General features: G+C 65.9%; 55 protein-coding genes and 1 tRNA gene (2 of these 56 cut by a window edge). 36 read left to right on the forward strand and 20 right to left on the reverse strand.

What is annotated here, in order from left to right; translation table 11 throughout:
• Positions 1–348: the 5' end (the start) of a site-specific tyrosine recombinase XerD gene (gene xerD / locus AB7F10_RS18360; RefSeq protein ID WP_428564268.1), read on the reverse strand. Its footprint begins 633 nt before the window's first position; 348 of the gene's 981 nt are visible here — the first part of the coding sequence; its start codon is at positions 346–348; its stop codon lies off the left edge, out of view.
• A 22-nt stretch (positions 349–370) separates the two neighbouring features.
• Complete coding sequence (locus AB7F10_RS18365; protein ID WP_428564554.1) at positions 371–517, reverse strand: histidine kinase; 147 nt, start codon at positions 515–517, stop codon at positions 371–373.
• 165 nt (positions 518–682) lie between these two features.
• On the opposite strand from AB7F10_RS18365, the gene AB7F10_RS18370 reads away from it, so the two are divergent.
• The 3 genes from AB7F10_RS18370 to AB7F10_RS18380 are packed head-to-tail and all read left to right on the forward strand — an operon-like array spanning position 683 to position 3,677.
• Positions 683–1,264 (forward strand): shikimate kinase, encoded by a 582-nt coding sequence (locus tag AB7F10_RS18370; RefSeq protein ID WP_428564791.1) that lies wholly within the window; start codon positions 683–685, stop codon positions 1,262–1,264.
• On the forward strand, positions 1,261–2,394 hold the full coding sequence (gene aroB, locus AB7F10_RS18375) for a 3-dehydroquinate synthase (RefSeq protein WP_428564557.1): 1,134 nt from the start codon (positions 1,261–1,263) through the stop codon (positions 2,392–2,394). Before AB7F10_RS18370 ends, aroB begins: the two co-directional genes overlap by 4 nt.
• Complete coding sequence (locus tag AB7F10_RS18380; RefSeq protein WP_428564560.1) at positions 2,391–3,677, forward strand: HlyC/CorC family transporter; 1,287 nt, start codon at positions 2,391–2,393, stop codon at positions 3,675–3,677. Before aroB ends, AB7F10_RS18380 begins: the two co-directional genes overlap by 4 nt.
• Before the next feature lie 160 nt (positions 3,678–3,837).
• Here the strand turns inward: AB7F10_RS18380 and AB7F10_RS18385 are convergent, their stop codons facing one another.
• Complete coding sequence (locus AB7F10_RS18385) at positions 3,838–4,116, reverse strand: BolA family protein (protein WP_428564563.1); 279 nt, start codon at positions 4,114–4,116, stop codon at positions 3,838–3,840.
• A gap of 117 nt (positions 4,117–4,233) precedes the next feature.
• Between AB7F10_RS18385 and AB7F10_RS18390 the strand changes: the two genes are divergently transcribed.
• From AB7F10_RS18390 to AB7F10_RS18405, 4 genes are all read left to right on the forward strand, one after another.
• On the forward strand, positions 4,234–4,842 hold the full coding sequence (locus AB7F10_RS18390) for a J domain-containing protein (protein ID WP_428564566.1): 609 nt from the start codon (positions 4,234–4,236) through the stop codon (positions 4,840–4,842).
• Between the two features lie 202 nt (positions 4,843–5,044).
• Positions 5,045–6,031, forward strand: coding sequence for a cobaltochelatase subunit CobS (gene cobS / locus AB7F10_RS18395; protein WP_428564569.1), 987 nt, complete (start codon positions 5,045–5,047; stop codon positions 6,029–6,031).
• A gap of 114 nt (positions 6,032–6,145) precedes the next feature.
• Positions 6,146–8,050, forward strand: a complete 1,905-nt coding sequence (cobT, locus tag AB7F10_RS18400) for a cobaltochelatase subunit CobT (protein WP_428564572.1) — start codon at positions 6,146–6,148, stop codon at positions 8,048–8,050.
• Positions 8,047–9,090, forward strand: coding sequence for an esterase-like activity of phytase family protein (locus AB7F10_RS18405; protein WP_428564575.1), 1,044 nt, complete (start codon positions 8,047–8,049; stop codon positions 9,088–9,090). Before cobT ends, AB7F10_RS18405 begins: the two co-directional genes overlap by 4 nt.
• A 56-nt stretch (positions 9,091–9,146) precedes the next feature.
• Here the strand turns inward: AB7F10_RS18405 and rpmB are convergent, their stop codons facing one another.
• A complete protein-coding gene (gene rpmB, locus AB7F10_RS18410) occupies positions 9,147–9,440 on the reverse strand; it encodes a 50S ribosomal protein L28 (RefSeq protein WP_428564578.1) in 294 nt (97 codons plus the stop codon).
• A gap of 341 nt (positions 9,441–9,781) precedes the next feature.
• Between rpmB and AB7F10_RS18415 the strand changes: the two genes are divergently transcribed.
• From AB7F10_RS18415 to AB7F10_RS18435, 5 genes are all read left to right on the forward strand, one after another.
• Entirely contained in the window at positions 9,782–10,642 is an 861-nt protein-coding gene (locus tag AB7F10_RS18415; protein ID WP_428564581.1) for a DUF3108 domain-containing protein, read from the forward strand.
• 639 nt (positions 10,643–11,281) lie between these two features.
• A complete protein-coding gene (locus AB7F10_RS18420; RefSeq protein ID WP_428564584.1) occupies positions 11,282–14,524 on the forward strand; it encodes a helicase-related protein in 3,243 nt (1,080 codons plus the stop codon).
• A 74-nt stretch (positions 14,525–14,598) separates the two neighbouring features.
• Entirely contained in the window at positions 14,599–14,898 is a 300-nt protein-coding gene (locus AB7F10_RS18425) for an RNA-binding S4 domain-containing protein (protein ID WP_428564587.1), read from the forward strand.
• Between the two features lie 86 nt (positions 14,899–14,984).
• The gene (fdxA, locus tag AB7F10_RS18430) at positions 14,985–15,323 is read left to right on the forward strand and encodes a ferredoxin FdxA (protein WP_428564590.1); all 339 of its coding nucleotides are present in this window, start codon (positions 14,985–14,987) and stop codon (positions 15,321–15,323) included.
• Between the two features lie 332 nt (positions 15,324–15,655).
• Complete coding sequence (locus tag AB7F10_RS18435; RefSeq protein WP_428564593.1) at positions 15,656–16,378, forward strand: CarD family transcriptional regulator; 723 nt, start codon at positions 15,656–15,658, stop codon at positions 16,376–16,378.
• Positions 16,379–16,439: 61 nt separating this feature from the next.
• On the opposite strand, the gene AB7F10_RS18440 is transcribed toward AB7F10_RS18435, so the two are convergent.
• Together AB7F10_RS18440 and AB7F10_RS18445 are read right to left on the reverse strand one after the other, a co-directional pair.
• Positions 16,440–17,888 carry a M48 family metalloprotease gene (locus AB7F10_RS18440; protein WP_428564596.1) on the reverse strand — a complete coding sequence of 483 codons (1,449 nt, stop codon included), beginning with the start codon at positions 17,886–17,888 and terminating at the stop codon, positions 16,440–16,442.
• Entirely contained in the window at positions 17,885–18,688 is an 804-nt protein-coding gene (locus AB7F10_RS18445) for a thermonuclease family protein (RefSeq protein WP_428564599.1), read from the reverse strand. The genes AB7F10_RS18440 and AB7F10_RS18445 overlap by 4 nt, the downstream gene beginning before the upstream one ends.
• 162 nt (positions 18,689–18,850) lie before the next feature.
• Here AB7F10_RS18445 and AB7F10_RS18450 point away from each other — a divergent pair, with 162 nt between their 5' ends.
• The 19 genes from AB7F10_RS18450 to ureG all read left to right on the forward strand — a co-directional run bounded on the left by AB7F10_RS18450 (position 18,851) and on the right by ureG (position 36,621).
• A complete protein-coding gene (locus tag AB7F10_RS18450) occupies positions 18,851–19,828 on the forward strand; it encodes a dihydrodipicolinate synthase family protein (protein WP_428564602.1) in 978 nt (325 codons plus the stop codon).
• 29 nt (positions 19,829–19,857) lie between these two features.
• Positions 19,858–20,406 carry a 3-hydroxyanthranilate 3,4-dioxygenase gene (locus tag AB7F10_RS18455; RefSeq protein ID WP_428564605.1) on the forward strand — a complete coding sequence of 183 codons (549 nt, stop codon included), beginning with the start codon at positions 19,858–19,860 and terminating at the stop codon, positions 20,404–20,406.
• A 201-nt stretch (positions 20,407–20,607) separates the two neighbouring features.
• Complete coding sequence (locus AB7F10_RS18460) at positions 20,608–22,062, forward strand: methyl-accepting chemotaxis protein (RefSeq protein ID WP_428564608.1); 1,455 nt, start codon at positions 20,608–20,610, stop codon at positions 22,060–22,062.
• A gap of 31 nt (positions 22,063–22,093) precedes the next feature.
• Positions 22,094–23,611: an AMP-binding protein gene (locus tag AB7F10_RS18465; protein ID WP_428564611.1), complete on the forward strand. Its 1,518-nt coding sequence runs from the start codon at positions 22,094–22,096 to the stop codon at positions 23,609–23,611.
• Positions 23,612–23,673: 62 nt separating this feature from the next.
• Positions 23,674–24,885: a thiolase family protein gene (locus AB7F10_RS18470; protein ID WP_428564614.1), complete on the forward strand. Its 1,212-nt coding sequence runs from the start codon at positions 23,674–23,676 to the stop codon at positions 24,883–24,885.
• Positions 24,886–24,964: 79 nt separating this feature from the next.
• Positions 24,965–25,041 (forward strand) — tRNA-Arg (locus AB7F10_RS18475).
• Between the two features lie 203 nt (positions 25,042–25,244).
• Positions 25,245–26,564, forward strand: coding sequence for an urea ABC transporter substrate-binding protein (gene urtA / locus AB7F10_RS18480; protein WP_428564617.1), 1,320 nt, complete (start codon positions 25,245–25,247; stop codon positions 26,562–26,564).
• A 79-nt stretch (positions 26,565–26,643) separates the two neighbouring features.
• Complete coding sequence (urtB, locus tag AB7F10_RS18485; protein WP_428564620.1) at positions 26,644–28,254, forward strand: urea ABC transporter permease subunit UrtB; 1,611 nt, start codon at positions 26,644–26,646, stop codon at positions 28,252–28,254.
• The gene (gene urtC / locus AB7F10_RS18490; RefSeq protein ID WP_428564622.1) at positions 28,251–29,399 is read left to right on the forward strand and encodes an urea ABC transporter permease subunit UrtC; all 1,149 of its coding nucleotides are present in this window, start codon (positions 28,251–28,253) and stop codon (positions 29,397–29,399) included. The genes urtB and urtC overlap by 4 nt, the downstream gene beginning before the upstream one ends.
• A 7-nt stretch (positions 29,400–29,406) precedes the next feature.
• Complete coding sequence (urtD, locus tag AB7F10_RS18495) at positions 29,407–30,168, forward strand: urea ABC transporter ATP-binding protein UrtD (protein ID WP_428564624.1); 762 nt, start codon at positions 29,407–29,409, stop codon at positions 30,166–30,168.
• A 41-nt stretch (positions 30,169–30,209) separates the two neighbouring features.
• The gene (urtE, locus tag AB7F10_RS18500) at positions 30,210–30,905 is read left to right on the forward strand and encodes an urea ABC transporter ATP-binding subunit UrtE (RefSeq protein WP_428564627.1); all 696 of its coding nucleotides are present in this window, start codon (positions 30,210–30,212) and stop codon (positions 30,903–30,905) included.
• A 52-nt stretch (positions 30,906–30,957) separates the two neighbouring features.
• Positions 30,958–31,794, forward strand: a complete 837-nt coding sequence (locus AB7F10_RS18505) for an urease accessory protein UreD (protein ID WP_428564631.1) — start codon at positions 30,958–30,960, stop codon at positions 31,792–31,794.
• Positions 31,795–31,804: 10 nt separating this feature from the next.
• The gene (locus tag AB7F10_RS18510; protein WP_428564634.1) at positions 31,805–32,107 is read left to right on the forward strand and encodes an urease subunit gamma; all 303 of its coding nucleotides are present in this window, start codon (positions 31,805–31,807) and stop codon (positions 32,105–32,107) included.
• A gap of 8 nt (positions 32,108–32,115) precedes the next feature.
• Complete coding sequence (locus tag AB7F10_RS18515; protein ID WP_428564637.1) at positions 32,116–32,706, forward strand: HupE/UreJ family protein; 591 nt, start codon at positions 32,116–32,118, stop codon at positions 32,704–32,706.
• Positions 32,707–32,713: 7 nt separating this feature from the next.
• Complete coding sequence (locus AB7F10_RS18520; protein WP_428564640.1) at positions 32,714–33,019, forward strand: urease subunit beta; 306 nt, start codon at positions 32,714–32,716, stop codon at positions 33,017–33,019.
• Entirely contained in the window at positions 33,016–34,728 is a 1,713-nt protein-coding gene (ureC, locus tag AB7F10_RS18525; RefSeq protein ID WP_428564794.1) for an urease subunit alpha, read from the forward strand. The genes AB7F10_RS18520 and ureC overlap by 4 nt, the downstream gene beginning before the upstream one ends.
• 20 nt (positions 34,729–34,748) lie before the next feature.
• Positions 34,749–35,267 (forward strand): urease accessory protein UreE, encoded by a 519-nt coding sequence (locus AB7F10_RS18530; protein ID WP_428564643.1) that lies wholly within the window; start codon positions 34,749–34,751, stop codon positions 35,265–35,267.
• The gene (locus tag AB7F10_RS18535; protein WP_428564797.1) at positions 35,209–35,988 is read left to right on the forward strand and encodes an urease accessory protein UreF; all 780 of its coding nucleotides are present in this window, start codon (positions 35,209–35,211) and stop codon (positions 35,986–35,988) included. The genes AB7F10_RS18530 and AB7F10_RS18535 overlap by 59 nt, the downstream gene beginning before the upstream one ends.
• A 12-nt stretch (positions 35,989–36,000) precedes the next feature.
• Positions 36,001–36,621: an urease accessory protein UreG gene (gene ureG / locus AB7F10_RS18540; protein WP_428564646.1), complete on the forward strand. Its 621-nt coding sequence runs from the start codon at positions 36,001–36,003 to the stop codon at positions 36,619–36,621.
• Between the two features lie 72 nt (positions 36,622–36,693).
• Here ureG and infA read toward each other — a convergent pair whose 3' ends face one another.
• Positions 36,694–36,969 (reverse strand): translation initiation factor IF-1, encoded by a 276-nt coding sequence (gene infA / locus AB7F10_RS18545; protein ID WP_428564649.1) that lies wholly within the window; start codon positions 36,967–36,969, stop codon positions 36,694–36,696.
• 22 nt (positions 36,970–36,991) lie between these two features.
• Positions 36,992–38,566 (reverse strand): DEAD/DEAH box helicase, encoded by a 1,575-nt coding sequence (locus AB7F10_RS18550; RefSeq protein WP_428564652.1) that lies wholly within the window; start codon positions 38,564–38,566, stop codon positions 36,992–36,994.
• A 380-nt stretch (positions 38,567–38,946) separates the two neighbouring features.
• On the opposite strand from AB7F10_RS18550, the gene AB7F10_RS18555 reads away from it, so the two are divergent.
• The 3 genes from AB7F10_RS18555 to AB7F10_RS18565 all read left to right on the forward strand — a co-directional run bounded on the left by AB7F10_RS18555 (position 38,947) and on the right by AB7F10_RS18565 (position 42,631).
• Positions 38,947–40,140 (forward strand): CaiB/BaiF CoA transferase family protein, encoded by a 1,194-nt coding sequence (locus AB7F10_RS18555; protein ID WP_428564655.1) that lies wholly within the window; start codon positions 38,947–38,949, stop codon positions 40,138–40,140.
• 143 nt (positions 40,141–40,283) lie between these two features.
• Complete coding sequence (locus tag AB7F10_RS18560; protein ID WP_428564658.1) at positions 40,284–41,084, forward strand: enoyl-CoA hydratase; 801 nt, start codon at positions 40,284–40,286, stop codon at positions 41,082–41,084.
• 119 nt (positions 41,085–41,203) lie between these two features.
• On the forward strand, positions 41,204–42,631 hold the full coding sequence (locus tag AB7F10_RS18565) for an NAD-dependent succinate-semialdehyde dehydrogenase (protein ID WP_428564661.1): 1,428 nt from the start codon (positions 41,204–41,206) through the stop codon (positions 42,629–42,631).
• A gap of 185 nt (positions 42,632–42,816) precedes the next feature.
• Here AB7F10_RS18565 and AB7F10_RS18570 read toward each other — a convergent pair whose 3' ends face one another.
• The gene (locus tag AB7F10_RS18570) at positions 42,817–45,156 is read right to left on the reverse strand and encodes a xanthine dehydrogenase family protein molybdopterin-binding subunit (RefSeq protein WP_428564664.1); all 2,340 of its coding nucleotides are present in this window, start codon (positions 45,154–45,156) and stop codon (positions 42,817–42,819) included.
• A gap of 199 nt (positions 45,157–45,355) precedes the next feature.
• On the opposite strand from AB7F10_RS18570, the gene AB7F10_RS18575 reads away from it, so the two are divergent.
• A complete protein-coding gene (locus AB7F10_RS18575; RefSeq protein ID WP_428564667.1) occupies positions 45,356–46,438 on the forward strand; it encodes an Ldh family oxidoreductase in 1,083 nt (360 codons plus the stop codon).
• Here the strand turns inward: AB7F10_RS18575 and AB7F10_RS18580 are convergent.
• From AB7F10_RS18580 to AB7F10_RS18610, 7 genes are all read right to left on the reverse strand, one after another.
• Positions 46,435–47,340, reverse strand: coding sequence for an alpha/beta hydrolase (locus AB7F10_RS18580; RefSeq protein ID WP_428564670.1), 906 nt, complete (start codon positions 47,338–47,340; stop codon positions 46,435–46,437). The genes AB7F10_RS18575 and AB7F10_RS18580 overlap by 4 nt on opposite strands.
• 23 nt (positions 47,341–47,363) lie before the next feature.
• Positions 47,364–48,455: a Gfo/Idh/MocA family protein gene (locus AB7F10_RS18585; protein ID WP_428564673.1), complete on the reverse strand. Its 1,092-nt coding sequence runs from the start codon at positions 48,453–48,455 to the stop codon at positions 47,364–47,366.
• A 215-nt stretch (positions 48,456–48,670) separates the two neighbouring features.
• Complete coding sequence (locus AB7F10_RS18590) at positions 48,671–49,375, reverse strand: DUF899 domain-containing protein (protein WP_428564676.1); 705 nt, start codon at positions 49,373–49,375, stop codon at positions 48,671–48,673.
• A 25-nt stretch (positions 49,376–49,400) separates the two neighbouring features.
• Positions 49,401–49,844: an SRPBCC family protein gene (locus tag AB7F10_RS18595; protein ID WP_428564679.1), complete on the reverse strand. Its 444-nt coding sequence runs from the start codon at positions 49,842–49,844 to the stop codon at positions 49,401–49,403.
• The gene (locus tag AB7F10_RS18600) at positions 49,742–50,170 is read right to left on the reverse strand and encodes an ArsR/SmtB family transcription factor (RefSeq protein WP_428564682.1); all 429 of its coding nucleotides are present in this window, start codon (positions 50,168–50,170) and stop codon (positions 49,742–49,744) included. Before AB7F10_RS18600 ends, AB7F10_RS18595 begins: the two co-directional genes overlap by 103 nt.
• A 57-nt stretch (positions 50,171–50,227) precedes the next feature.
• Entirely contained in the window at positions 50,228–50,974 is a 747-nt protein-coding gene (locus AB7F10_RS18605) for a CoA-transferase (RefSeq protein ID WP_428564685.1), read from the reverse strand.
• 89 nt (positions 50,975–51,063) lie between these two features.
• Complete coding sequence (locus tag AB7F10_RS18610; RefSeq protein WP_428564688.1) at positions 51,064–51,882, reverse strand: CoA transferase subunit A; 819 nt, start codon at positions 51,880–51,882, stop codon at positions 51,064–51,066.
• Positions 51,883–52,043: 161 nt separating this feature from the next.
• Here AB7F10_RS18610 and AB7F10_RS18615 point away from each other — a divergent pair, with 161 nt between their 5' ends.
• A complete protein-coding gene (locus AB7F10_RS18615; RefSeq protein WP_428564691.1) occupies positions 52,044–52,949 on the forward strand; it encodes a methylenetetrahydrofolate reductase in 906 nt (301 codons plus the stop codon).
• A gap of 42 nt (positions 52,950–52,991) precedes the next feature.
• Here the strand turns inward: AB7F10_RS18615 and AB7F10_RS18620 are convergent, their stop codons facing one another.
• The 4 genes from AB7F10_RS18620 to AB7F10_RS18635 form a co-directional block, all read right to left on the reverse strand.
• Positions 52,992–53,972 carry a CobW family GTP-binding protein gene (locus AB7F10_RS18620; protein ID WP_428564694.1) on the reverse strand — a complete coding sequence of 327 codons (981 nt, stop codon included), beginning with the start codon at positions 53,970–53,972 and terminating at the stop codon, positions 52,992–52,994.
• 118 nt (positions 53,973–54,090) lie between these two features.
• Positions 54,091–55,314 (reverse strand): LVIVD repeat-containing protein, encoded by a 1,224-nt coding sequence (locus AB7F10_RS18625; protein ID WP_428564697.1) that lies wholly within the window; start codon positions 55,312–55,314, stop codon positions 54,091–54,093.
• A 97-nt stretch (positions 55,315–55,411) separates the two neighbouring features.
• Positions 55,412–56,434, reverse strand: a complete 1,023-nt coding sequence (locus AB7F10_RS18630) for an ABC transporter substrate-binding protein (RefSeq protein WP_428564700.1) — start codon at positions 56,432–56,434, stop codon at positions 55,412–55,414.
• 27 nt (positions 56,435–56,461) lie between these two features.
• Positions 56,462–56,707, reverse strand: partial view of an ABC transporter ATP-binding protein gene (locus tag AB7F10_RS18635; RefSeq protein ID WP_428564703.1) — the end only. Its footprint extends 540 nt past the window's final position; the window shows 246 of its 786 coding nt (coding positions 541–786); its start codon lies off the right edge, out of view; the stop codon is at positions 56,462–56,464.

Below are 56,707 nucleotides of genomic sequence, written 5' to 3' on the forward strand. Positions count from 1 at the left end.
GCGGCCGCGCTTGGGGCCTTCGATCACGGCGGCGGGGTCGTCGCCGCGCCGGCCCTCGGCGTAGAGAAAGCGATAGAACTGGCGGACGGCGGACAGCCGCCGCGCTACCGACGACGCCTTGAAACCTTGTGTCGCGAGCGCGGACAGATAGCCGCGGAGATTCTCGGTGCTGGCGTCCTTGATCGCGATGCCTTTGCCGGCGAGCCAGTCGGCGAGATCGTCGAGATCGCGCGCATAGGCGTCGAGCGTGTTGGCTCCCGCGCCGCGCTCGGCGGCGAGCATGTCGAGAAACAATCCGGCTTCGGTGGCGCCGGAGGAGCGTGCGGGTTTTTTCGCCTGTCGGGCCATGCGGCGCCCGTCGTCCCGATGGTCAGCGTTTCAGGAACTTGTCCTGCGTGATCGTCACGGTGATCTCGCGCTGCTTCAGCGGAACGAAATTGGCCAGCGAATAGACAACGCCATAGGCCGCGCCGCAGATGATCGCGAGAACGAAAAGAAACCTGAACAGACTCGGCATTCGAACGATCCCGGCTGGCGGGCTTGTCCGCCGTCGCCGGCGAGGCCCGTCAATCGGCCACATCCACCATGTTCGCGCCGCCCCCGCAACCCTGCTTCGCAACCGGCTTCGATTGTTCGGGCAAACTGGTATATGAAGCCGGTCATGGAGACCCGAAAGCCCGCGATGTCCGATCCCGCCGTGCACAAAACCGCCGGAACCGGCCTCGAAAGCGCGATTGTCGCTGCGCTCGGCCGCCGCTCGGTCGTGCTCGTCGGCATGATGGGGGCCGGCAAGTCGACGGTCGGCCGCCGGCTCGCCGCGCGGCTGGGTCTGAGCTTCGCCGATGCCGACAGCGAGATCGAGGCGGCGGCCGGCATGCCGATCAGCGAGATTTTCGCCAAGCATGGCGAAGCCGATTTTCGTGCCGGTGAGAAACGCGTGATCGCCCGGCTGCTCGACGGCGGGCCGCAGGTGCTGGCGACCGGCGGCGGAGCGGTGATGGATGCGAATACCCGCGCGCAGATCGCGGCGAACGGCGTCTCGGTGTGGCTCAAGGCCGACGCCGACATTCTCCAGCGCCGCACGCGCCGCCGCAACGACCGGCCGCTGGCCGACAAGATCGCGACGCTGCTGCCGGAGCGCGAGCCGTTCTACGCGCAATCCGACATCACCGTGCAGTCGCGCGAGGAGCCGCACGAGGCGGTGGTGGAAGAAATCATCGTGGCGCTCGCCGGCAAGCTCGGCGTGCCGGAGCAGAAAACATGACCGCACCGCTTCGTTCGGGCGATCCGACAATCGTGAACGTCGCGCTGGCCGACCGCGCCTATGACATCGTCATCGGCCGCGGCGCGCTGGCTTCGCTCGGCGCGCGCATCAAGGCGCTACGCCCCGGCGCGAAGGTGGCGATCGTCTCCGACGAGAATGTCGCGGCAAAGCACATGGCTGCGACCGAAGCGGTGCTCAAAAACGCCGGCATCGAATCCTCGCGCATCGTCGTGCCGGCGGGCGAGGGATCGAAGAGCTACGCGACCTTCGAGAAAGTCTGCGAGGCGCTGATCGCCGCGCGCATCGAGCGCGACGATCTGGTCGTCGCGCTCGGCGGCGGCGTGATCGGCGATCTTGCCGGCTATGCGTCGGCGAGCGTGCGGCGCGGCCTCGATTTCGTGCAGGTGCCGACCTCGCTGCTGGCGCAGGTCGACTCGTCCGTCGGCGGCAAGACCGGCATCAATTCGAAGCAAGGCAAGAACCTGATCGGCGCGTTCCACCAGCCGGTGCTGGTGATCGCCGACACCGCGTTGCTCGACACGCTGCCGGAGCGCGAGTTCCGCGCCGGCTACGCCGAGGTCGCGAAATACGGCCTGCTCGGCGACGGCGCATTCTTCTCCTGGCTCGAGGCGAACTGGCAGGACGTGTTCGCCGGCGGCAGCAGCCGCGAACATTCCATCGCTGTGAGCTGCCGCGCCAAGGCCGGTGTCGTCGCGCGCGACGAGCGCGAGTCCGGCGAACGCGCGTTGCTCAATCTCGGTCACACCTTCGGCCATGCGCTCGAAGCCGGCGCAGGCTTCTCGGACCGCCTGCTGCATGGCGAGGCGGTCGCGCTCGGCATGGCGCTCGCCTTCGAATTCTCCGCGCGCAAGGGCCTGCTGTCTGCCGCGGACGCCGAACGTGCCGTGCGCCATCTTGCGGCGACGGGCCTGCCGACCCATGTGAGGGACGTGCCCGGCGGCGTGCCGGATGCCGACGCCCTCATGGATCTGATTTTCCAGGACAAGAAGGTGAAGCGCGGCCGCCTGACCTTCATTCTGGTTCGCGGCATCGGCGAAGCCTTTGTCTCGCCCGATGTCGACCCCGCGGAAGTACGCGGATTTCTCGCGGAGAAACTGGCGCAGCGATGACCGACAACGAATGGCTTTCGCTGCTGATCGTTCTGGCCGGCCTGCTGCTGTCGGCGTTCTTCTCGGCGAGTGAAACGGCGCTCACCGCGTCGTCGCGCGCGCGGCTGACGCGGCTGGAAAAGCAGGGCAATCCGAAAGCCGGCCTGGTGCGCCGGTTGCTCGAAAAGCGCGAACGCATGATCGGCGTCATGCTGGTCGGCAATAACATCGCCAATATCGGCGCTTCCGCGTTGACCGCCGGCCTGTTGCTCGCCTGGTTCGGCGACGTCGGCGTGCTCTACGCGACAGTCGTGATGAGCGTGGTCGTCATCGTCTTCGCCGAGGTGATGCCGAAAACCGCGGCTATCGTCGCGCCGGAACGGCTCGCGATCTGGCTCGCGCGGCCGGTGTCGTGGTTCGTCGCGTTGCTGTCGCCGATCGTCGCCGCCATTGAAACCATCGTGCGCGCGCTGTTGCGGCCGTTCGGCATCAGGGTCGGCGAAAACCAGGCAATCCTGTCCGCGCACGAGGAATTGCGCGGCGTCGTCGATCTCGCGCATCGCGAGGGCGGCGTCGAGAAGCACGACCGCGACATGTTCGGCGGCGTGCTCGACCTGCGTGAGCTTGAAGTGTCGGACGTCATGGTCCACCGCACCACGATGATCACGCTCAATATCGGTGAGCCGACCGAAGCGCTGGTCAATGCGGTGATCGCCTCGCCGGTGACGCGCATCCCGTTGTGGCGCGACCAGCCGGAGAACATCGTCGGCGTGCTGCACGTCAAGGATTTGCTGCGCGCGCTGCACGCCGTCGGGGGAGAGCCGAACAAGGTCGACATCGCCGCGCTGATGACGCCGCCGTGGTTCGTGCCGGATACGCGCCCCGTGTCCGAGCAGCTCAAGGCGTTCCGCCGCCGCAAGACGCCGTTCGCGCTGGTGGTCGACGAATATGGCGAGGTCGAGGGCCTCGTCACGCTCGAGGATATTCTGGAAGAGATCGTCGGCGACATCACCGACGAGCACGACGTCGCGATGCCCGGCGTGCGGCGTCAGCCGGATGGTTCTGTCAATGTCGACGGCGCGGTGCCGATCCGCGATCTGAACCGCGTGATGGAATGGAATCTGCCGGACGACGAGGCGACGACGATTGCGGGTCTCGTCATCCACGAGGCGCGCTCCATTCCCGAACCGGGGCAGAGCTTCACCTTCCACGGCTTTCGTTTCCGGGTGCTGCGCCGCTCGCGCAACCGCATCACGGCGCTGCGCATCCAGCCGCTGCCGCGCAAGCAGGCGGCGAAGATCTGATCCGCTCATCCTGTGGCTGTCATTCCGGGGCGCAGGCGAATGCCTGCGAACCCGGAATCCAGAAACGGGCTCGGTGCGCGCCTCTGGATTCCGGGTTCGCTCGCTATCGCTCGCGCCCCGGAATGACGACGGCGATTTTTCGGCAATCTGCTGGAGAGTGTCAGGCCGCGCCGCCTTCGCCGGGAGCGGAGGCGTGGATCGCCAGCGCGTGCACGCTGCCGGCAAGCTCATCGGCGAGCGCGGCATTAATCAGGCGATGACGCTCGATCCGGCTCTTTCCTTTGAAGGCGTCCGATACGATATAGACGCGGTAATGCGTCTGTCCTCCCGCGCGCGAGCCGGCATGGCCGGCATGCAGGTGAGATTCATCCTGCACATCGAGGCTTTGCGGCGCGAAACTCTCGGTCAGCTTTTGGATGATGACATCAACGGTGCGCATCACTTCGCTTATCCACCTGCGTGGCATCGGGTCAATGGTCAAAAGAATGCAAAATTGTCGAGGCAGCATCGCGAAGCCCTTGCGGCGCCCCTGTCAAAGTCCGAATAATGTCCGGTCATGAAATTCGATTCACCCCTGTTCGACCGTATCCGCGTCAAGCCTGAGAAGGATCGCACCCGCCGCGAGGAAGGTCCCGGCTGCCAGTGGGCCGGCTGCCGCGAGAAGGCGACCCATCGCGCGCCGAAAGGCCGCGGCCGCGAGAAGGACTACTGGCACTACTGCATCGCGCATGTCCGCGAATACAACCAGAACTACAATTTCTTCGCCGGCATGAAGGATGACGAGGTCGCCGCCTATCAGAAGGATGCGCTGACCGGCCATCGCCCGACATGGAAAATGGGCACCGGCAAGCGCGGTGCCCAAGGCCCCGATGTCGATGGCGCGGCCGATCCGCTCGGCATGTTCAATGAGTTCGGCACCCGCGCCTCGCGGCAGGCCGAGGCGCAGCGCAAGGCGGAGGCGCGCGTCATCCGCAATGTCGAGCGCCGCGCGCTCGAAACGCTCGGCCTCGATGTCGACGCCACCAGCGTCGAGGTGAAGGCCCGTTTCAAGGTGCTGGTGAAGCGCCACCATCCGGACGCCAACGGCGGCGACCGCTCCAGCGAGGACCGGCTGGTGGAAATCATCCAAGCCTATAACTACTTGAAGTCGGTCGGCTTCGGCTGACGCCCCGCTATCTGCGCCGCGCAACCCTGTCCCGCCGCGGCCGGAGGCGATTTTCACGCTATCCTATTGAAAATATTGATATGTGCATCAGGCTAGGACGGGTTTTTCGGTCCCGACCCTTCTGCTAGGTTCGCCCGCACAATCGAACCAGATGAGCCGACCCGGGATCGGGCTTCGGGGGTTCCGAAGCCACGGAGGACCAATGACTGCTGCATTACAGGACAATACCGGCATGCCCGACATGAAAGTGTCGGTCCGGCAGGTGTTTGGCGTCGACAGTGATATGGAAGTGCCGGCCTATTCGGAGCGCGAGGAGCACGTGCCGGATATCGATCCGGACTATCGCTTCGACCGGCCGACCACGCTCGCCATTCTCGCGGGCTTCGCCAAGAACCGCCGCGTGATCGTCACCGGCTATCACGGCACCGGCAAGTCGACGCATATCGAGCAGGTCGCGGCGCGGCTCAACTGGCCGATGGTGCGCGTCAACCTCGACAGCCACATCAGCCGTATCGACCTCGTCGGCAAGGACGCCATCGTCCTGAAGGACGGCAAGCAGGTCACGGAATTCCGCGACGGCATTCTGCCGTGGGCCTATCAGCGCAATGTCGCGATCTGCTTCGACGAGTATGACGCCGGCCGCCCGGACGTAATGTTCGTGATCCAGCGCGTGCTGGAGTCGTCGGGCCGCCTGACGCTGCTCGACCAGAGCCGCGTGATCAAGCCGCATCCTGCTTTCAGGTTGTTCGCGACGGCCAACACCGTCGGCCTCGGCGACACCTCGGGCCTCTATCACGGCACGCAGCAGATCAACCAGGCGCAGATGGATCGCTGGTCGATCGTGACCACGCTGAACTATCTGCCGCACGACAACGAAGTCGAGATCGTGCAGGCCAAGGCCAAGCATTACCAGAACGAGCAGGGCCGCGAGATCGTGTCGAAGATGGTGCGCGTGGCGGACCTGACCCGCAACGCCTTCATGAACGGCGATATCTCGACGGTGATGAGCCCGCGCACGGTCATCACGTGGGCCGAGAACGCCGACATCTTCAAGGACATCGGCTTCGCCTTCAGGTTGACGTTTCTGAACAAGTGCGACGAGCTGGAGCGCCCGATCGTCGCCGAATTCTATCAGCGTTGCTTCGGCGTCGAGCTGCCGGAAAGCTCGGTGAACGTGGCGCTCTCATAATGTCGTTCCCGCGAAGGCGGGAACCCATAATCGCCGCACCGCGCGTAACGATGAACGACTGAGGGTATGGGTTCCGGGCTCGCTCCTTCGGAGCGCCCCGGAACGACAAGAGAGATGGCCTCGAACATCAAGAGCAAGACGCCGGCCAAGGAAGCGCCGAACGAGCCGTTCAAGCGGGCGGTGTCGGGCTGTCTGCGCGCCATCGCGCGCCAGCCAGAGCTTGAGGTCGCCTTCGCCGCCGAGCGTCCCGGCCTGATCGGCGGCAAGGCGCGGCTGCCCGAGCCGGCGCGCAAGCTGACCAAGCAGGAAGCGGCGATCGTGCGCGGCCATGCCGACGCGATGGCGCTGCGCATCGCGTGTCACGACGTCAACATGCATCGCAAGCTGCAACCGCAGGGCCAGCAGGCCCGCGCGGTGTTCGAGGCGGTCGAGCAGGCCCGCGTCGAGGCGATCGGCGCGCGCCGCATGACCGGCGTCGCCGGCAATCTCACCGCGATGCTCGAGGACAAATATCACCGCGCCAAGTTCTCCGAGGTGACCGATCGCGCCGATGCGCCGATCGAGGAAGCCGTCGCGATGATGGTGCGCGAGCGGCTGACCGGCCTCGCGCCGCCGGCGGCGGCGAAGCGGCTGGTCGAGCTGTGGCGGCCGATGATCGAGGAACGCGCCGGCGAGGATCTCGACCGGCTCGACAGTCTGGTCGAGGACCAGCGCAAATTCGCCGACGTGGTGCGCGACCTGCTCGACTCGCTCGACATGGGCGACGACCGCTCCAGCGATTCCGAAGACGACGATGACGACAGCGATCAGGACGAGCGCAGTCCGGAGTCGGGCGACGACGGCGACAACAACGATTCCGAGGATTCCCAGCAGACCTCGATGGAAGACACCGAGATGTCCAGCGAGGACACGCCGGAGAGCGCCGCGGAAGCCGCCGAGGCGCCGACCTCCGACATGGCCGACGATCAGGACATGGGCGACTCCGAGGCGCCGGGCGAGCCGCAGCGGCCGAAATATCACGGCCAGAACGAGCCGCGCGGTCCGGACTACAAGGCCTTCACCCACAAGTTCGACGAGACCGTCGCCGCCGAAGACCTCTGCGACGCCGAGGAACTCGATCGGCTGCGCGGCTATCTCGACAAGCAGCTCTCGCATCTGCAGGGCGTCGTGGCGCGGCTCGCGAACCGGCTGCAGCGCCGCCTGATGGCGCAGCAGAACCGCTCGTGGGAATTCGACCTCGAGGAAGGCCATCTCGACCCGGCCCGCCTGTCGCGCGTCATCATGGACCCCATGCATGCTTTGTCCTTCAAATACGAGAAGGACACCGAATTCCGCGACACCGTCGTCACGCTGCTGCTCGACAATTCCGGCTCGATGCGCGGCCGGCCGATCACGGTCGCCGCCACCTGCGCCGACATCCTCGCTCGCACGCTGGAGCGTTGCGGCGTCAAGGTCGAAATCCTCGGCTTCACCACGCGGGCATGGAAGGGCGGCCAGTCGCGCGAGCACTGGCTCACCGCCGGCAAGCCGCCCAATCCGGGCCGGCTCAACGATTTGCGCCACATCATCTACAAATCGGCGGACGCGCCGTGGCGGCGCGCGCGCAAGAATCTCGGCCTGATGATGCGCGAGGGCCTGCTGAAAGAGAACATCGACGGCGAGGCGCTCGATTGGGCGCACAAGCGTTTGCTGGGTCGGCAGGAGCAGCGCAAGATCCTGATGATGATTTCCGACGGCGCACCGGTCGACGACTCGACGCTGTCGGTGAACGCCGGCAACTATCTCGAGCGGCACTTGCGCTGGGTAATCGAAGAGATCGAGACCCGCTCGCCGGTCGAGCTGATCGCCATCGGCATCGGCCACGACGTCACGCGCTACTATCGCCGCGCCGTCACCATCGTCGACGCCGAGGAGCTTGGCGGCGCGATGACCGAAAAGCTCGCCGAGCTGTTCGAGGAACACGCGCGGCAGGACCGCGCATCGTCGCGACCGGCAAGGCCGCGCCGCCGCGTCGCGTGACGCACGCGCCGGCGACATTCCGTCTCGTTCTTGCGTTCGCCGGCGCGCTTTGGCTGGCGGGTTTTTCCGCCGCGCCGGCCTTCGCGCAATCGATCCGCTTTCCGGCTGCGCCGACCCGGATCGTCGTCAACACCACGCCGATTGAATCGTTCGACCTGCGCGATGCCGCGCGCACCCGCTTCGGCGCGCTGGAATTCCGCGGCGGATTTGCGATGACGTCGGTGCACCGCGCCTTCGGCGGCATTTCCGGCATTCGGGTGGCGTCGGACGGCGCGTCCTTCGTCGCCATCACCGACCGCGGCGGCTGGTTGACCGGCAGGATCGAATACCGCAACGGCCGCCCGGCGGGCATCGCCGATGCGCAGCTTGCGCCGCTGCTCGCCGCCGACGGCCAGCCGCTCGCGGCGCAGGGCTGGTTCGATGCGGAATCGATCGCGCGCGACGGCGACAGCGTCTATGTCGGCTTCGAGCGTGTCCATAAGATCGTAAAGTTCGATTTCGGCCGTCACGGTGTCGCCGCACGCGGCGAGCCGATCATGGTGCCGCCGGATTTCAAGTCGCTCGGGTTCAACCGGGGGCTCGAGTGCCTTGCCGCGGTGCCGGCCGGCGCCGCGCACCATGCCGGCAAGCTGATCGCCGTCAGCGAGGCGTCGCTTGACGCGCGCGGCAATATCCGCGCCTTCATCCTGCGCGGCCGTGACGTGGCGCACTTCGCCGTCGCGCGTCGCGACAATTTCGATGTCAGCGACTGCGCGTTGCTCGCGCCGTCGAGCCTGCTGCTGCTCGAGCGGCGCTTTACCCGCGCGACCGGACTTGCGATCCGCGTTCGCCGGCTGTCACTGTCCGCGTTCCGCAACGGCGCGGTGGCGGACGGGCCGGTGCTGTTCGAGGCCGATCTCGGCTACCAGATCGACAATCTCGAAGGGCTCGCCGTCCACCGCAACGCGCAGGGCGAGACGATCCTGACCCTGGTGTCGGATGACAACTTCTCGGTCATCCAGCGCAGCATCCTGTTGCAGTTCGCGTTAGTGAAACCCTGAAATGAAAACGGCCGCGCTTGAGGCGCGGCCGTCGAAACTCAAAACAGCGGAAGCGATCAGGCCGAGGCCTTGTCCTGCTTCTTCGCCAGCTGGCGCTTGATGTCCAGCATCTTCGGCGAGAGGTCGGCGTCCTTGGCCTTGAGCAGGAAGGCGTCGAGCCCGCCGCGGTGATCGACCGTCTTCAGCGCATTGGTGGAAACGCGCACGCGGAAGCGGCGGCCGAGCGCCTCGGAGGTCAGCGTGACGTTCTGCAGGTTCGGCAGGAACCGGCGCTTGGTCTTGATGTTGGAATGGCTCACTTTGTGGCCGACGAGGGCCTTCTTGCCGGTCAGGTCGCAACGCCAGGACATAGGAAATTCCTCAATCTTTATAGCGGCTTCCCGGCGCCAAAGGCAAGGCGCGCGCGGCCGGCGGCTGTCGGAAAAGTGCCGGACGTATAAAGGGCGCCCGGAGGGGCGTCAAGTTGCCGGAAAACCGGAGGTTTGCCGCGGGAGCGGGTCCAAACAAAGGCGCAATTGGCCGCCACGTTTTTGCGGTCCGGCTGATGCGGCGCCTTGCAGAGCCGACCGGCGGGCGGACAGGGTCAGGCCGGCTGTGACCGGCCGCAGGCGCCTTGCTTTACCGGCTCACCATACCGAGACTTTGCGGGCACGGCGCCTTGGCGTATCACCGGCGGCCGCGCGAGGATTTCATGGCTTTCCGACTCATCACGGGATTGCGGGCAGGTCTGGTTGCCGCGGCCGGCGTTCTGGCCCTCGGGCTCGGCGTTGCCGCAGATCCGGCGTCGGCGCAGGCCAAGCTCGACGCGAAATACACCGCGACGCTGGCGGGTCTGCCGATCGGCAAGGGCAGCTGGGTGCTCAATCTCGACGAGGACGCCTACACCTCGACGATGAGCGGCGGCACCAGCGGCCTCGTCAAGCTGTTCGCCGGAGGCCACGGCACCAGCACCGTGCGGGGTGTGTGGGCCGGCGACCGCTCGGTCGGCTCGGTCTATTCGTCCGAAATCAAGACCAAGCGCAAGACCGACCGTGTCGACATCACCGTCGAGAGCGGCCGGATCAAGGATTTCAAGGTGTCGCCGCCGGTCGATGACGAGCAAGACCGGGTGCCGATCACCGATGCCGAAAAACGCGGTGTCACCGATCCGATGACCGGTTCGATGATCCATGTGCCGGTGGGCGATCTGTTGTCGCCCGGCGTCTGCAAACGCACTTTGCCGCTGTTCGACGGGCGCTACCGCTACAATCTGAAGCTCACTTTCAAGCGGATGGAGACCGTCAAGGCCGCGAAGGGCTATGCCGGCGCGGCGGTGGTCTGCAGCGTGTTGTTTGCGCCGGTGGCCGGCTTCGTGCCGGACCGCTCCGCCATCAAATATCTCGTCGCGATGCGCGACGCCGAGGTATGGCTGGTGCCGGTGCAGGGCACCCGCATGCTGGTGCCGTTCCGTGTCGAGGTGCCGACGCCGCTCGGCACCGGCGCGCTGGAGGCGCGCGAATTCATCGTCACGCCGAGGCCGGTGAAGGCCGCAATCAAACGCGGAAAGACCTGACGGGGATCGATCACGGCGGAGAGCGCTCCGCGATTCGCTGCTTGACTCGACGGTGAAACGCGAATCCTGCCGGCGTTAACGAATTTGGCTGCGGAATCGCCCGTTCCGGCCATGGTCGTTACTTCATCTTGTAGGAGTCCGTCCGGCGCGCGCCAGATATCGCCGTGAACGAATCCATACAGCGGGCGAGTCAGTGATTCGGGCGCGGTTCGTTCCAGACTCGTTCCGGTCTTTAACTGTCCGGTGAATTCGACGCCCTGAGCCGTCGCGTTGTGAGACAGAATGAGAAATCCGGCAGCGCCAAGGGACGACATGCGAGGCCGCCGCCGCCATCGCCGAATGACCGCCGCCGCAGCCCTGTTGTTAACGTTTGCCGGCCGAAAACCGCGGCGCGGCGAACCCGTCGCTACCGGCGCTAGTGGCAGTCATCGAAAGAGGGACCAGATATCGCCGTGAACGAACGCATACAGGCTTGTGGTCAGCGATTCGGGCGCGGTTCGTTCCAGACCCGTTCCAGTCCTTTACCCTTTCGCACGTCTCGCCATGCCGGACGTCGCATTGTGATACAAAACCGGGTGAACGGAGGCCGTCCGGGCCTGTCCGAAGCCCTTGTCCGGCCCCTCGATCCCCTTTGAAGCCATGTCTCTGTCGTTTTCCTCCCCATCCCGGCGCGACTCGCGCGCCCGCGGCGCCGGCGTCACCGCGGTCCTCGGTCCGACCAACACCGGCAAGACCTATCTCGCCATCGAGCGGATGCTCGCCCATTCGAGCGGCATGATCGGCCTGCCGCTGCGGCTGCTCGCGCGCGAGATCTACAACAAGGTCGTCGACAAGGCGGGCGCCGCCAACGTTGCGCTCATCACCGGCGAAGAGAAGATCAAGCCGCCGAACCCGCGCTACTGGGTCTGCACCGTCGAGGCGATGCCGCGCGACATCGACGTCGCGTTTCTGGCGATCGACGAGATCCAGCTCGCCGCCGATTTCGAGCGCGGCCACGTTTTCACCGACCGCATGCTCAACATGCGGGCGCGCGAGGAAACGCTGGTGCTCGGCGCCGCGACCATGCACGGCATGGTGCAGAAGCTTTTGCCCGGCGCCAATGTCGTCAGCCGTCCGCGGCTGTCGATGCTCACTTACGCCGGCGAGAAAAAGCTGACGCGGCTGCCCCGCCGCTCCGCCATCGTCGCTTTTTCGGCGGATGAGGTTTACGCGATTGCCGAACTGATCCGCCGCCAGCGCGGCGGCGCGGCGGTCGTGCTCGGCGCGCTCAGCCCGCGCACGCGCAACGCGCAGGTCGCGCTCTATCAGTCTGGCGACGTCGATTATCTTGTGGCGACCGACGCGATCGGCATGGGCCTCAATCTCGACGTCGATCACGTCGCCTTCGCCGCCGACCGTAAATTCGACGGCTATCAGTACCGCAAGCTCAACCCGTCGGAACTGGCGCAGATCGCCGGCCGCGCCGGCCGCGCCACGCGCGACGGCACCTTCGGCACCACCGGCCGTTGCGAGGCGTTCGATCCGGATCTGGTGCGTGCGCTGGAAAGTCACACCTTCGACGGGGTGCGCATTTTACAGTGGCGCAATTCGGCGCTCGACTTTTCATCGATTGCAAGCCTGCAGGCGACGCTTGCCACGGTGCCGGACGAACAGGGGCTGACCCGCGCACCGATCGCCGAGGACATTCAGGTGCTTGAACACGCCTCGCGCGACGACAGCGTGCGCGTGCTGGCCCGCGGGGCTGCGGCGGTCGAGCGGCTATGGGAGGTCTGTCAGGTTCCCGACTACCGGAAGATCGCGCCGGCCACCCACGCCGAACTTGCCGTCACCCTCTATGGATTTCTGATGCGGGAGGGTAGTATCCCGACCGACTGGTTCTCCCGGCAGGTCGCGCTCGCGGATCGCACCGACGGCGGAATCGATACGCTCTCCAACCGGATCGCTCATGTCAGGACCTGGACTTTTGCCGCGAACCGGCCGGATTGGCTCGCCGACCCCGAGCATTGGCAGGGCGTCACCCGTGCCGTCGAGGACAAGCTGTCCGACGCTCTGCATGAGCGGCTGTCGGAACGCTTCATCGATCGTCGCACCAGCGTCTTGATGCGCCGGTTGCGGGAAAACGCGATGCTCGAAACGGAAATCGGAAAATCGGGTGAAGTGACGGTCGAGGGCCACACCATCGGCCGGCTCGACGGCTTCATGTTTGCGCCGGATGCCTCGGCCGGCGGCTCGGAGGCGAAGGCACTCAACGCCGCCGCGCAGAAGGCGCTGGCCGGCGAGATCGAGGCGCGCGCCACGCGGCTCTCGCAGGCGCCGACCGAGCAGATCGTGCTGGCGAACGACGGCGCGGTGCGCTGGAACGGCGAGGTGGTCGGCAAGCTGATCGCCGGCGACGACACGCTGCGCCCGCGCGTGCGCGTCGTGGCGGACGAACATCTCACCGGCCCGGCGCGCGAACTGGTGCAGAGCCGGCTCGACCTCTGGCTCAAGACTCATATCGAGAAGTTGCTCGCGCCGCTGTTCTCGCTGTCGGCGGCGGAAGACGTCACCGGCATGGCGCGCGGCATCGCGTTCCAGCTCGTCGAGGCTCTCGGCGTGCTGGAGCGGCAGAAGGTTGCCAACGAGGTCAAGGGTCTCGACCAGCCGGCGCGCGCGACCCTGCGCAAATACGGCGTGCGGTTCGGCGCCTATCACATCTACCTGCCGCTGCTGTTGAAGCCCGCGCCGCGCTCGCTCGCGACCCAGCTCTGGGCGCTGAAGAATGAAAGCCCGGACATCCAGGGCGTCGACGATCTGCTGCACCTCGCGGCCTCGGGCCGCACCTCGATCCCGGCGCCGAAGGATGCGCCGAAACAGCTCTATCGCACGGCGGGCTATCGCGTCGCCGGTGAGCGCGCGGTGCGCGTCGACATCCTCGAGCGGCTGGCCGATCTCATTCGTCCGGCGCTGGCCTGGCGCGAGGGCGTGAACGGCGAAAAGCCCGCCGGCGCGTTCGACGGCCGCGGCTTTACCGTGACCGGCGCGATGACCTCGCTGACCGGCGCCTCGGGCGAGGACTTCGCCTCGATCCTGCGCTCGCTCGGCTATCGCATGGATCGCAAGCCGAAACTGCCGGAGCCTGCCGCCGCCATCGCGGAAGCGCCTGCGGCGGAAGCCGCCGGGGCGGAGACGAGCACCGAAGAAACGGCCGAACCGGAGGCCGCTCCGGAAGCCGCCGACGTCGACGCGCCGGATGCCGCGTCCGAGAATTCCGCGGCGTTGCTGCCGACAGCCGACATCGGCCTGCCGGCGGAGGCCGCATCTGCCGACGCAGCGGCAAATGCTGCACCCGATGCTGCGCCTGCCGGCGATAATGCTGCAGGCGATGCTGCAGCAGAAACCGCAGCAAAATCCGAAGCCTCGCCCGACGCCGAAAAGCCCGCCGCTGCGCCCGATGACGGCATGGTGGAGGTCTGGCGGCCGGCGGGCCGTGCCGATCAGCGCCCGCGCCACAAGCGTCCGCATCGCAAGCCGCAGCAGGCGGCGACCGGCGACGCTGCCGCGGCGCCAGTGGATGCTGCGCAGCAATCCGGTGAGCCCGGCCAGAGCGAAGGCCGTGAGGAGCGCCGCCGTGACGGTCCGCGCCGCCCCCGCTACGATCGCGGCAAGCAGCGCAACGAGCAGCGCGCCGGCGAGAGTGAGAGCCGTGAAGGCCGTCCCGGCGGTCATCGCGGCAAAGGCCGCGATTCGGGCCGCGACCGCGGCGACCGGCGCGACCGTGACCGTGGCGGCGACCGGCTGTGGGCGCGCGCCGGCGATGAGCGTCGTGGCAAGGAGCCGGATCCCAATTCGCCCTTCGCCAAGCTTGCCGCGCTGAAGCAGCAGCTCGAAACCAAGGACTAGAGCGTTTTCGAGCGAAGTGGAAACCGGTTCGCGTGAAGAAAACGCGACAAAACAAAACAGCTCTAGCCTCGCGCTTGCCGGCCCCCGTCGCGCCCGCGCCGTCACCCGGCCGTCAGAGGCTCGACAAGTGGCTTTGGCATGCCCGCATGGTGCGGACCCGCAGCGCCGCCGCGGCCTTGGTCGAGGCGGGCTATGTCCGCGTCAACGGGGCTCGCGTCACCGCCGCCGGCCACCTGCTGCGCCCCGGCGACGTGCTGACGCTGGCGCTCGACCGGTCGGTGCGGGTCATTCAGGTCGATGGATTTTGCGACCGCCGGGGCGGGGCGCAGAGCGCCGCGGGTCTGTTCCATGACCTCGCGCCGCGCAGCCATTGAATCCGGGCCGCCGCTGTCTCACTTGAAGCGGAAGGGGTGCTGGGCTAGGCCAACCGCCTCGCCATCTTTCCGTGCTGGAGCCGCAAGTGACCTACGTCGTCGTCGAAAACTGCATCAAGTGCAAATACATGGACTGCGTCGAAGTCTGCCCGGTGGATTGCTTCTACGAAGGCGAGAACATGCTGGTCATCCACCCGGACGAATGCATCGATTGCGGCGTCTGCGAGCCGGAATGTCCCGCCGAGGCGATCAAGCCCGATACCGAATCGGGCCTCGATAAGTGGCTGGAATTGAATGCGGAATACGCCAAATCCTGGCCGAATATCACCGCCAAGAAGGACGCTCCCGGCGACGCCAAGGAGTTCGACGGCAAGCCGGACAAATTCGAGAAATTTTTCTCGCCGAACCCCGGCGAGGGCGATTGATCGCCGCCGGCGGCGGGCGGCTATAAAAGCCTGAATTCATTAGGCTCAATGCGAGCCGGGATTGCGCCCGGCGGTTAACCCTTGGCTGATCTTATGCCAAAAACGGCCAGCTTTCCGGGTGTTGCATTGCCGTAACACATTGATTTTTGCGGAAAATGTGCTATATTGGGCACAATCTGATGAAAAACAGGCGAAACCAGCGCCAGCTGAAGTGCTCCCCGGCGGGAGCCTATTTTTTCAGCGACCCCCAAGAATAGAGAGGGCGTGTAATCCACGCTTTGCGAGCAGTGGCAGGAAAAGCGCGTCAAAAGTCGAAGAAAGGGACGGCCGGCATGACCCGGACGACCGGAAAGAAGCCCGCTGCGCCGCAGCGGACGTCGCAAGCCACCCGCGGGGCGACCCGTGGCGCGGCCCCCGCAGCAAAAACGCCCGGTGCTCGTAAAGGGGCCGGTGAAGGAGTACTGCCTGGAATGACTGCGAATAAGAAGACCACCCAACGTCAGGGCTTCAAGACCAACGAGTTCATCGTCTATCCGGCGCATGGCGTCGGCCAGATCCTGGCGATTGAGGAGCAGGAAGTTGCGGGCGCCAAGCTCGAACTGTTCGTCATCAGCTTCGTCAAGGACAAGATGACGCTCCGGGTCCCGACCGCGAAGATCGTGTCGGTCGGCATGCGCAAGCTCGCCGAGCCGGCGCTGGTCAAGCGCGCGCTCGAGACGCTGAAGGGCCGTGCCCGCATCAAGCGCACCATGTGGTCGCGCCGCGCGCAGGAATACGAAGCGAAGATCAATTCGGGCGACATCGTCGCGATCGCCGAGGTCGTGCGCGACCTGTATCGCTCCGAGACGCAGCCCGAGCAGTCCTATTCGGAACGGCAGCTCTATGAGGCGGCGCTCGACCGCCTGTCGCGCGAGATCGCGGCGGTGCAGAAGATCACCGAAACCGAGGCGGTGAAGGAAATCGAAGCGGCGCTCGCCAAGGGTCCGCGCCGCGGCCCGAAGCCGGCAACGGAAGAAGCCTCGTCCGACGAGTCCGTCGAGGACGAAGCGGCCTGAGCCGACCGACGAGAGTTAGCGAAAAGCCCGGCAGCGATGCCGGGCTTTTTGTTTGAGCGCGCTACTCGATCACCAGTTTGAGCTGGCTGCCCGGCTTCAGCTTGTCGCTGGCGCTGAGTTCGTTCAGCGCCATGAACCGCTCGCGCTTGTGATCGGGCAGCGCCATCCGCTGCGCCAGGCTGTCGATGGTGTCGCCGGGGCGCACGGTGACGACGCTGATCTTCAGCGGCTTGGCGCCGCGGATCTCCTTCAGCGTCATGCGGCGGAACGTGCCGATCGAGCCGCGGAACGCGCGCTCCGCGGCGGGTGTGAGTTGCTTGGCGGCGAAGATGAAGCGATAGACCTCCGAGCCGAAACGCACTGCATAAAGGCGGAACGTCCATTCGCCGCCGGTCGCGGTGGCGCCGGCCGCCGGAAAGCCGTTGATCTCGAAATTCTCGGCGCTGATTGCGCTGACATTGTCCATCCAGCCGGAGCGCAGATAGTCGGACAGCGATTGCTCGGCCGGCACCCGCACGACGTCGACCCGCATCGCCTGGCCGCCGCCGTCGCGGACGCCGAGCACGGCTTCCGCGGTGTTTTCGAGCGTGAAGTTCGGCGGCGCTTCGAAGGTAAAGCCGAGCTTGGGATGCAGGAAACGGCGTCCGCGCACGAAGCCTTCGCTCGGATCCTCGCCGAACACCATGCCGTTGAGCGCGGCGAGAAACACGGGGCGGTCGCGCTCGCCGGTGCCCGGCGCGCCGAACTGGCGCGCATTGGCGATCGCGTTACGGATGCGGGCGGGCGTCGTCGGATGCGACGACATGAACTCGACATAGTATTGATCGGTGCTGCTGCCGGTGGAGCGGACCGACGCATTGCGCTGCATGCTGTTGAGATAGCGTACCGCGCCATAAGGGTCGTAGCCGGCGCGCGCGGCGATACCGACGCCGATGCCGTCGGCCTCGAATTCCTGGGCGCGGGAGAAACTCGCCAGCGCGAGCTTGGATTTCGCCAGCGCCAGCGCGCCGAGTTGCGGGTCGCCCAGCACGTCGGTGACCACGCTCGAGATCATGATGGATTGCCGCGCCTTGTCCTCGCGCAGCGCGGCATGGCGGGCGATGACATGCGCCATCTCGTGCGCCAGCACCGAGCCGACCTCGGAGGTGTCGTTGGCGAGCGCGATCAGGCCGCGCGTCACATAGAGCTGCCCGTTCGGCAGCGAGAAGGCATTGATCGCCGGCGAGTTGAGAATGACGACGCGATATTTCAGGTCCGGCCGTTCGGAGGCCGCGACCAGCCGGTCCACCGTTTTGTTGAGCAGGGCTTCCAGCTTGGGATCGCGATACTCGCCGCCATAGGAGGCGAGGATGCGCTGGTTTTCGCGGTCCGACGCGGTCTGCGTTTGCGAAATGTCCGGCGCCGGCGGCAGCGACACCTGCCGGGTTTCGGGCACGCGCGTGCACGCGCCCAACGCCGCGAGCGACAACGCGGCGAGCGCCGCAATCAGTGTTTGCCGGAAATCCCTCAATTCACGATCTCGATCTGCTCGGGCCGCTCCGCCTCGATCAGCGGCCCGCCGCGCCGCTCGACATAGCCGCGCACGTCGACGGTGCGGCTCTCCAGCGTCTTAGGGTCCATGCCCGCTGCGACAAACAAACGCCGATTGCGTTTCAGAATAGTGACCGTGAAATCGTCCGACCAGCGGCGTCCGAAATTGACATATATAGTGGCTCCGCTCTCCCGCACCGACAACACCTTGCCCCTGACCACGCGGAACGTTCCGGCTCCCTGGAGGATATCGGACGGATTGTCGGCAGATTGAAGGCGAAATTCGCCGCCGGCCCAGAGCCCCCGTTTGCGCTCGCGGGCCGCATGTTCGGCCTTCCGCAGCACGTCCAGGCATCCGGCGTCGGCGATGCGTCCGCCCGCGAGCGCGTGGCCGGAAGCGATCATGTCGCTCTGAACCATCTGCGCGCCGGCAAATGCGAAGGCGACGGTGCGGCCGTAGCGGTCTGTCGCGCCGGCCGTCCTGAGTTGAACCTCGCGGTCGCGGATGAGCGCGGCGAGGGCGTCCCGCGCGGCGGCGCCGGCTTGCGTGCCGGCCGCGGGCACTTCGATGCCGGCGAGCCTGACCTCGCGGCCGTCGGCCAGCATCAGCGTGCGGCCGTCGCGGACCTGCGTGACCCGTCCGCTCTTCGCCTCTGTGCCCGAACAGTCCGCCGCGTGTGCGGGCGACCCGGGCCAGCACAGCGCGGCGAGAGCGAGGCTTGCCAGAAACATACGGGACGCGGTGACGCACGGCATGGCTGTCAGGCCTTTGTGGGACATCGCCTGCGCCTAAACTATAGGGAATTCGGGAGATTTTCCTCAGTCGCGCCAGCCGCCCACGCACGGCCGCGGGTTGCCCATCGCCGGGACGGCATTATGATCGCGGCTGCGCCACCGAAGACCAATCCGACCTCTGCCACCCGAGCAAGCGAGCATTCAGACGTGAAATACAGCCGGAAGGACGCCAAGGACTACGCCCGCCAGAACTTCAAGGGGCTCTGGGCGGCGGCCCTCAATCCCTTCAAGGGCGCCGACCTCGCGCTCGACGAGGCGGGCTTCGCCAAGAACCTCGCGCACTGGAACGCCGATCTCGGCGTCGACGGCGTTTTCGTCTCCGGCAAGCAGGGCGAGTTCTATGCGATGTCGGTGCCGGAGCGGAAACGCACCTTCGAGGTCGCGGCCGATGCCGCGCGCGGCAAGTTCGGCACCATCATGTCCTGCTCGGACCAGAACATGGACACCGTGATCGACCTCGCGAAACACGCGCAGGCGGTCGGCGCCGACTACATCGTCGTGCATGCGCCGATCCTGCACTTCACCAAGGCGCAGGACGAGACGCTGTACGAGTATTACAAATACATCAGCGAGCAGGTCGATATCGGCATCGCGATGTGGAGCCATCCCGACAGCGGCTATCTGATGACGCCGGAAGCCTGCGCGCGGATCGCGGAGCTGCCGAACATCGTCGCCATCAAATACAGCGTGCCGCGCGAGATGTATGCCAAGCTGACCCGCATGGTTGGCGACAAGATTCAGGTCTCGACCGCGTCCGAGGAAGAATGGTTCGACAACATCGTCGAGCTCGGCTGGCGGCTCTATCTGTGCTCGAACCCGCCTTATCTGTTCCAGACCAAGACCGACCGCCGCATCCGCGATTACACCGATCTCGCCTTCAAGGGTGAGGTCAAGAAGGCGCGCGCGATCCGCGACAGTCTCGATCCGGTGCGCCAGGCGTTCCGCCGTTCGCGCCCGGCGGAAAAGCCGCCGGCCCATGCGAAATACTGGCAGGAGCTGCTGGGGCAGGTCGGCGGCCCGGTGCGCCGGCCGATGCTCAACCTGACGGACGCCGAGAAGAAGGCGGCGCGCGAGGCCCTGGAAGCCAGCGGTCTCGGCCGCGCGGCGCAGTCGAGCGCGGCGTAACAAGAACAGGACATCGGGAGACAGCGACGATGACGACCGGCCGCCTGCAGGCGTTCAATTTCAAGAAGTGGATCGACGAGCATCAGCATCTCTTGAAGCCGCCGGTCGGCAACAAGAAGGTGTTCGACGACGGCAAGATGACCGTGATGGTGGTCGGCGGGCCAAACGAGCGGGCCGATTATCACGACGATCCGGTCGAGGAATTCTTCTATCAGCTCAAGGGCGACATGGTTCTCAAGGTCGTCGACAACGGCAAGTTCTACGACGTGCCGGTGCGCGAGGGCGAAGTGTTCCTGCTGCCGCCGCATGTGCGCCACTCGCCGCAGCGCCCGCAGGAAGGCTCGGTCGGCCTCGTCGTCGAGCCGGCGCGGCACGACGGACAGAAGGACGGCTTCGAGTGGTACTGCTTCGAATGCGACAATCTCGTGCATCGCATCGAGTTGAAGGTCGCCGATCTGGTGAAGGACCTGCCGCCGCTCTACGAGGCGTTCTTCAACGACGAGAAGGCTCGCACCTGCAAGAAATGCGGCGCGATCCACCCCGGCAAGAAGCCGCCGGCCGGCTGGGCGAAGCTCTGACGATTGCGGGCGAGAGAACGTTGCCGCGGTGCGTCATCGCCTGCGGCAACCATATGCTTATTGAATTTGCTTTATTGCGATAGACAATGGCGCTCGTGATTCGGCGCAAGCCTGCGCCGGTCGCGGAGTTTCGCCCCGGTCGGCGGCCTGTTTGGTGTGCGGTTCGCGTTCCCACGCAAGCAAGAGACGCCGGAAACCCGATTGAGCGCGACAGCCCTTCAGATCAAGCCGGATGAGACGGCCGCCGAAACGCCTGCGAGCCTTGCTGATACAAGTCTTGCTGACATTGGCGACCGCGCGAGCCGGCTCGGCCTCGAGATCGCCAATCTGCGCGGCATCGTCGAGGATCTCGGCACGCTGAATGCCGGCCTGCTGGCGCGGGTCAAATCGGTCGCGACCTCCGCGCACGAGGCGGCGGAGAACAACGGTTCGCTCGCCGGCTCGATGGCGCTGTCGCGCGAATCCGCGGAAGAAGCGCGGCGCAGCCTTGACGAAAATTCCGAGAAGATCGCGCGCACGCTGTCCGGCGCCATCGACAAGATGCAGGGTCTGAGCCAGGGCGTGCTCGGCATCGTCGGCACGCTCGACAAGGTGCAGGGCATCATCGCCAATGTGCAGAAGACCTCCGACGCCATCCAGCAAATCTCGTTCGAGACGCAGCTGATCGCGCTCAATGCCAGCGTCGAGGCGGCGCGGGCGGGGGACGCCGGGCGCGGCTTCGGCGTCATCGCGACCGCCATCAAGGGCTTGGCCGAGCAGGTCCGCGTCTTTTCCAAGGACAACACCGTCAACCTGCAGCTGCTGCAAAGTACGGTCGGCGAACTGGGCACGATGGCGCGCAACAACGCCGACGTCGCGCAGGCGGCGATCGAGGAATCCAGCAACGCCACCGAGGCGACGCGCGGCTTGCAGTCGATTGCCGGCAGCGTGCAGGAACTCGCCGGCCAGATCGAATCGATGAACGGGCCGGTCGAACAGAACATCGAGGGCGGCTCGCAGGTCAGCGCCGATATCGGCAGCCTCGTCACCATGACGGAGGACGCCGACCGCCAGCTGACCGACGCGCGGGGCCGCGCGGAAAGCATCCTCGGCATCAGCGAAGATTTCATGCTGTTCATCGCCGAGACCGGCATCGAGACGCCGGACACGCCGGTGATCGCCATCGCGCAGCGCGTCGCCCGCGAGATTTCCGCGCTGTTCGAGCGCGCGGTGGCCGAGCGCGTCATCACGATGAGCGACCTGTTCGACGAGAACTACAAGCCGGTCGCCGGATCGAACCCGCAGCAGGTGATGGCGCGCTTCACGCTGTTCACCGAAAAGGTGCTACCGCCGCTGCAGGAGGCGGTCATCGGCGAGCACGAGCGCATCGTGTTCGGCGCGGCGATCGACCGCAACGGCTACCTGCCGACCCACAACAAGGTCTATTCGAAGCCGCAGGGGCCGGACCCGGTGTGGAACGCCGCCAACTGCCGCAACCGCCGCATCTTCAACGACCGCACCGGGCTGGGCGCGGGCCGCAACCAGCGGCCTTTCCTGCTGCAGACCTATCGCCGCGATATGGGCAACGGCCATTTCGTGCTGATGAAGGATGCCTCCGCGCCGATCGCGGTGAACGGCCGGCACTGGGGCGGCTTCCGCATCGGCTTCAAGGCGTGACGCACACGGCCATTGGCCGTAATCTTCGCGCGTGACCTACCAACTGCCTCCCGTTTATCCGACCGTCGTTCACATGCTGGCGGACGCCGCGGCCCGCGCCGGCGAGCGCGTGGCGCTGCGTTGCGGCGATGAACACCTCAGCTATCGCGATTATCTCTCCTGCGCCGCCGGCTTCGCGCGCGAGCTGGGCGCGGCGGTGCGCGGCGGCCGCGTCGCGCTGGTGATGGGGAATTCGATCGATACGGCGATTGCCACCTTCGGCATCTGGGCGGCGGGCGCGCAGGCGGTGCCGCTCAATCCCGCCTACACCGCGCATGAGTTGCGTGACATCGTGGCGGACGCCGCACCGGCGGCAATCGTCTGCGACGAAGCGGTGGCGGCGATGCTGCGTCCGGTCGCCGCCGCGTGCGGCGTCGGCCGCGTCATCGTTGTCAGTTCTGGGACGCGACTGACGCGCTGGAGCGGGCAGGGGCTTGCGCTGCCCGGCATGCCGGTGCCGGAAGCGCTCGCCATCTTGCAATATACCGGCGGCACCACCGGTCGCGCCAAGGGCGTGAACCTGACGCATGCGGCGATCGCGACTAATGTCTCGCAGCGCGAGGCGCTGCTGCCGTCCGGCGAGGCCGAAAACATCCTCATCGTCACGCCGATGTATCACTCCTACGCCATCGCGATGGGCGTGCTGCTCGCGCCGTATTGCCGCGGCACGCTGTCGATCATGGCGCGCTACCGGCCCGACGACACGCTGCGCACCATCGCGGACCATCGCATCACGCTGTTCGCCGGCAGTCCGACGCTGTTCGTCGGCCTGATGGGACACGAAACTTTCGCGCAGACGGATTTCTCCTCGCTGGCCTTGAGTTTCTCCGGCGCGTCCGCGCTGCCGGAGGAGACGCTGCGGCGCTGGGAGAAAGCCACCGGCTGCGCGGTCTGCGAGGGCTACGGGCAGAGCGAGGCCGGGCCGGTTCTCACCTTCAATCCGCGCCACGGCACCCGGAAAATCGGCTCGGTCGGCGTCTGCGCGCCGCTCACCGAGGTCGAGATCGTCGATCTCGAAACCGGCGCGAAGGTGTTGCCGGTCGGCGAGGCCGGCGAAATCCGCGCCCGCGGCCCGCAGATCATGAGCGGCTACCGCAACCGGCCGCAGGAAACCGCCGAGGCGCTGCGCGAGGGCTGGCTGCACACCGGCGACATCGGCGCGTTCGACGCCGACGGCTATCTGTTCGTGCGCGGCCGCAAGAAGGACATGGCCATTGTCGGTGGCTTCAATGTCTACCCGCGCGAGGTCGAGGAGGCGCTGTGCGCGCATCCGGCGGTGGCGGAAGCCGCCGTGATCGGCGTGCCGGACAGCTATCGCGGCGAGGCGCTGGTTGCCTATGTCGTGCTGCGCGAGGGCGGCAGCGTGGATGCCGGGGCGCTCGAAGCGGAGCTTGGCGCGCGCCTCACGCGCTATAAAGTCCCGCGCGACTATCGTTTCTGCGCGCAACTGCCGAAAACGGCGGTCGGCAAGATTGACAAGGTGGCGCTGAAGGCCGCGCACAAGACGTGAAGCACAAGACTTGAAATTGCCGATGTCGTTTGCGTTGATGCGTGGAAGGTTCGGAGTATCCGATGGCTTACAAGGCTGAAATTCCTTACGGCGCCTATTGGTCGACGCCCTTCACCAAATGGCAGGGCAGCCTGGCGCATCTGCACAGCGTGCAGTTCGCGGCGCATGTCGCGCGCGCCGAACTGGCGAAACGCAAGATCGACGCAAGCCTGTTCGACTATGGCGTGCTCGGCATCAGCGTGCCGCAGAAGAACTCGTTTTTCGGTCTGCCGTGGCTCACCGGCATGATCGGCGCGCAGGGCGTCGGCGGTCCCACCATCAGCCAGGCCTGCGCCACCGGCGCGCGCTCGCTGCTTGCCGCCACACAGGAGATCGAGAGCGATCTGGCAAGCACAGCGCTGGTCGTCACCTGCGACCGCACCTCGAACGGTCCGCACGTCGTTTATCCGAACCCGGCCGCGCCCGGCGGCACGGCGGATCACGAGAACTGGGTGCTCGACAATTTCTCCTGCGATCCGCTCGGCAAGCACTCGATGCTGCAGACCGCCGAGAACGTCGCGCGCAAATATCAGGTGTCGCGCGCTGAGCAGGAGGAGGTGGTGCTGCGCCGCTCCGCGCAATATGACGACGCGCTGGCCGGCGGCCACGCCTTCCAGAAGCGTTACATGACACTGCCGTTCGACGTGCCCGACCGGATGTTTCGTAAGGTCGCTGGCAAGGTCGAGGGCGATGAAGGCGTCGTCCGGTCCACGCCGGAAGGTCTCGCCAAGCTCGCGCCGGTGATGCCGGACGGCACGGTGACCTTCGGCGCGCAGACCCATCCGGCGGACGGCAATGCCGCGATGGTTGTCACCACGCCGGACAAGGCGCGCGCGCTGTCGCGCGACCCGAACATCCGCATCGGCCTCCTGGGCTTCGGCCTTGCGCGCACCGACCTCGCCCATATGCCGGAGGCGCCGGTGCCGGCGGCCAAGCGCGCGCTGGCGCAGGCGGATTTGAGCATCCGCGACATGGACGCGATCAAGTCGCACAATCCCTTTGCGGTGAACGACATCGTGTTCGCGCGCGAGACCGGCGCGGACCTGAAGACGATGAACAATTACGGCTGCTCGCTGGTCTGGGGCCATCCGCAGGCGCCGACCGGCCTGCGCGCGATCATCGAGCTGATCGAGGAACTGGCCGCGCGCGGCGGCGGCCGCGGGCTGTTTCAGGGCTGCGCGGCGGGCGACACGGCGATGGCCGTGGTGGTCGAGGTCGGTGCGCGGCCGAACTGAGCGGCTTGCGAAAGCCCTGGCCTCACGCGGTAACTTTTTGTTCCCAAGGTCCGGGAAACTTCCTAAGGATGGCGCCGACGGCCCCGTAGCTCAGTTGGATAGAGCGATGGTTTCCTAAACCATAGGTCGCATGTTCGAATCATGCCGGGGTCGCCACACACATCGGTAGAGCGTCACGCGACGGCATCCGACAGGATGCCTATTTTGTAGCCGCCCCCATTGTCGAATTTTTGAGCAGCCGTCGTCGCCCGCCACGGCTTGCCTATTAAAGGCCCATTCCCCGCGTTGGCACGCGCCTTGCGACGTGACCCTTGAGCCAGCACCCCTTCGGGTGCGGCCGATAACGCGAGGGTCACTCCATGTTCAGGTACAGGACGGCTGCAACCCGGCCGACGACCAGCCGCTGGCTCGCTGCCACGGCCGGCTTGGCCATTACTTTCGCCGCCACGGTAGCCGCGAAAGCCGAAGATACGATCAAGGTCGGAATTCTCCATTCGCTCTCCGGCACCATGGCCATCAGCGAAACCACGCTGAAGGACACGATGCTGTTCCTCATCGACGAGCAGAACAAGAAGGGCGGGGTGCTCGGCAAGAAACTCGAAGCCGTGGTCGTCGATCCGGCGTCGAACTGGCCGCTGTTCGCCGAGAAGGCGCGCGAGCTGATTTCCAAGGACAAGGTTTCGGTGGTGTTCGGCTGCTGGACCTCGGTGTCCCGCAAGTCGGTGCTGCCGGTGTTCAAGGAACTCAATTCGATCCTGTTCTATCCGGTGCAGTACGAAGGCGAGGAGTCCGAGCGCAACGTGTTCTACACGGGCGCCGCGCCGAACCAGCAGGCGATCCCCGCCGTCGACTATCTGATGAGCAAGGATGGCGGCTCGGTGAAGCGCTGGGTGCTCGCGGGCACCGACTACGTCTATCCGCGCACCACCAACAAGATTCTTGAAGCCTACCTGAAGGCGAAGGGCGTCAAGAGCGAAGACATCATGATCAACTACACGCCGTTCGGTCACTCCGACTGGCAGACGATCGTGTCGGACATCAAGAAGTTCGGCTCGGCCGGCAAGAAGACGGCGGTGGTGTCCACCATCAACGGCGACGCCAACGTTCCGTTCTACAAGGAGCTTGGCAACCAGGGCATCAAGGCGACCGACATCCCGGTCGTGGCGTTCTCGGTCGGCGAAGAAGAACTCGCCGGCCTCGACACCAAGCCGCTGGTCGGCCATCTCGCGGCCTGGAACTACTTCGAGTCGATCAAGAACCCGGCCAATGCCGAGTTCATCAAGAAGTGGCAGGCCTTCACCAAGAATCCGAAGCGCGTCACCAACGATCCGATGGAAGCGCATGTCATCGGCTTCCACATGTGGGTGAAGGCGGTGGAGAAAGCGAAGTCGACCGATCCCGACAAGGTGATCGCCGCGCTGCCCGGCACCGAGGCGCCGAACCTGACGGGCGGCGTGTCGAAGATGCTTCCGAACCACCACATCACCAAGCCGGTGTTCATCGGCGAAGTGCGGGGCGACGGCCAGTTCGACGTCGTGTGGAAGACCAAGGGCCTCGTCCCCGGCGACGCCTGGTCGGACTTCCTGCCCGGTTCGAAGGATCTTGAAGCCGACTGGGTCACCCTCAAGTGCGGCAACTACAACAAGGTCACCAAGAAGTGCGGCGGTCAGGCCTCCTGATCTCCCGTTTCGCATAACGGAGGCGGCGCGCGCCGCCGCCTCCACTCCTCAAGTAACTTCCTTGCCGGGACAGGTTGCTATGAGCTTTTTGTTTGCAAGGCTTATTGCTGCGTTCGTGATTGTTATCGCCGTCTGCGGCGCAAGTCAGCGCGCGTCGGCCGATCCGTTTCAGGATTCGCTTCAGGGCTTCCTCGCCGACAGCTTCAGCGACACCGCCGACGCCATCGAGGCCGTCGCGGCAAGCGGGCATCCCCGCGCGTCCGCCGTGCTCGTGGCCTTGCAGGACGGCCGGCTGCTCTACAGCGCCGAGGCCAAGAAGGTTTTCGTCAAGGACGGAGCCGGCGCGTTTCATGACGCGGCGAGCGGGGCGGTGGTCGATCCCGCGCCGGCCGACATCGACAATGTCCGCCTCAACAACCGGTTGCGCGGCATGCTCGCCGGCGTGGTCGGCGGCCTGACCCTGATGTCGTCCGATCCAGCGCAGCGGCTCGAGGCCGCGCAATCCGTCTTCAAGTCGCGCGACGCCGGGACATTGCCGATGCTCGATAAGGCTCTCGCGGCGGAGAAGGACGGCGGCGTGAAACAGGCGCTGGCCGAAGCGCGCGCCGCCATCGTCGCCGGCAGCGCGGATGCGGCGGCCGAGGATCGCATCGCGGCGATCGGCATCATCCGTGCGCGCGGCGGACAGGACGCCGTGAGCATCCTGAGCGGCATTCCAGCCGATGCGCCGGAACCGGTTCGTCAGGCGGCGTCCGCCGCGATCAATTCCGTGCAGCAGAATCTCGCGATCTGGAACGCGGTGCAGAACACCTGGTACGGGCTGTCGCTCGGCTCAGTCCTGCTGCTCGCGGCCATCGGTCTCGCCATTACGTTCGGCGTGATGGGCGTCATCAACATGGCGCACGGCGAAATGGTGATGCTGGGCGCCTACGTCACCTTCGTCGTGCAGCAGCTCATTCGCGCCTACAATCCCGCTCTGTTCGACTATTCGCTGCTGATCGCGCTGCCGCTCGCCTTTCTGTTTGCCGGCGCGGTCGGCGTGCTGGTCGAACGCACCATCATTCGCTTCCTGTACGGCCGGCCGCTCGAAACCCTGCTGGCGACCTGGGGCCTGTCGCTCATTCTCCAGCAGGCGGTGCGCACCGCCTTCGGCCCGACCAACAAGGACGTCGGCAATCCGTCGTGGATGTCGGGCGCCTTCGAAATCGGCCAGATGACGATCACCTACAACCGTCTCTGGATCATCGTGTTCACCGCGATGGCGTTCGTTGCCTTGCTGGGCATGCTGCGCTTCACGCGGGTCGGCCTTGAAATGCGCGCCGTGACGCAAAACCGCAGCATGGCGGCGGCGATGGGCATTCGCACCGCGCGCATCGACGCGCTGACCTTCGGTCTCGGCTCGGGCATTGCCGGCATCGCGGGAGTCGCGCTGTCGCAGATCGACAATGTCAGCCCCAACCTCGGCCAGGGCTACATCATCGACAGTTTCCTCGTCGTGGTGTTCGGCGGCGTCGGCAACCTCTGGGGCACGCTGGTCGGCGCGCTGACGCTCGGCATCGCCAACAAGTTTCTGGAGCCTTTCGCCGGCGCGGTGCTCGGCAAGATCGCGATCCTCGTGCTGATCATCCTGTTCATCCAGAAGCGGCCGCGCGGCATGTTCGCGCTCAAGGGAAGGGCGATCGAGGCATGACGTCGTTTCCCTTGATCCGGATTCTCGACCGCGGCGCGGTGATTTTCCTCGTGCTGCTTGGCGCCTTCGCAATCGCCGTTCCGGTGCTGAACCTGTTGGCGCCGGCGGGATCGGCGCTCCATGTGCCGACCTATTTCGTGTCGCTGTTCGGAAAATATGTCTGCTACGCACTGCTCGCGCTCTCCATCGACCTGATCTGGGGCTATGTCGGAATTCTCTCGCTCGGTCACGGTGCGTTCTTCGCGCTCGGCGGCTACGCGATGGGTATGTATCTGATGCGCCAGATCGGCACGCGCGGCGTCTACGCCAATCCGGTGCTGCCGGACTTCATGGTGTTCCTCAACTGGCCGGAATTGCCGCTCTACTGGTACGGCTTCAACCACTTCGCCTATGCGGCGCTGATGGTGCTGCTGGTGCCGGGGCTGCTCGCCTTCGTGTTCGGCTGGTTCGCGTTCCGCAGCCGCGTCACCGGCGTCTATCTGTCGATCATCACGCAGGCGATGACCTTCGCGCTGATGCTCGGCTTCTTCCGCAACAATTTCGGGTTCGGCGGCAATAACGGCCTGACCGACTTCAAGGATATCCTCGGCTTCAGCATCCAGGCCGAGACGACGCGCAATGCGTTGTTCTTCCTGTCCTGCGTGGCGCTGATCCTGTGCTTTCTGGTCTGCCGTGCGCTCGTCACGTCGAAATTCGGCAAGGTGCTGGTCGCCATCCGCGACGCGGAGTCCCGCACGCGGTTCCTCGGCTACCGCGTGGAGTCCTACAAGCTGTTCGTCTTCACGCTGTCGGCCTGCATGGCCGGAATCGCCGGCGCGCTCTATGTGCCGCAGGTCGGCATCATCAACCCGAGCGAATTCGCACCCGCCAATTCGATCGAGGCGGTGATCTGGGTCGCGGTCGGCGGCCGCGGCACGCTGACCGGCGCGGTGCTCGGCGCGTTCCTCGTCAACTACGCCAAGACTTACTTCACCAGCGGCTTCCTCGCGCCTTATTGGCTGTTTCTGCTCGGCGGCCTGTTCATCGCCGTCACCTTGCTGTTGCCGCGCGGCGTGGTCGGCACCATCGCCCATCTGCGCGCCCGCCGCGCCGAAACGAAATCGGCCGCCGCTGCCTCCGGCGCCGTCCCGCAAGCCGCCGAATGAGACGCCCATGAGCCCCGACAAGACGACAACCACCTCGTTGCTTTACCTCGACGGAATCAGCGTGTCGTTCGACGGCTTCAAGGCGCTGAACGATCTGTCGCTGATCATCGAGCCGGGCGAGATGCGCGCCGTCATCGGCCCCAACGGCGCCGGCAAGACCACGATGATGGACGTGATCACCGGCAAGACGCGGCCCGACCAGGGTGAGGTCTATTTTGGGCAGGGCGCCTATGACCTGTCGAAGCTCGACGAGACCGAGATTGCCGAGCTTGGCATCGGCCGCAAGTTCCAGAAGCCGACCGTGTTCGACATGCATACGGTCGAGGACAACCTGCTGCTCGCGCTGACAAGCGACCGCCGGGTGCGCGGGACGCTGCTGTGGGAAACCGCGGCCGGGCAGCACGAGCGCATCGACCGCATCCTCGAGACGATCCGGCTCGGCCAGCTCCGCTCCCGCGTCGCCGGAAGCCTGTCGCACGGCCAGAAGCAGTGGCTGGAGATCGGCATGCTGCTCGCGCAGGAGCCGCAGCTCCTGCTGGTCGACGAGCCGGTTGCCGGCATGACGGATGCCGAAACCGAACAGACCGCGCGGCTTCTTAAGGAGATCAACCGGGAAAAAGCCGTCGTGGTCGTCGAGCACGACATGGCCTTCGTCCGCGAGCTGGGCGTCCGGGTGACGTGCCTGCACGAAGGTTCGGTGCTGGCGGAAGGCACGATCGATCAGGTTTCCGCCAACGAGCGCGTCGTCGAAGTCTATCTGGGGCGATAGCGCATGATTATGCAAAGCATCATGCGCCGGGAGGCATAGTCATGCTGCAGGTCAACAATATCGGCCTTCGCTACGGCGCCGCACAGGCGTTGCGTGGCGTTTCGCTCGCCGCCGAGCCGGGCAAGGTCACCTGCGTGCTCGGGCGCAACGGCGTCGGCAAGACCAGCCTGCTGCGGGCACTGGTCGGCCAGCATCCGGTGTCGGAAGGTTCGATCGCGTTCGAGGGCCGGGATATCACCCGCCTGCCGACGGCGGAGCGGGCGCGCGGCGGCGTCGCCATCGTGCCGCAGGGCCGCGAGATTTTTCCACTGCTGACGGTCGAGGAAAATCTGAAGACCGGTTTTGCGCCGCTGCCGCGCGTCAGCCGGACGGTGCCGGAGGACGTCTTTACGCTGTTCCCGGTGCTGAAAACGATGCTGGGGCGGCGCGGCGGCGATCTCTCGGGCGGCCAGCAGCAGCAACTCGCCATCGGCCGGGCGCTGGTGATGCGGCCGCGCCTGCTGCTGCTTGATGAGCCGACCGAAGGCATCCAGCCTTCGATCATCAAGGACATCGGCCGCGCCATTTCCTATCTGCGGGACCTCGGCGACATGGCGATCGTGCTGGTCGAGCAGTATCTCGATTTTGCGAAAGAGCTAGGCGACCGGTTCGTGGTGATGGACCGCGGCGCCGTCGTCTATGCCTGCAGCCGCGGCGAGATGGACGAGGCCGCGCTCAAGCGCGCGCTGGCAATTTGACCGCGGCGGCGGACGTGCGAACATAAGATCCGGCAGCCGGGAGGATCGGGTTTTGAGTGAGACGCTGATCTCGGATGAGCGGACGCAGGCCCTGTTCGCTGCCAACCGGGCGAGCGGCCGTGTCGCGCTGTCCGTTCGCGCTTCGGATGGCCGCAGCAGGCGAGATGCCGTGCACGAGGCCGGTTCTCTGCGTCTGCGCTTTCCCAATGCCGATGCCGCGGCGCTCGAGGCGGTCATTCTCAACACCGCGGGCGGCATGACCGGCGGCGACCGGTTCGGCATCGACATCGACGTCGGCGACAACGCCAGCCTGGTCGTCGGCACGACGTCCGCCGAGAAAATCTATCGCTCGCTGCAAGGCGACGTGACGGTGAATGTTGCATTGAAAGTCGGTGCTGGCGCGCATCTCGCCTGGCTGCCGCAGGAAACCATTCTGTTCGACCAGGCGCGCTATGCGCGGCGCATCGAGGTCGATCTCGCGCCGGACGCCGCGTTGGTGCTGGCGGAAGCCGTTGTGTTCGGCCGCGCCACGATGGGGGAGACGGTAACGCAGGGCTCGCTCGCCGACCGTTGGCGCGTCAGGCGCGGCGGCCGGCTGATCTTTGCCGAAAACATGCGGCTCGATGGCGACATTCATCGCAAGCTCGCCGCTCCGGCGATCGCCGCCGGCCGGCTGGCGGTGGCGACCATCCTCATCGCGCCGGGCGACGACGCCCGTGTCGAGGCGGTCCGTGCGCTCGACGCGCTGTCCGGCGAGGTCGGACTATCGTGCTGGGACGGCATCGCCGTCGCGCGGTTCTGCGCGGCCGACGGCGCCGCCTTGCGGCAGGACATCTGCGCGGTGTTGACGGCGCTGAATGTCCCGCTGCCCCGGCTTTGGCTCAACTAGCAGGACGACGATGAATCTCACGCCTCGGGAAAAAGACAAGCTGCTGGTCGCGATGGCGGCGATGGTCGCGCGCCGCAGGCTCGAACGCGGCGTCAAGCTCAACCATCCCGAAGCCGTCGCACTCATTACCGATTTCATCATGGAAGGCGCGCGCGACGGCAGGTCGGTCGCCGAGTTGATGGAAGCCGGCGCGCATGTGCTGACGCGCGCGCAGGTCATGAGCGGCATCGCCGAGATGATCCACGACATTCAGGTCGAAGCGACGTTCCCCGACGGGACCAAGCTGGTGACCGTGCACGAACCGATCCGCTGAGGACGATCATGAAACATCGCATTTCGCTAACTGCCGCCGCGCTTGCAACACTCTTTGTGCCGGGCACGGCGATGGCTCACGTCGGCGCCGGCTCGACCGCGTCCTTCATAGCGGGCTTCGGGCATCCCTATGGCGGGCTGGACCACATCGCGGTGATGATCGCGGTCGGCCTCTGGGCGGCCTTGAAGGGCGGGCGCGCGCTGTGGCTGTGGCCCTGCGTCTTTGTCGGCGTCATGCTGGCCGGCGGGTTGCTCGGCATGGCGCATGTGCCGGTGCCGTTTGTCGAGCCTGCCATTCTGGCCTCCGTCGTCGTGCTCGGCTTGCTGGTGGCGCTCGCGGCCGATTTGCCCGTTTGGCTGGGAGCGGCGATCGTCGGTGTGTTCGCGGTGTTTCATGGTCACGCGCATGGCAGCGAGGTCGCGGAGACCGTCGGCGGCATCGAATACATGGCTGGCTTTGCGCTCGCGACCGCCTCGCTGCATGCCGTCGGCCTCGGCGTTGCGCTCACGCTATCGAGCGCGCGGCTGCGGCCGCTGGTGCAACTCGCCGGCGCGGGCTGCATGCTGCTCGGCGTTGCGCTTGCCTTCGAGCTGGTGTGAGGCCGCGATGATCCCCGGCGAGATGTTCATCAAGGATGGCGAGATCGAGCTGAATGCCGGCCGCAAGACGGTGACGCTGACCGTCTCGAACGCCGGCGACCGGCCGATCCAGGTCGGCTCGCATTACCATTTCTTCGAGGCCAATCCGGCCCTGAAGTTCGACCACAAGAAGGCGCGTGGCATGCGGCTCGATATCGCGCCCGGCACCGCCGTGCGTTTCGAGCCCGGGCAATCGCGCGAGGTCACGCTGGTCGCGCTCGCCGGCAAGCGCACCGTCTACGGCTTCCGTCAGGACATCATGGGGAAGCTCTGATGGCCAAGATCAAGCGCAGCGTCTATGCCGACATGTTCGGCCCGACCACCGGCGACCGGGTGCGGCTCGCCGACACCGATCTCATCATCGAGGTCGAAAAGGACTTCACCACCTATGGCGAGGAGGTGAAGTTCGGCGGCGGCAAGGTCATCCGCGACGGCATGGGCCAGTCGCAGCTCACCAACAAGCAAGGCGCGGTCGACACCGTCATCACCAATGCGCTGATCCTCGACCATTGGGGGATCGTCAAGGCGGATGTCGGTCTGGTCGGCGACCGCATCGCCGCGATCGGCAAGGCGGGCAATCCCGATATCCAGTCCGGCGTCACCATCATTGTCGGACCGGGCACCGAGGTGATCGCCGGCGAGGGCAAGATCCTCACGGCGGGCGGCTTCGACAGCCACATCCATTTCATCTGCCCGCAGCAGATCGACGACGCCCTGATGTCCGGCATCACGACGATGCTCGGCGGCGGCACCGGTCCGGCGCACGGCACCTTCGCCACCACCTGCACGCCGGGGCCGTTCCACATCGGCCGGATGATCCAGGCGGCCGACGCCTTCCCGATGAATCTCGGCTTCGCCGGCAAGGGCAACGCGTCGCGGCCGGCGGCGCTGGAGGAGATGATCAAGGCCGGCGCCTGCGCGCTCAAGCTGCATGAGGACTGGGGCACGACGCCCGCGGCCATCGATAATTGCCTGTCGGTCGCCGACGACTACGACATTCAGGTAATGATCCACACCGACACGCTCAACGAGTCGGGCTTCGTCGAGGACACCATCGCGGCCTTCAAGGGCCGCACCATCCACGCCTTCCACACTGAAGGCGCCGGCGGCGGCCACGCGCCGGACATCATGAAGGTCGCGGGCCTGAAGAACGTGCTGCCGTCCTCGACCAACCCGACGCGGCCGTTCACCCGCAACACGCTCGACGAGCATCTCGACATGCTGATGGTGTGCCACCATCTCGACCCGTCGATTGCCGAAGATCTCGCATTCGCCGAAAGCCGCATCCGCAAGGAGACGATCGCCGCCGAGGACATTCTTCACGACATCGGCGCGCTGTCGATGATGTCGTCGGATTCGCAGGCGATGGGGCGCATCGGCGAGGTCATCATCCGGACCTGGCAGACGGCGGACAAAATGAAAAAGCAGCGCGGCCGTCTGAAAGAAGAGAAGGGCGACAACGATAATTTCCGCGCCAGGCGCTACGTCGCCAAATACACCATCAATCCGTCTATCGCGCATGGCGTGTCGAAGCACATCGGCTCGGTCGAAAAGGGCAAGCTGGCCGATCTGGTCCTGTGGTCGCCGGCGTTCTTCGGCGTGAAGCCCGATTGCATCATCAAGGGCGGCACCATCGTCGCGGCGCCGATGGGCGATCCGAACGCCTCGATCCCGACGCCGCAGCCGGTGCATTACCGCCCGATGTTCGGCGCGTTCGGCAAGGCGGTCACGGCGTCGTCGCTGGTGTTCGTGTCGAAAGCCGCCGTCAAGGGCAAGCTCGCCGACCGGCTCGGCGTCGAGAAGAAACTCGTCGCGGTCGAGAACGTGCGCGGCAAGATTTCCAAGAAGAGCATGATCCACAACGACGCGACGCCGGATATCGAGATCGATCCCGAAACCTACGAGGTGCGCGCGGACGGCGAGCTGCTGACCTGCGCGCCTGCCGATGTGCTGCCGATGGCGCAGCGCTACTTTTTGTTCTGAAACGCCTGGAGCCGGAGTCCATGCGTGCGATTGAGGTCAAGCGGGCGTCGTCCTGGTCGGGTGACGCGGTCGACAGCGTGGTGCTCGGTTATGACGACCGGCACCGCCGCCGCATGGCGATGACCGGAACGCGGGGCCTGTCGTTCGTGCTGGACCTGTCGGAAGCCGCGTTTCTGCGCCACGGCGATGCGTTGGTGCTGGAAGACGGCCGGCTGGTCGAGGTGCTGGCCGCGCCCGAGCCGCTGCTGGAGATCCGCTGCAGCGATCCGCTGCATCTTGCCCGCCTGGCCTGGCATCTCGGCAACCGGCATCTGCCGACGCAACTGTTCCCGAAATATCTGCGGATCCGGCGCGACCATGTCATCGCCGACATGGCCGTGAAGCTCGGCGCTCGGGTGATCGAGATCGAGGGACCGTTCGACCCGGAAGGCGGCGCCTATGAGGGGTCGTCGCACGCGCACGGCCACGATCATGCTCACGATGACCACCATCATCATCACGGGCACAGCCACAGTCACGGCCACGGTCATGGCCGGTGAGGAGCGGCTCTCGCGCGAGGAATTGGCTCCGCTGGAGCCGATATCGCATGCCGCGCTGTACCGGCTCGCGACCTGGCTGTCGCCGGCCTATCCGGTCGGCGGCTTCGCCTATTCGAGCGGCATCGAATGGGCGGTGGAGATGGGCGACATCGCCGACCGGGCGTCCTTGCTCGACTGGCTGACGGCGATGCTGGCGGAGGGCGCGGGCTTCAACGACGCCGTTTTGATGGCCGCCGCGCATCGCGCCGCCAGTAACGCAGACGAGGCGGCTCTGGTCGAGGTTGCCGAACTTGCGGCGGCGCTGGTTCCGACGCGCGAGCGGCATCTCGAAACCACGACGCTCGGCAATGCGTTCATGGCGGTGACGTGCGCGGCGTGGCCCTGCACGCCTTTGACGAGACTGAAGGAACTCTGGAGCGGCCCGGTGGCTTACCCGGTCGCGGTCGGCGTCGCCTGCGCCGGTCACGCCATTCCGGTCGTCGCGGCCGCGCACGCCTTTCTGGCCGCCGTCACGGCGAACTGGGTGTCCGCCGCCGTGCGGCTGGTTCCGCTCGGGCACACCGACAGCCAATTCGCGCTGGCCGCGATCGAGCCGGTCGTCGCCGACACCGCGCGCCGCGCGATCGGGGCGACGCTGGACGGTCTCGGCGGCGCGACCTTCCGCGCCGACATCGCCAGCGCGCGTCACGAAACCCAATACACCCGGCTTTTCAGAAGTTGATGGAGTTGAAGGATGGCTAGTCCCAATGGTCCCCTGCGTGTCGGCATCGGCGGTCCGGTCGGCTCAGGCAAGACCGCGCTGATGGACGCCCTGTGCAAGGCGATGCGCGACAGCTACGACATCGCGGCGATCACCAACGACATTTACACGAAATGGGACGCCGAATTTCTGGTGCGGGCCGGCTCGCTGACGCCGGACCGGATCGTCGGCGTTGAAACCGGCGGCTGCCCGCACACCGCGATCCGCGAAGATGCCTCGATGAATCTGGCGGCGGTCGCGGACATGCGCGCAAAATTTCCGGCGCTCGATATTGTCCTGATCGAGTCGGGCGGCGACAACCTCGCTGCGACGTTTTCGCCGGAACTGGCGGACATCACGATCTATGTCATCGACGTCGCGGCCGGCGACAAGATCCCGTCCAAGGGCGGGCCGGGCATCACCCGGTCAGATCTCCTGGTCATCAACAAGATCGATCTCGCGCCCTATGTCGGCGCGTCGCTGGAAAAAATGGATACGGATGCGCGACGCATGCGCGGCGAGCGGCCGTTCATCATGACGAACCTGCGCCAGCGTCAGGGCCTCGACACCATCATCCGGTTCATCGAGATGAAAGGCGGCCTCGCCGCCAACTGAGCCGCTGCGGTCCTCACCAAAAGCAAAACCCCGCCGGCGACGGCGGGGTTCGGGTTTCCACGGCTGGCGGATCTAGCGTCGGCGGAAATTCGGCTTGCGCTGCTGGCCGCCGGGAGGCGGCGGCGCGTCGCCCTTGTGACGGAAACTGATGCGACCGCGCTGGAGATCGTAAGGAGACATTTCCACGATCACGCGGTCACCGACGCCGGTGCGGATGCGGAACTTGCGCATCTTGCCGGCGGTGTAGGCCAGCACCTCGTGTTCGTTGTCGAGCTTCACCCGGAAATTGCCGTCCGGCAAAACCTCGGTGACCGTCCCATCGAATTCCAGCAGTTCTTCTTTCGCCATCCAGGCTCCTCCGTCAGAGCAATTATACGGGCGCGCGACGGCTGCCGCCGCGGCGCGGGCCCGTCTGCCGTTGCATGAATGTAACAGTTTCGATGCCGTTTGGCTGCGCCTCGTTGTGCGGGGCAGCCGCGCTGTGGCCGTGGCGGCCGCGCTCGCCGTTCTGCGGCGCGGCAAATTTCACAGGATGCTGGCCTTCACGCCCACCGTGGTCCGGCTTGCCTCCGGCATTCCGGCCTTGCGCGTTCTGCTGGTGACGCTCGCCGTTAGGCCGGCCATTGCGGTCATGACGGTCGTTGCGGCGGTGCTTGCCGCCGCGGTGACCCTCGCCGTTGCCGTGACCCTGACCCTGTCCGCGGCGGCCGTCGCCGTTGCGGCCATTGCCGTGGCCATGAGCCCGGTGGCCGTTGCGATGGCCGTGGGCCGGCTCGCTCTGCGGCGCGGCGGCCTGGCTCGTCTGGTGCCCGCCCGGCTGGCGGCGGTCGGTGGCCGGGATTTTCATGCGGATCGTGCGCTCGATGTCGCGCAGGAACCCGGCCTCCTCGCGGTCGCAGAACGAGATTGCGGCGCCCTCGGCGCCGGCCCGCGCGGTGCGGCCGATGCGGTGAACGTAGGACTCCGGCACGTTCGGCAGGTCATAGTTGATGACATGGCTGACGCCGTCGACGTCGATGCCGCGGGCGGCGATGTCGGTCGCGACCAGCACGCGGACGCTGCCGTCACGGAACGCGGCGAGCGTGCGCTCGCGGTGGTTCTGCGACTTGTTGCCGTGGATGGCGTGAGCGTCGATGCCCGACTTGGCGAGCCCACGCACCACCTTGTCGGCTCCGTGCTTGGTGCGGGTGAAGACGATGGCGCGGTCGAACGGCTCGGCGTTCAGCACCTCGGCGAGCAACGACTGCTTGCCGGCCTTGTCGGTATGGATGACGCGCTGATTGACACGCTCCGCCGTGGTCGCCTGCGGCGTCACCGCGACGCGCGCGGGATCGCGCAGCATTTCGCCGGCGAGCTTTGCGATCTCCTGCGGCATGGTGGCCGAGAAGAACAGCGTCTGGCGGTCCTTGGGCAGCATCGCGACGATTTTGCGGATGTCGCGGATGAAGCCCATGTCGAGCATGCGGTCGGCTTCGTCGAGTACGAGCACCTCGATCTTGTCGAGGCGCACGGCGCGCTGCTGTGCGAGGTCGAGCAGGCGGCCCGGCGTTGCGACGAACACTTCGACACCGTTCTGCAAGGCGCGGATCTGGCGCTTGATCGGCACGCCGCCGATGGCGAGCGCGATGTCGAGCGGGCGGATGTTCTTGCCGTAGGTCGCGAAGCTGTCGGCGATCTGGCCGGAGAGTTCGCGGGTGGGGGACAGCACCAGCACGCGGCAGGTCTTGCGCTCGGGGCGGAACCGCTTGGCGTTCAGGTGATTGAGAATCGGCAGCGCGAAAGCCGCGGTCTTGCCGGTGCCGGTCTGGGCGATACCGACCACGTCGCGTCCTTCAAGGACGAGCGGGATAGTCTGCGATTGAATGGGGGTGGGGGTGACGTAGTTCTCATCCGCGAGGGCGCGGTTGATCGGCTCTGCGAGGCCGAAATCGTGAAACGAAGTCAAACAGTCTCTTTCTTATAAGGCGAAGCGGCCGGGGCGCATCTGCGCCCGGCGGAATCGCGGGGTTGTCAGACATCCCGCGTTGCCAGGGTTGTCGGCGTATCGTTGGAAAACGGAGGCGGGGCGAAAATCGATTGGTGAGTTTCGTGCACGCTGCCCGCGGAAGCCCGAATCCCGGGCCGTTCCGTTGGCGCTGATATGACAGCCGCGCGTGACGTTTTCAAGGCATTGGCGGCGAAAAAGGCCGCTGAATGATGAATAAACTCGAACTTCAGGCCTGCGGCCGGCCTCATGGACAAGCTCCGGCTAATCGGGGAATGTTCATGGAAAGCCGCAAAAGGCCGTCCCAAACACCCCGTTCAGGGCCGTCCGGAGCCATTCGTATGTCTTTTCCACGCGCTTCCACCGCGCTGTCGCGCTTTACCGTCCTCGACCTGACGCGGGTGCGCTCGGGGCCGACCGCGGTGCGCCAGCTCGCCGACTGGGGCGCCAATGTCATCAAGATCGAGACGCCCGCGCACCTGGAGAAGGGCGAGGGGCCGGGCGGTCCGCGCCAGGGGCCGGACTTCCAGAACCTCCATCGCAACAAGCGCAGCGTCACGCTCGACCTGAAATCGCCGCAGGGCAAGGCGGCGTTCCTGCGCATGGTCGAGAAGGCCGATGTCGTGGTCGAGAACTTCAGGCCCGACGTGAAAGACCGTCTCGGCATCGATTACGAGTCACTCAAGACAGTGAACAAGCGGATCGTGCTCGCCAGCATCTCCGGCTTCGGACAGGACGGTCCCTATCGCGACCGGCCGGGCTTCGACCAGATCGCGCAGGGCATGGGCGGGCTGATGTCGATCACGGGTTTGCCGGGGCAGGGTCCGGTGCGGGTCGGCATTCCGGTCGCGGATTTGTCGGCCGGACTGTTCTGCGCGCTCGGCGTCATGACCGCGCTCTTGGAGCGCGAGGTGTCCGGCGAAGGCCAGTGGGTCTCGACCTCGCTCTTGCAGGCGCAGATTTTCATGCTCGACTTCCAGGCCGCGCGCTGGCTGCAGGCGCGGGAAGTGCCCAAGCAGGCCGGCAACAATCACCCGACCGCGATCCCGACCGGCGTTTTCAAAACGAAGGACGGCCACATCAACATCGCCTCGACGGGGCAGGTGATGTGGGAGCGCTGCTGCAACGCCATCGGCGCGCCGGAACTGCTCGACAGTCCCGATTACAAGACGAGCGCCTTGCGCTCGAAGAACCGCGACCCGCTCAACGCGGCCATCGAGGCGCGGACCAAAACGAAGACCAGCGCCGAATGGATCGACCTGTTCAACGAGGTCGGCGTGCCCTGCGGGCCGATCTATTCGATCGACCAGGTGTTCGCCGACGAACAGGTGAAGCATCTGCGCATGGCGCAATCCGGCACGCGGCCGGACGGCAGCGAGGAGGTGTTCGTCGGCCAGCCGTTCTCGCTGTCGCGCACGAAAACCGCCATCGCCGCGACGCCGCCGGAGCTCGGTCAGCACACCGACGAGGTGCTCAAGGAATTCGGCTTCAGCGATGGCGAGATCGCCGCGCTGCACGAAGCGAAGGTGGTTTAAGTCGGCGTCATTCCGGGACGGCGCGGAGCGCCGGACCCGGAATCCAGATGCGGACTTAAGAGTTGATGTCTGGATTCCGGGTTCGCTCGCTTGCGCTCGCGCCCCGGAATGACAGCAGAGTGAATGGAAAAGGGAAGCTACCGATGAATGCGTTCGTGAAGACCGACAAGATGCTGTCCCGCAAGGAGGGCGCCGTCGGCTATCTGACCTTCAACAATCCGGAGCGCCACAACGCGGTGTCGCTGGAGATGTGGGAGGCCGCGTCCGGCTATCTCGAGGAATTCAAGAACGACAAGGCCATCCGCGTCGTCGTCGTCACCGGCGCGGGCGGCAAGGCCTTCGTGTCGGGCGCCGACATCTCGAAATTCGAGCAGGAGCGTTCGAGCCAGGAGGGCATCGACCGCTACAACGAGGCGGTCGATCACGCCAACAACGCCTTCTACAATTTCCCCAAGCCGCTGATCGCGATGATCCGCGGCTACTGCATCGGCGGCGGCTTCGGCCTCGCGCTGTGCTGCGACATGCGCATCTGCACCGAGGGTTCGAAGTTCGGCGTGCCGGCGGCCAAGCTTGGCCTCGGTTATCGCTACGATGGCCTGAAGAAGCTGGTCGATCTGATCGGCCCGTCCTACGCCAAGGAAGTGTTCTTCACCGCGCGGCAGTTCACCGCGCAGGAGGCGCAGATGATGGGCTTCGTCAACCGCGTGGTGCCGGACGGTGAGCTTGAGTCCTATGTGAAGGATTATGCCGACACCATCGCGGCCAACGCGCCGCTCACCGTCGACTCGATCAAGTTCATCGTCGCGCAGGCGCTGAAGGACCCGGCAGACCGCGACCTCAAGACATGCGAGGAGATGGTGCAGGCCTGCTTTGCCAGCGGCGATTACACCGAAGGCCGCAAGGCCTTCATGGAGAAGCGCAAGCCGAAATTCACCGGCTCCTGAGGCCTGATCCGCGCCTGCATTTTATTTCGCGCGTCGAAAGGTGATCGGGGAGGGAGTGGTCCGCCTCGGCCGGAAATGCTACGCCCTTCCGACGTTATTCTGTTGTGGCGAGGACGCTCATGTACACCGATCTCAAGCTCTATATCGACGGCCAGTGGCTCGGCGCGGAAGGCCGCAAGACCGAGGACGTGATCAATCCGGCGACCGGCAAGGTGCTCGCCCAATTGCCGCACGCGAGCAAGGCCGATCTCGATGCCGCGCTCGCCGCCGCCGACAAGGGCTTCAAGGCGTGGCGCGCGACCTCGGCCTATGACCGCGGCAACATCATGCGCAAGGCCGCCGCGCTGCTGCGCGAGCGCTATGACCATGTGTCGAAAGTGCAGACGCAGGAGCAGGGCAAGATCTACGCGGAGTCGCGCGCCGAGGTGATGACCTCCGCCGACATCATCGACTGGTACGCCGAGGAAGGCCGCCGCGCTTACGGCCGCATCGTGCCGGGCCGCCAGAAGGGCGTGCGCCAGATCGTAGTGCAGGAGCCGGTCGGCGTCGTCGCTGCCTTCACGCCGTGGAATTTCCCGACGCTGACGCCGGTTCGCAAGATCGCCGGCGCGCTCGCCGCCGGTTGCGCGATCATCATCAAGGCCTCGGAGGAAACCCCGGGCGGCTGCGTCGAACTCGTGAAGTGCTTTGCCGATGCCGGACTGCCGACAGGCGTGTTGAACCTCGTGTTCGGCGTGCCGTCGGAAGTCTCCGAGCATCTGATCGCGTCCGACATCGTCAAGAAGGTGTCGTTCACCGGCTCGATCCCGGTCGGCAAGCATCTCGCGGTGCTCGCCGCCAAGGGCATGAAGAAAGCCACCATGGAACTCGGCGGCCATTCGCCGGTCGTGGTGTTCGACGACGCCGATCCGGAGAAAGCGGCCGACATCATCTCGGCGTTCAAGTATCGCAACGCCGGTCAGGTCTGCATCTCGCCGACCCGCTTCTATGTGCAGGAAAACTCCTACAAGAAATTCCTCACCCGCTTCACCGAATACGCCAAGGGCATCAAGGTCGGCGACGGCATGGAGAAGGGCATCGTGATGGGCCCGCTCGCCAATCCGCGCCGGCTCGATGCGATGGAAGCGATCGTGCAGGATTCCAAGGATCGCGGCGGCAAGATCGCCGCCGGCGGCTCGCGCCACGGCAATCAGGGCTTCTTCTTCCAGCCGACGGTGATCAGCGATCTGCCGGACGACTCGAAGCTGATGACGCAGGAGCCGTTCGGCCCGGTCGCGCCGGTGGTGCCGTTCAAGACGTTCGACGAAGTGGTCGAGCGCGCCAATTCGCTCGAGTTCGGCCTCGCGGCTTACGCCTTCACCAATTCGAGCGCGCAGGCGCAGGCGATCGGCGATGCGATCCAGTCCGGCATGGTCGGCGTCAACAGCGTCGCGATCTCGACGCCGGAAACGCCGTTCGGCGGCATCAAGGAGTCCGGCTACGGCTCCGAAGGCGGCATCGAGGGCCTGCAGGCTTACATGAACGTGAAGTTCATCTCGCAGGCGTGATTATCGCCGCGAAATAACACTGTGCTGTCATCGCCCGCGCACCGACATCGGGTATACCCGATGTCGGTCTTTTGAGTGCGCAAGTCGAGTACACCCGACTTGCGACCGGGCGATCCAGTAATCACTGACAATCGGTGTGTACTGGGTCCCCCGCCTGCGCGGGGGACGACATTGAGTAGATGGTGTTACTTCGCCATCGCCTTCTGGCAGGCGTCCCAGATCTTCGCCGGCGTCGCCGGCATGTCCATGTGATGGGCAGCGCCGTTCGGAATGGCGTCCGACACCGCGTTCATCAATGCGGCGATCGAGGCGGTAGTGCCGGCCTCGCCGGTGCCTTTCACGCCGAGCGGGTTCGAGGTCGCGGGCACCGAATGCACCGCCTCGCGGAAGTCGAGCGGCAGGTCGTGCGCCTTCGGCATCGCGTAGTCCATGAACGAGGCGGTGAGCATCTGTCCGCCGTCCGCGTCATAGACCGCATTCTCCATCAGCGCCTGGCCGAAGCCCTGCAGCAGGCTGCCATGCACCTGGCCCTCGACCACGATGGGGTCGAGCATGTTGCCGCAATCGTCCACCGCGGTGTAGCGCGCGATGGCGAGGCGGCCGGTCTCGGGATCGATCTCGACCTCCGCGAGATGAACGCCGTTCGGGAAGGTGAGCGGCGTGTCGCGTTTCTCCAGCGTGTCGAGCGGTTCTTTCAGGACGCCGCGTGCGACGAGTTCCTTGGCGCGCTTCGCCGTTTCGAACAGCGACACCTTGCGGTCGGTGCCGACCACCTGAAACTCGCCGTTGCGATACTGGATGTCGGATTCCGCCGCTTCCAGCAGCGCGGCGGCGGCGACCTTGCCCTTGGCGATCACGGTGTCGGCGGCCTGGAAGATCGCGCTGCCGGCGGCCATCGCCGAGCGCGAGCCGACCGAGGCGAAGCCCGGCACGTTCAGGGCGGAATCGCCGTGGCGGTGCGCGATCCGCTTTGCGTCGATGCCGAGCTTCTGTGCCAGCATGCGGCCGAACACGGTGGCGTGGCTCTGCCCGGTCGACTGCACGTTGAGGTTCATCGTGAGCCGGTCATCGTCGAACACGAGCTTCGCGGCTTCGGTCGGCAGCGCGCCGGCATGTTCCAGCATGCACGAGACGCCGAAGCCGAGCCATTTCTTGCGCCGCGCCGCATCGCGGCGGCGTTTGTTCAGGCCGGCATGGTCGTGCAGGTCCAGCGCCTTCTTGAAGACCGCCGGGAAGTCGCCGCTGTCGTAGGTGGTGGTGACCGCGGTTTTGTAAGGCATCGCCGAGGGGGGAATGAGGTTCTGCCGGCGCAACCGCACTTTATCGATGCCGGTGACGCGCGCGGCTTCCTCGACCGCGCGCTCCAGCGCGTAGTTCGCCTCGGGGCGTCCGGCGCCGCGATAGGGGCCGATCGGCGCGGTGTTGGTGAACATGCAGCGCGCGGTGAACACGATCTTGGGGATGCGGTACATCGCCGGAAGGCAGCGCGCCACGTTGTTGGTGTTGATGCCGACGCCGGCCGGCGTGACATAGGCGCCTTGCGCTGCGAGATGGCGCATGCGCAGCGCGATGAACTTGCCCTTGTCGTCGAGCGCAAGCTCGACATCGGTGACGGTGTCGCGTGCCTGCGTGTCGGTGAGAAACGCCTCGGTGCGGGTCGACATCCAGTGCACCGGCCGTCCGGTCTTTTTCGCCGCGATCAGCACCGCGACATATTCCGGATAGACCGGCGTTTTCATGCCGAAGGCGCCGCCGACATCCTGCGTCGTCACCCGCAGCTTGTCCGGCGGCACGTTGAGGATCGGCGCGGTCTGGTTGCGGATGGTGCCGGCGCTTTGCGAGCAGCAGTGCAGCGTGAAGCTTTCGGTTTTGGCGTCGTATTCGCCGGTCGCGCCGCGCGGCTCCATCGAGGCAACCACCATGCGCTGGTTGATCACCGTCACCTTGGCGACGTGTACCGCGCTTTTGATGACGGCGTCGACCTCGCGCTCGTTGTCGTCGGTCGGCACCATGCCGGCCCAGTCGAAGGCGACGTTGCCGGGCGCGTCCTTGTGCACCACCGGCGCGCCGGCCTGATTGGCCGCGCGGATATCGACCACGGCGGGCGTCTCTTCGTAATCGACGCTCACCATGTCGGCGGCGTCCTGCGCCTGCGCGAGCGTCTCCGCGACCACCATCGCGACCGCCTCGCCGACAAAGGCGACGCGCTCGCCGGCGAGCACCGGCCGGAACGGCTGGATCAGCGTCATGCCGCCCTTGCCGCCGGGCAGCGGCGGATGCGTGCCGCAGCTGCCGAGGCCGGCCATGTCCTCGCCCGTCAGCACGGCGATCACGCCGGGCGCGGCCTTCGCCGCCGCGATGTCGACCGCGGCGATCCGGGCGCTCGCGTGCGGCGAGCGCGCGAAGGCGGCGTAGGCCTGGTTCGGCAGCTTCGGATCGTTGACGAACTGGCCGGTGCCGCGCACCAGCGCGTCATCCTCGAGGCGGGGATCGGTCTTGGGGCGGGGCGTCACGGTGAAGGTCATGCGGTGTCCGAACCTTGCGTCAGGGGTCTTGCGAAGCGGCGTGCAGTGTATCGCGTGGGCCTCTCTCGCCAACAGGCCCGGCGCGATGCACACTGCGCCGCCGCCGCAGACCGTTTGACGTGGCCGGCGGTGCGAGAAAATCGTTTTCTGAGGGCGAAATGGGTGGCCGCGGCAGCGGAACGCCCGGAGCGGGTGAAACATGGATGCGAAGACGCCGGCAAAGATTTCGTCAGGAATCCCGGTCGATGCCGTCACCGGCCTGATTGCCGACGCCATGAAGACATGCGGCCTGCCGCCGGCCGACGCCGCCAAAGTCGCGCGGCTGATGGTCGAGGCCGATCTCACCGGCGCCGACGCGCATGGCGTGTTCCGCCTGCCGCAATATGTCGGCCGGCTCAAGCTCGGTGCGATCAACCGGACGCCCGCCATCAAGGTGAACCGCACCGCGGCGGCGACCGCGCTGGTCGACGGCGACAACGGCATGGGCCATCTCGTCGTCTCGCGCGCGATGGAAACGGCCATCGAGATGGCGCGCGAGGCCGGTGTCGCCTGGGTTGGCATCCGCATGTCGAACCATGCCGGCGCCGCCGGCGTTTATGCCGCGATGGCGCTCGAAGCGAACATGATCGGCATGTATTCCGCGGTCGCCAGCGCCAACCACATGCCGGTGGCCGGCGGCGCAGAGCCGCTGCTCGGCACCAATCCGCTCGCCATCGCGATCCCTGCGGGCGACGAAGCGCCGGTGGTGCTCGACATCGCAACCTCGGTTGTTTCCTACGGCACCATCAAGAACCACCGGCTGCAGGGCCGCGACCTGGAGCGCGACTGGATGGTGGACCCCACGACCGGCGCACCGATCACCGATCCGGCGAAAAGCATGGACGGGCTGCTGCTGCCGCTCGGCGGCTACAAGGGGGCGGGGCTTGCGCTGATGCTCGGCCTGCTGGGCGGCACGCTCAACCGCGCGCCGTTCGGCCGCGACGTCATCGACTTCAACGCGCATCCGGCGCGCGTCACCAATACCGGGCAGTTTGTCGTCGCGCTCGACGTGTCGCGGTTTCAGCCGTTCGATGCCTTCGCCGCGGAGGTCGACCGCCAGATGGTCGATATGCGCGCGTCGAAACCGCTGCCGGGCCACGACGCCGTGCGGCTGCCCGGCGAGCAGCGCGCCAGGCGCCGCGCGGAACGCATGCGCGACGGTCTGCCGCTCACCGGCGAACTGGTGGCGCAGCTCGACAAGGTTGCCGGCGAGCTTGGCATCAAGCCGCTCGGCGCGCGTTAAACCAGTTTCATCAGTGTCAGCGCGGCGCGGCCGTTCGGCCCATAGGGATTGCCGAGCGTCTCGCAGATCTCGAAGTGATCGAAGTCCGCCGCCGCGATCAGCGTCGCCGGCTTGCCGGCGGCTGTGACGGCGGCGGCGAAGTCGCAGCTCTGGCGCTGGAACTCCGGCGATTCGCGGGTGCCGTAGCTGATTGTCACCGGCGCATGGAGCCTGTCGATCTGGCGCTGCGCGCTCATCGCGTGTTCCATCGCATCGGTGAATGTCACGTAGGAATTGCGTTTCGACAGCCGCACCGGCTTCATGTCGTACATGCCGCTCATCAGCAGGCCGCCCTTGACGGTGTCGGCCGGAAGCCCGAATTCCGCAGGCCAGTCCGTCACCATTGTGACCCCGGCAAGATGCGCGCCGGAGGAGTGCCCGCCGAGATAGAGCCGGCCGGCGTCGCCGCCGAACGAGCCGGCGTTGCGGTAAATCCACGCCACCGCGCGACGCACTTGCGCCGCCATCGCCGCAAGGTCGCCATTGGCTTCGGTGATGGTGATGAAGTCGAGCGCGATGTAGTGCGCGCCGGCGTCGACGAACATCTCCGCCGGAAAGCCGTAGTTTTTGGCCTCGCCGCGCAGCCATGCGCCGCCGTGGGCGAAAACGAAGATCGGCGCCGTCGCGGTCTTCGCCGGGTAGAGGTCGAAGCGCTCGATTGCGCTCGGCCCGTAGGCGATGCGCCTGGGCGCGCCGAGCCGTGCGCGGGTCTCCTCGCTGCGGCTCGCATAACGTTGCAGCGTTCGCTGCATCGTCGGCGCATAGACCGTCTGGTCGTAGGCGGCGTCGAGCGCGGCCTGGTCCATGTCGAGCCAGACAGGCGGCCCCTTGGCGGGCGAGGGCGAAGGTGACGAATCGGACATGGGATTTCCGTCGGCGCTGCGGCTCAGGGCTGCGTGCCGGCCCGGATCTTCTCCTTGAACTCCGCGATTGCCGAAATCGTCTCGTTCGACAGCGGCAGGTCGACCGGCTCGCCGCGATCGGCGGACAGGTCGGCCGCGCTGTAGGTCTCCATCACGCGGCGCGCGCTTTCCGGCGTCACCATGACGGGGCCGTTCTTGATGCAGGCTTCGAGGAAATGGATCGTCTCCGGCCCGATGCCGCCGGCAAAGGTGTGGTCCACCCATTCGCCCGGCATGGTCGACATGGTGAATTCCTGGCCGCTCTTCTCGGTGCTGAGCCAGTTGTCGCGCTGGGTGTCGTCGATGAAGAACGCGCCGTCGGTGCCGGTAATCTCGATCCACGTCGCGCAATAGTTCGGATAGCTCGGCGGCAGGTTCCAGCCGCCGCCGATCATCACGACGACGCCGTTATCCATCGTCACGGTGGTGAACATCACATCGTGCGAGCCGTTGACTGGCTTCATGTAGCCATAGGCGCCCTGCGAATAGACCTTCACCGGCTTTGCGGGTTCGAGTAGCCAGTAAACGAAATCGAGGTCGTGGGTCGATTCCATCACGACAGGGGAGAGCCGCACGCGGCTCGCGATCTTCTTGCCGAGCGCGCGAGACAGGTGGCGCGACACCAGCACCGAGACGACATTGCCGAGCGTGCCGTCGGTGATCTTCTTCTTGGCGAAGGCGATCTTCGGGTTGAAGCGCTGCGAATAGCCGATGGTGAATTTCAGATTGTTGCGCTTCGACAGCTGAATAAGTTCGTCGGCTTCCCACAATTCGAGCGCGATCGGCTTTTCCAGCATCACATGCTTGCCGCCTTTGAGGCAGTCGCGCGCGATCGGGTAATGGTTCGCCTCCGGCGTGGTCGAGATGTAGACGACCGAGATGTTCGGATTGTCGAGAATGTCCTGGTAATTCAGCGTCGCGGTGTGCGGCTTGTAGAGCGCCTTCACTTCGGCGAGCCGGTCCGGGCGGATGTCACAGAGATGCAGCTTGTCGACCAGCGCGGTACGCGACAGCGTGTCGGCGCGCAGGCCGCCGATCCAGCCGACGCCGATGCAGGCGGCTTCAACAGTCTTCACAGGGCATTCCTCGTCTTTTCGTCGTTCTGTTGGGTGCGACCCTAAAACAAAGCGATGAAAGCCAGAAGCCCCACCGCGATGCGACGGGGCTTCGTTTTAGCGTGATGAAAGTATTCATCGTCATGGCCGGGCTTGTCCCGGCCATCCACGTCTTCCTTTTTTGCCGACTGCCAAGACGTGGATGCCCGGCATAAAGCCGGGCATGACAGAACATTTTATGTCCCGTATTCGTCGTGCCGGCGCATCCATTTCCCCATGTTGCCGTCCGGCCCTTCGTTGCGGCCGAGCGGGGCGAGATCGAGGAAGCGGTAGGTGGCGGCGAGGTCTTCGCCGGCGCGCTCGTAGGACGAATAGGTGTGATAGATCGCGCCGTCCTTGTCCTTGTAGAACAGGCTCTCGCCGTGCAGGTCTTCCATCGAGATGGTCTGCGGACGGAAGTTGTAGTCCACCGGCCCGGCTACGAGATCGGCCTTCCGGAATGAAACGTGGAAGTCGTAGTTGAAATCCGAATGGAGCGACGACACGAAGCGGAAGGTCCAACCCATCCGCTTCTTGTAGGCTTCGATCTTGTCGACCGAGGTGCGCGCCACCGCCGCGAAGGACAGGTCGTTGTGCTCGAAATGCTGCCGCGCGGCATCGACATGGTCGCACAGGAACGAGCAGCCGGGGCAGCCGGCCTCCCAGTCCGGGCCGTACATGAAGTGGTAGATCATCAGCTGGCTGCGGTGCTCGAACAGATCGGCCAGCGTCACCTTGCCGTCCTTGCTGTCGAACACATAGTTCTTCTCGACCTTGACCCAGGGCAGGGCGCGCCGCGCGGCGGCCAGTTCGTCGCGGGCGTGGGTCAGTTCCTTTTCGCGGGCAAGCAGCGCCTTGCGCGCGGTCAGCCATTCCTCGCGGGTTCCGGTGCGATGATCCATGTTCCGTACTCCTGACAAATCCTGATTACGCCGACAGATAGGCTTCGAGTTTCTCCATGGTGCCGCTCCAGCCGCTGTTGTGGCGGTCGCGGGCGGCTTCGTCGAAGAATTTTTCATGCAGCAGCGTCATGATGGTGCCGCCGCCGTCGTCCTTCTTGAAGGTCACGGTGACGAGCGACTCGCGCTCCGGCGTCGATTTCCACGCCCAGGTGAAAACCAGCTTCTCGTTTGGAATGACCTCTTGGTAGATACCGCTCACGTCATGCCGGTCGTCCGGCATGATCATCGCGATCTTGTAGCGCCCACCGACCCGCAGATCGATCTCCGACTCGATGCGCTCGCAGCCGGCCGGGCCGAACCAGCGCCCTAGGTGCTCGGCTTGCGTCCACGCGGCGTAGACTTTCTCCGGTGGCGCGGCGAAGCGGCGCTTGATGGTGAGGCTCGGTTTGATGGCGGCGGCGGTGGCCATAATTCGTTCTCCAAATGCGCAGCGAGCCTGTCGAAACTTGCCGACCAGAAGCGCTGGTAGCGTTCCAGCCATTCATTGGCCTGCTGCATGGGCGCGGCATCCAGAGCGCACGACACAATGCGCCCGGTTTTGTGGCGTTTGACCAGGCCGGCGTCGCTGAGCACCGCAAGGTGCTTCATCGCCGCCGGCAGCGACATTTTCAGCGGCGCGGCCAGTTCGCTGACCGACAACGCTTTTCCGCTCAGCCGGGAAAGCATGCCGCGCCGCGTGCGGTCCGACAGTGCCGAGAAAATACGGTCGAGCCGGGCTTCTGAATACTTAACCATTAGGTTTAGTTTAGAGGCGCGGGCTTGTCCGGTCAAGCCCGGCTTTTCTGCGTGGAATCAGGCCGTGGCGCGCGTGCCGACGCCGAACACCTGCGCCGCGAACTGCGGATAGACTTCCGCGAGCTCGCGCGCCACCGGCCCGCGCATCAGCGCGAGCGTCTCGGGCGAGGGCGCCGTCGTTTCCGGTACGTCGCCCGGACGGTCAAAATCGAAACCGGTGTGCTCGGCGACTTCCGCGACGGTGTGGCCGGGATGCACGCTCGCAAGCCGGAACCGGCCGCCCGCGAAGTCGAAGACGCAGCGGTTGGTCACGAGCGCGATCGGCCCGCCGGTACGGAACACTCCGTCCGCGCTCGCGCCCGGCGCGCTGATGAAATCGACCTTGGGCACCAGCGTGCGTTTCGAGTGCTCGGTGCGGAACAGGATCACCTTCGGCACGACGTAATAGAGATAGCCGGAACCGAACGAGCCGGGGAACCGCACCTTGGGGCGGCCGTGCTCGCCGATCTCGACGAGGTTGATGTTGCCTTGTCCGTCGATTTGCCCGCCCGACAGAAAGAACACATCGATGCGGCCCTGGCCCGCGCAGTCGAACAGTTCGCGCGCGCCGTCGGTAAAGAAGTTGTGCTTGCGGCTCTGCAACAGCGAAACATAGGGCCGGCCTTTCCCGCGAATTTTCGCGAGCAGCGCGGCGGTCGCCGGAATGGGCGAGGCGTTGCCGACCGCGACATGACGCACGTCGCCGATCAGCCGCGCGATCACGTCGGCCAGCAGTTCCTCGTCGCGGAAATCAGGATTAGTCATGGCCGGGCTTGTCCCGGCCACCCACGTCTTGCCGCCAACAAGGAAGACGTGGATGCCCGGCACAGGGCCGGGCATGACAGAATAAGAAGTTAAGCCGCCCGTTTCTCATACACATACCTGTCGAGGTAATCCTTGAAGCCCTCCGCCGTTGCGGCGAGCCTTGCGTATTCGGCGAGATGCGCGCCGTCGGCGGCGTAGCGGTCGGGCAGCGGCAGCGGCCACGCGCCTTTTTCTGCGACGGCGATGGCGTCGATATAAAAGCCCGGCAACGTGCCCGCCGCCGTCATCGGGTCGGCGAGCAGGTCGCCGTCGACGATCCGTTCGACCGTCGCCACCGTCTTCTGCGCGGCATGCGCCATGGTCGCAAGCTCGCGCTGGCGGCCGATCCAGACATTGCCGTTGCGGTCGGCCATCGGCGCGTGGAACAGCGCGACGTCGGGCCGGATGGCGGGCAGCAGCACGATCGGGTCATCGTTGCCATAGGGGCTGTCGATCACCTTCCAGTCCGGCCGGTACTTCAGAATGTCCGAGCCGATCAGTCCGCGCAGCGGCATGAACGGCACGCCCTTCTCGGCGGCCTGCAACGCGGCATGCAGCGCCGGGCAGGTCGCGTCCATCATGCGGATCGCGTTGCCGGTAACGGCCGCCGTGAAACGCGGCGCGGGACCGAACTCGCCGAGGCTGACGGCGGAGGTTTCCAGCGTGTCGACGCAGCCGGCGCCGATCAACAGATCCGCCTGAAGACTCGAGGTGGGCAGCGCGACCAGATGAAGTTTTTTCACATGGCGGCGAATGAGCGCCCGCGTCGCCGCCATCGGCACGCCGGACACCTCGCGCGGCACCACCAGCAGGCAGCCGTCGCCGATGGGAGCAAGCGCGTCGTCGATTGTCTCCGCGATCTGCGGCATAGTCGTCCTCGAGAGCGAAGCGGCATCCGCGCCATAACGCACGGATATTCGTCTTTGTCTCACTATCGGGCTTGCACGGTCCAATGATTTTTGCTGCCTGACGGCAACGATGGAATTTTGCCGCCCGACAGCGGCAATGCAACGGCGCGGAAGAGGTTGGCATGACCCTTGAAGAGAAGCTGAAAGCCGGAAAGTTCGTCCTCACCGCGGAGGTCACCCCGCCGGTGTCGTGTTCCGCCGACGAGCTTTACAACAAGGCGCTGCCGCTCAAGGGGCTCGCCGACGGCGTCAATGTCACCGACAGCGCCGGCGCCCGCGCCGCGATCGGCGCGCTCACCGCGGCGACGTTGCTGATCGGCAAAGACATCGAGCCGATCCTCCAGTTCACCTGCCGCGACCGCAACCGCATCGGTCTGCAAGGCGATCTGATGAGCGCCGCCGCGGTCGGCGTGCGCAACATGCTGATCCTGCGCGGCGACGATCCGAGCGCGGGCGACCAGCCGGATGCGAAGCCGGTGTTCGATCTCGATCCGCGCCAATTGCTCGACACCGCGCGCCGCCTGCGCGACACCGGCGAACTGCCAACCGGCAAGAAGGTCACCGGCAAGGCGCAGTTCTTTCTCGGCGGCGCCGACAATCCGATCGACCCGCCGGCGGACTGGGAGCCGAAAGGGCTGAAAGCCAAGATCGGCGCCGGTGCGCAATTCGTGCAGACGCAGTTCTGTCTCGATCCCGGCGTGGTGCAGCGCTATTGCGAGCGCCTCGCCAAATTCGGCGTCGACAAGCAGCTTCATCTCATCATCGGCGTGATCCCGTTGCGCTCGGCGAAGTCGGCGCGCTGGATCAAGGAGAAGCTGTTCGGCGCCATCGTGCCGGATGCGCTGGTCGACCGCATGGAACAGGCGGCCGATCCGATTGCGGAAGGCAAGCTTGCCTGTCTCGAATTGATCGAGGCGCTGTCGAAGATTCCCGGTGTGTCCGGCGCGCACATCATGGCGCCGGGCAACGACTCCGCGGTGCCGGATGTCTTGAAGGGCGCGCGCGAGCGGGTGAAAAGGGCGGCGTAGCGCTCCGCTTCCGCTCACCCCCGCGGAAGCGGGGGTCCATTTTTACTGATCTGGATTCCCGCTTTCGCGGGAATGAGCGGTCAGAGTAATTGCGCTCACCGCTGCGAACAGGTCGCGCACCTGTTTCTCCGCGATGTTGCGGGTGATGAACACCACGCGGGTGCCGCGCGCGCCGTCCGGCCAGCGTTCAAGCTCGACCGGCGGATGCGCGAGATGCTGCACGAACTGCACCAGCACCGGCCCGGTGCAGCCTTCGACGTCGAGAAAGCCCTTCACGCGCAACAGGTCCGGCCCGCGCAAGCTCACCAGCGTTTCCATCGTACGCGCGAAGGCCGGCCAGGCAAGCGGCGCGTCGGCGGTGAGCGTGAAGCTCGCGATGCCGTCACTGTGCTCCTGCTCGGCGACGAAGCCGGCGCGGTCGCCCGCCGATGCGGCCAGCAGGTAATGCGGATCGAGCGCGCCCGACACCGCCGCGACAACGCCGGCGCGCGGGTTCAGCGCGCGGAGCGCCACGGTGAGCGCCGCGATCTTCGCCTCACCGGCGATGTCGCCCTTGGTGACGACGATGGTGTCGGCGAGGATCGCCTGCTTGCGCGCTTCCGCCGACCAGCCGAGCGTGTCCGCGCCGGTCGCGGCGTCAGCCAGCGTCACCACCGTCTCGACGTGGAATTCCTCGCCCAGCGCCTTGTCGGTCGCGAAGGTCTGGAGAATGGGGCCGGGATCGGCGAGACCTGAGGTCTCTATCACGATGCGGTGGAAATCCGGGATCGCGCCGCGCGCGCGGTCGGCCACCAGCCGCCGCAGCGTGACCTGCAGGTCGGTGCGGGTGACGCAGCAGAGACACCCGTTGCCGAGCAGCACGGTTTCGTCGGCGCTCGACCGCAGTAGCGCGTCGTCGATGCCGGACTCGCCGAACTCGTTGACGACCAGCGCGGTGCCGGCGCCTTCCGGCGTTTCGAGGAAACGCTTCAGCAGCGTGGTCTTGCCCGCGCCGAGAAAGCCGGTGAGCACCGTCACCGGCATGCGTGGCCCCCGCTCGCGCCGCTGCCGGCGGCCGAATGGGCCACTCTGCGCCGAGGGAAAGAGCTGGTTCATGCCGGGCAGTTTAGCCTCTCCCCGCGGGCGGGGAGAGGGGCCGCGCTTAAAAATCCATCTCGAGGATGTAGACGCCGCCGGTGTGGCGGTCGACCGTGTAGACGATCTCGCGCTCGTCGACGAACACGTCGTTGAGCTGCACCGCGCCGACCGGCGTGCCCTTCGGCGCCGGCGGCACGAAGGAGCCGATTTCCTTCGGCTGGTAGGGGTTGGCGATGTCGTAGGCGCGCAGGCCGCCGTTGAAGAATGTGCCGATCACGATCTGGTCGGACTGCCAGGCGGTCGGCACCGCGGCGTTCTCGTGGATGTTGTGCGCGCCGAACCGGCCGCCGCGATTCTTGTAGGCATCGACCGGCGGCAGCGGGCAAGTCGAGATCGGCACCAGATGGCTTTCGTCGCGCGCGTCGATCACCCAGATCAGCTTCGGCCAGTCGGTCGCGCCGTCTTCGGTGGACTCGTCGGTCACCAGCATCAAGCCGCGGTCGAACAGCGGCACCGCGGTGTGCATGAAGCCGGTATAGGGCGGCGAGTTGGTCCAGTGCGAAATGACTTTCGGGTTCGCCTTGTCCTTGATGTCCATCACGAACATGCCGCCGTCGATGTAGCAGAGGTAAAGCCGGTCCGGCTTCTGCGGATAGACGTTGGTGTTGTGTGCGCGATAGCCCTTGTCGAGCGGGTGGCGCGGCGGCGGCTGTACGTTGTCGGTCGCGCTCGTCCCGGGCATCCACCAGCGGCCGACCTCGACGGGCTTTGAAGGATTGCGCACGTCGATGCAGCGGTAGAACTGGTCGTCGAGTGGGTGTGACGGTTTGAAGTCCGGGCTGCCGGAGGCCATGTGGACATATTCGCCGTCGCAGAACCAGAGCTGGTGCACGCCGCGCGAATGCGGGCCGGAGCAGTCGAAGAACGAGATCGACTTCGGCTTTTCCGGCACCGAGCAGTCGAACAGTTCCATGCCGGCCGGCTGCTGGCCGGTCTTCTGGGTCTGGTAGGCGACGGCGAGGATGTCGCCGGTCATCTCCAGCGAATTCGAGCGCATGTAGCTCTGCGGAAGCTCGGTCTGCACCACGACCTTCGGATTGCGCGGGTCGGAGACGTCGACGCCGGTGAAGTTCTTCGGCGCGCTCTCATGCGCGAGCCACAGGATGCGCCGGCCGTCCTTGGCGATCTGCACCGCCATGCCTTCGCCCATGCCACCGAAGCCGCCGAGGTCGTGTTGCGCCAGCAGCTTGAAATTCCAGGTCACGGGATTGGCATTGGCGGCGGTCATGAAAGTCTCCACGGTCAGGAATTGAGGCCGGCGACAGGCCGGCCTCGGGGAAGGTCACCGGGGCCGCGCGGCCCCGGCATCTCTTTTTATCTTCACATCAGGATCCGGCTTGCGCCTTCTTCATGAACTCCGGCCGCAGCGCCACCTTGAAGTCCGGGATCGCCGAAATCTTCTTGGCCTTCAGCAGCACTTCGGCATGAGGCTTCAGGTAAGCGTCCATGTTGTCGGGGAAGCCAGGATTGACCTCGATCCGCGACAGCGCGGTTTCGAAGGTGTCCTGGGACATCTTGTAGCCCTTGGTCTTGAAGAACGAATAGATCGTCTCCGCGACCTTCTTCGGCTTTTCCTTGAAGTCCTTGGTGACTTCGATCCACGCCTTGAGATAGGCGACCACGGCGTCCGGGTGCTCCTTCACGAAGTCGGGCGTCGCCGCCATGAAGACCGGCACCGGATCGGACTCCGCGAGGTTGCCGACCTCGACGCCGAGCCCGTCGGCGACGGCGATCGCGTTATAGGGCTCGATGTTAACCATCGCGTCCACGGTCTTGGCGGCGAGCGCGGCGACCATGTCGTTCACGTTCATGCGGACTTCCTGATAGTCGCCCTTGTTGAGACCGTTCTTCGGCCCGAACTGGTCGACGAAGATGTTGCCGATCGAGGAGCCGGTCTGGTTGGCGATCTTCTTGCCCTTGAGATCCGCGGCCTTGGTGATGCCGAGGTCCTTACGCACGATCACCGCCGCGGTCTTGCCGACATTCTCGATCACCGCGATGGCGACGAGGCCGCCCTTGTTGTGGCCGATGCAGAAGGAGGGGCCGGCATAGGTGCCGAGGTCGACCTGGCGGGCGACCATCTGCTGCATGGTGAGATTGCCGGACGGCACGCCGAATTCCTCGACCTTGAGGCCGTGCTTTTCCAGGAGCCCGGAGCGCATCAGGTAATAGGTGGGCATGCCCCACATATTGGTCTGGTAGCCCTGCCGCACCGTCGTCGCGGCGGACGCCGGACGGATGATGCCCATTCCCGCCGCGAGTATGCCGGCGCCGCTTGCCGCCAGATAATGCCGGCGGGTCAATCCGGTGCCTTTGCCAGTCCCTTTGCCAGTTCGCTTGTCGTTCATCGCTTATCCTCCCTTAGGTGTCGGCGCTCACGAGTGCGCATTGCCGTTTGTTTTCTGGTCGGCTGCGTTGTGGCCGAGGTGGCCCAGCAGCTCTTTTTGGTATTCGAGGAATTCGACGCTCAACGGGTCGCGCGGCCGCGGCAGCGCGATCGGCATGTCGAGCTTCAGCGTGCCGGGATGCGGGGTCATGACCAGCACGCGGTCGGCGAGGTAGACCGCCTCCGCGACGTTGTGGGTGACATAGACAACCGTCTTGCGCGTCTCGCGCCACAC

The sequence above is a fragment of the Pseudolabrys sp. genome (genome assembly GCF_050250095.1).
GTDB lineage: Bacteria > Pseudomonadota > Alphaproteobacteria > Rhizobiales > Xanthobacteraceae > Pseudolabrys.

Coding starts and splice junctions, on each gene's coding strand:
- AB7F10_RS18370 (WP_428564791.1), top strand. CDS start 683: ATGTCCGATCCCGCCGTGCACAAAACCGCCGGAACCGGCCTCGAAAGC.
- AB7F10_RS18615 (WP_428564691.1), top strand. CDS start 52,044: ATGACCCTTGAAGAGAAGCTGAAAGCCGGAAAGTTCGTCCTCACCGCG.
- AB7F10_RS18580 (WP_428564670.1), bottom strand. CDS start 47,340: ATGTCCGATTCGTCACCTTCGCCCTCGCCCGCCAAGGGGCCGCCTGTC.
- AB7F10_RS18595 (WP_428564679.1), bottom strand. CDS start 49,844: ATGGCCACCGCCGCCGCCATCAAACCGAGCCTCACCATCAAGCGCCGC.
- ureG (WP_428564646.1), top strand. CDS start 36,001: ATGGCTAGTCCCAATGGTCCCCTGCGTGTCGGCATCGGCGGTCCGGTC.
- urtD (WP_428564624.1), top strand. CDS start 29,407: ATGAGCCCCGACAAGACGACAACCACCTCGTTGCTTTACCTCGACGGA.
- AB7F10_RS18365 (WP_428564554.1), bottom strand. CDS start 517: ATGCCGAGTCTGTTCAGGTTTCTTTTCGTTCTCGCGATCATCTGCGGC.
- AB7F10_RS18385 (WP_428564563.1), bottom strand. CDS start 4,116: ATGCGCACCGTTGATGTCATCATCCAAAAGCTGACCGAGAGTTTCGCG.
- AB7F10_RS18445 (WP_428564599.1), bottom strand. CDS start 18,688: ATGTCCCACAAAGGCCTGACAGCCATGCCGTGCGTCACCGCGTCCCGT.
- rpmB (WP_428564578.1), bottom strand. CDS start 9,440: ATGTCCTGGCGTTGCGACCTGACCGGCAAGAAGGCCCTCGTCGGCCAC.
- AB7F10_RS18620 (WP_428564694.1), bottom strand. CDS start 53,972: ATGCCGGTGACGGTGCTCACCGGCTTTCTCGGCGCGGGCAAGACCACG.
- AB7F10_RS18420 (WP_428564584.1), top strand. CDS start 11,282: ATGTCTCTGTCGTTTTCCTCCCCATCCCGGCGCGACTCGCGCGCCCGC.
- infA (WP_428564649.1), bottom strand. CDS start 36,969: ATGGCGAAAGAAGAACTGCTGGAATTCGATGGGACGGTCACCGAGGTT.
- urtE (WP_428564627.1), top strand. CDS start 30,210: ATGCTGCAGGTCAACAATATCGGCCTTCGCTACGGCGCCGCACAGGCG.
- AB7F10_RS18470 (WP_428564614.1), top strand. CDS start 23,674: ATGGCTTACAAGGCTGAAATTCCTTACGGCGCCTATTGGTCGACGCCC.
- AB7F10_RS18390 (WP_428564566.1), top strand. CDS start 4,234: ATGAAATTCGATTCACCCCTGTTCGACCGTATCCGCGTCAAGCCTGAG.
- AB7F10_RS18610 (WP_428564688.1), bottom strand. CDS start 51,882: ATGCCGCAGATCGCGGAGACAATCGACGACGCGCTTGCTCCCATCGGC.
- AB7F10_RS18570 (WP_428564664.1), bottom strand. CDS start 45,156: ATGACCTTCACCGTGACGCCCCGCCCCAAGACCGATCCCCGCCTCGAG.
- AB7F10_RS18380 (WP_428564560.1), top strand. CDS start 2,391: ATGACCGACAACGAATGGCTTTCGCTGCTGATCGTTCTGGCCGGCCTG.
- cobS (WP_428564569.1), top strand. CDS start 5,045: ATGACTGCTGCATTACAGGACAATACCGGCATGCCCGACATGAAAGTG.
- urtB (WP_428564620.1), top strand. CDS start 26,644: ATGAGCTTTTTGTTTGCAAGGCTTATTGCTGCGTTCGTGATTGTTATC.
- AB7F10_RS18630 (WP_428564700.1), bottom strand. CDS start 56,434: ATGAACGACAAGCGAACTGGCAAAGGGACTGGCAAAGGCACCGGATTG.
- AB7F10_RS18510 (WP_428564634.1), top strand. CDS start 31,805: ATGAATCTCACGCCTCGGGAAAAAGACAAGCTGCTGGTCGCGATGGCG.
- AB7F10_RS18605 (WP_428564685.1), bottom strand. CDS start 50,974: ATGACTAATCCTGATTTCCGCGACGAGGAACTGCTGGCCGACGTGATC.
- aroB (WP_428564557.1), top strand. CDS start 1,261: ATGACCGCACCGCTTCGTTCGGGCGATCCGACAATCGTGAACGTCGCG.
- urtA (WP_428564617.1), top strand. CDS start 25,245: ATGTTCAGGTACAGGACGGCTGCAACCCGGCCGACGACCAGCCGCTGG.
- AB7F10_RS18560 (WP_428564658.1), top strand. CDS start 40,284: ATGAATGCGTTCGTGAAGACCGACAAGATGCTGTCCCGCAAGGAGGGC.
- urtC (WP_428564622.1), top strand. CDS start 28,251: ATGACGTCGTTTCCCTTGATCCGGATTCTCGACCGCGGCGCGGTGATT.
- AB7F10_RS18535 (WP_428564797.1), top strand. CDS start 35,209: ATGACCACCATCATCATCACGGGCACAGCCACAGTCACGGCCACGGTC.
- AB7F10_RS18600 (WP_428564682.1), bottom strand. CDS start 50,170: ATGGTTAAGTATTCAGAAGCCCGGCTCGACCGTATTTTCTCGGCACTG.
- AB7F10_RS18625 (WP_428564697.1), bottom strand. CDS start 55,314: ATGACCGCCGCCAATGCCAATCCCGTGACCTGGAATTTCAAGCTGCTG.
- AB7F10_RS18575 (WP_428564667.1), top strand. CDS start 45,356: ATGGATGCGAAGACGCCGGCAAAGATTTCGTCAGGAATCCCGGTCGAT.
- AB7F10_RS18565 (WP_428564661.1), top strand. CDS start 41,204: ATGTACACCGATCTCAAGCTCTATATCGACGGCCAGTGGCTCGGCGCG.
- AB7F10_RS18520 (WP_428564640.1), top strand. CDS start 32,714: ATGATCCCCGGCGAGATGTTCATCAAGGATGGCGAGATCGAGCTGAAT.
- AB7F10_RS18415 (WP_428564581.1), top strand. CDS start 9,782: ATGGCTTTCCGACTCATCACGGGATTGCGGGCAGGTCTGGTTGCCGCG.
- AB7F10_RS18590 (WP_428564676.1), bottom strand. CDS start 49,375: ATGGATCATCGCACCGGAACCCGCGAGGAATGGCTGACCGCGCGCAAG.
- AB7F10_RS18555 (WP_428564655.1), top strand. CDS start 38,947: ATGTCTTTTCCACGCGCTTCCACCGCGCTGTCGCGCTTTACCGTCCTC.
- AB7F10_RS18530 (WP_428564643.1), top strand. CDS start 34,749: ATGCGTGCGATTGAGGTCAAGCGGGCGTCGTCCTGGTCGGGTGACGCG.
- AB7F10_RS18455 (WP_428564605.1), top strand. CDS start 19,858: ATGACGACCGGCCGCCTGCAGGCGTTCAATTTCAAGAAGTGGATCGAC.
- AB7F10_RS18435 (WP_428564593.1), top strand. CDS start 15,656: ATGACCCGGACGACCGGAAAGAAGCCCGCTGCGCCGCAGCGGACGTCG.
- AB7F10_RS18515 (WP_428564637.1), top strand. CDS start 32,116: ATGAAACATCGCATTTCGCTAACTGCCGCCGCGCTTGCAACACTCTTT.
- cobT (WP_428564572.1), top strand. CDS start 6,146: ATGGCCTCGAACATCAAGAGCAAGACGCCGGCCAAGGAAGCGCCGAAC.